The 56,561-nt window shown below is 64.3% G+C and carries 48 protein-coding genes, 1 tRNA gene and 1 other RNA gene (1 of these 50 running past the window's edge); 24 read left to right on the top strand and 26 right to left on the bottom strand.

What is annotated here, in order from left to right:
• Positions 1-131 precede the first annotated feature (131 nt).
• From araD1 to GBJ34_RS00560, 3 genes are all read right to left on the bottom strand, one after another.
• Complete coding sequence (gene araD1, locus GBJ34_RS00550) at positions 132-1,118, bottom strand: AraD1 family protein (RefSeq protein ID WP_151717306.1); 987 nt, start codon at positions 1,116-1,118, stop codon at positions 132-134.
• A 271-nt stretch (positions 1,119-1,389) separates the two neighbouring features.
• Positions 1,390-1,959, bottom strand: coding sequence for a methyltransferase family protein (locus GBJ34_RS00555; RefSeq protein ID WP_151717307.1), 570 nt, complete (start codon positions 1,957-1,959; stop codon positions 1,390-1,392).
• 4 nt (positions 1,960-1,963) lie between these two features.
• Entirely contained in the window at positions 1,964-4,246 is a 2,283-nt protein-coding gene (locus GBJ34_RS00560; RefSeq protein ID WP_151717308.1) for a heavy metal translocating P-type ATPase, read from the bottom strand.
• Between the two features lie 94 nt (positions 4,247-4,340).
• Here GBJ34_RS00560 and GBJ34_RS00565 point away from each other — a divergent pair, with 94 nt between their 5' ends.
• Positions 4,341-4,775: a MerR family transcriptional regulator gene (locus GBJ34_RS00565; RefSeq protein WP_151717309.1), complete on the top strand. Its 435-nt coding sequence runs from the start codon at positions 4,341-4,343 to the stop codon at positions 4,773-4,775.
• A 334-nt stretch (positions 4,776-5,109) separates the two neighbouring features.
• Here the strand turns inward: GBJ34_RS00565 and amaB are convergent, their stop codons facing one another.
• Entirely contained in the window at positions 5,110-6,546 is a 1,437-nt protein-coding gene (amaB, locus tag GBJ34_RS00570) for an L-piperidine-6-carboxylate dehydrogenase (protein ID WP_404811383.1), read from the bottom strand.
• Positions 6,547-6,795: 249 nt separating this feature from the next.
• Between amaB and GBJ34_RS00575 the strand changes: the two genes are divergently transcribed.
• Positions 6,796-7,710, top strand: coding sequence for a LysR family transcriptional regulator (locus GBJ34_RS00575; RefSeq protein WP_226340997.1), 915 nt, complete (start codon positions 6,796-6,798; stop codon positions 7,708-7,710).
• 3 nt (positions 7,711-7,713) lie between these two features.
• Here GBJ34_RS00575 and GBJ34_RS00580 read toward each other — a convergent pair whose 3' ends face one another.
• The gene (locus tag GBJ34_RS00580; RefSeq protein WP_151717312.1) at positions 7,714-8,916 is read right to left on the bottom strand and encodes a pyridoxal phosphate-dependent aminotransferase; all 1,203 of its coding nucleotides are present in this window, start codon (positions 8,914-8,916) and stop codon (positions 7,714-7,716) included.
• 95 nt (positions 8,917-9,011) lie between these two features.
• On the opposite strand from GBJ34_RS00580, the gene GBJ34_RS00585 reads away from it, so the two are divergent.
• A complete protein-coding gene (locus GBJ34_RS00585; RefSeq protein WP_151717313.1) occupies positions 9,012-9,917 on the top strand; it encodes a LysR substrate-binding domain-containing protein in 906 nt (301 codons plus the stop codon).
• On the opposite strand, the gene GBJ34_RS00590 is transcribed toward GBJ34_RS00585, so the two are convergent.
• Positions 9,893-11,176, bottom strand: a complete 1,284-nt coding sequence (locus tag GBJ34_RS00590) for an NAD(P)/FAD-dependent oxidoreductase (RefSeq protein ID WP_151717314.1) — start codon at positions 11,174-11,176, stop codon at positions 9,893-9,895. The genes GBJ34_RS00585 and GBJ34_RS00590 overlap by 25 nt on opposite strands.
• Before the next feature lie 249 nt (positions 11,177-11,425).
• On the opposite strand from GBJ34_RS00590, the gene GBJ34_RS00595 reads away from it, so the two are divergent.
• The 5 genes from GBJ34_RS00595 (at position 11,426) to GBJ34_RS00615 (ending at position 16,876) form a co-directional block, all read left to right on the top strand.
• Positions 11,426-12,445 (top strand): LLM class flavin-dependent oxidoreductase, encoded by a 1,020-nt coding sequence (locus tag GBJ34_RS00595; RefSeq protein ID WP_151717315.1) that lies wholly within the window; start codon positions 11,426-11,428, stop codon positions 12,443-12,445.
• 252 nt (positions 12,446-12,697) lie between these two features.
• Entirely contained in the window at positions 12,698-14,143 is a 1,446-nt protein-coding gene (locus tag GBJ34_RS00600) for an FAD/NAD(P)-binding protein (RefSeq protein ID WP_151717316.1), read from the top strand.
• Positions 14,144-14,341: 198 nt separating this feature from the next.
• Positions 14,342-15,148: a MetQ/NlpA family ABC transporter substrate-binding protein gene (locus GBJ34_RS00605; protein WP_226340998.1), complete on the top strand. Its 807-nt coding sequence runs from the start codon at positions 14,342-14,344 to the stop codon at positions 15,146-15,148.
• A complete protein-coding gene (locus GBJ34_RS21130) occupies positions 15,145-16,242 on the top strand; it encodes a methionine ABC transporter ATP-binding protein (RefSeq protein WP_151717318.1) in 1,098 nt (365 codons plus the stop codon). Before GBJ34_RS00605 ends, GBJ34_RS21130 begins: the two co-directional genes overlap by 4 nt.
• Positions 16,223-16,876, top strand: a complete 654-nt coding sequence (locus GBJ34_RS00615; protein ID WP_151717319.1) for a methionine ABC transporter permease — start codon at positions 16,223-16,225, stop codon at positions 16,874-16,876. Before GBJ34_RS21130 ends, GBJ34_RS00615 begins: the two co-directional genes overlap by 20 nt.
• Positions 16,877-17,027: 151 nt before the next feature.
• Here GBJ34_RS00615 and GBJ34_RS00620 read toward each other — a convergent pair whose 3' ends face one another.
• From GBJ34_RS00620 to GBJ34_RS00630, 3 genes are read right to left on the bottom strand one after another with little or no spacing between them, the layout of a single operon-like run.
• A complete protein-coding gene (locus GBJ34_RS00620) occupies positions 17,028-17,873 on the bottom strand; it encodes an amidohydrolase family protein (protein WP_151717320.1) in 846 nt (281 codons plus the stop codon).
• An 11-nt stretch (positions 17,874-17,884) separates the two neighbouring features.
• Complete coding sequence (gene ssuD, locus GBJ34_RS00625) at positions 17,885-19,024, bottom strand: FMNH2-dependent alkanesulfonate monooxygenase (RefSeq protein ID WP_151717321.1); 1,140 nt, start codon at positions 19,022-19,024, stop codon at positions 17,885-17,887.
• Positions 19,021-20,409, bottom strand: a complete 1,389-nt coding sequence (locus GBJ34_RS00630; protein ID WP_151717322.1) for an LLM class flavin-dependent oxidoreductase — start codon at positions 20,407-20,409, stop codon at positions 19,021-19,023. The genes ssuD and GBJ34_RS00630 overlap by 4 nt, the downstream gene beginning before the upstream one ends.
• Before the next feature lie 954 nt (positions 20,410-21,363).
• On the opposite strand from GBJ34_RS00630, the gene GBJ34_RS00635 reads away from it, so the two are divergent.
• A complete protein-coding gene (locus GBJ34_RS00635) occupies positions 21,364-21,849 on the top strand; it encodes a GNAT family N-acetyltransferase (RefSeq protein ID WP_151717323.1) in 486 nt (161 codons plus the stop codon).
• A 327-nt stretch (positions 21,850-22,176) separates the two neighbouring features.
• Positions 22,177-22,253: transfer RNA gene (locus GBJ34_RS00640), tRNA-Arg, on the top strand.
• A gap of 541 nt (positions 22,254-22,794) precedes the next feature.
• Here GBJ34_RS00640 and GBJ34_RS00650 read toward each other — a convergent pair.
• The 5 genes from GBJ34_RS00650 to GBJ34_RS00670 form a co-directional block, all read right to left on the bottom strand.
• Entirely contained in the window at positions 22,795-23,556 is a 762-nt protein-coding gene (locus GBJ34_RS00650; protein WP_151717325.1) for an SDR family oxidoreductase, read from the bottom strand.
• A gap of 430 nt (positions 23,557-23,986) precedes the next feature.
• An RNA gene (ffs, locus tag GBJ34_RS00655) (signal recognition particle sRNA small type) lies at positions 23,987-24,083 on the bottom strand.
• Between the two features lie 74 nt (positions 24,084-24,157).
• A complete protein-coding gene (locus tag GBJ34_RS00660; RefSeq protein WP_151717326.1) occupies positions 24,158-25,141 on the bottom strand; it encodes an alpha/beta hydrolase in 984 nt (327 codons plus the stop codon).
• On the bottom strand, positions 25,138-25,767 hold the full coding sequence (locus GBJ34_RS00665) for an HAD family hydrolase (RefSeq protein WP_151717327.1): 630 nt from the start codon (positions 25,765-25,767) through the stop codon (positions 25,138-25,140). Before GBJ34_RS00665 ends, GBJ34_RS00660 begins: the two co-directional genes overlap by 4 nt.
• Positions 25,768-25,824: 57 nt before the next feature.
• Positions 25,825-27,720 carry a bifunctional 2',3'-cyclic-nucleotide 2'-phosphodiesterase/3'-nucleotidase gene (locus GBJ34_RS00670; protein WP_151717328.1) on the bottom strand — a complete coding sequence of 632 codons (1,896 nt, stop codon included), beginning with the start codon at positions 27,718-27,720 and terminating at the stop codon, positions 25,825-25,827.
• A gap of 300 nt (positions 27,721-28,020) precedes the next feature.
• Here GBJ34_RS00670 and nudC point away from each other — a divergent pair, with 300 nt between their 5' ends.
• Entirely contained in the window at positions 28,021-28,977 is a 957-nt protein-coding gene (gene nudC / locus GBJ34_RS00675) for an NAD(+) diphosphatase (RefSeq protein ID WP_151717329.1), read from the top strand.
• Positions 28,978-29,054: 77 nt separating this feature from the next.
• Positions 29,055-29,528 (top strand): SRPBCC family protein, encoded by a 474-nt coding sequence (locus GBJ34_RS00680; protein WP_151717330.1) that lies wholly within the window; start codon positions 29,055-29,057, stop codon positions 29,526-29,528.
• 94 nt (positions 29,529-29,622) lie between these two features.
• Here GBJ34_RS00680 and GBJ34_RS00685 read toward each other — a convergent pair whose 3' ends face one another.
• On the bottom strand, positions 29,623-30,480 hold the full coding sequence (locus GBJ34_RS00685; RefSeq protein WP_151717331.1) for a prephenate dehydratase: 858 nt from the start codon (positions 30,478-30,480) through the stop codon (positions 29,623-29,625).
• A gap of 121 nt (positions 30,481-30,601) precedes the next feature.
• On the opposite strand from GBJ34_RS00685, the gene GBJ34_RS00690 reads away from it, so the two are divergent.
• From GBJ34_RS00690 to GBJ34_RS00715, 6 genes are all read left to right on the top strand, one after another.
• Positions 30,602-31,126 carry a c-type cytochrome gene (locus GBJ34_RS00690; RefSeq protein ID WP_151717332.1) on the top strand — a complete coding sequence of 175 codons (525 nt, stop codon included), beginning with the start codon at positions 30,602-30,604 and terminating at the stop codon, positions 31,124-31,126.
• A gap of 196 nt (positions 31,127-31,322) precedes the next feature.
• Positions 31,323-33,275 carry an extracellular solute-binding protein gene (locus GBJ34_RS00695; RefSeq protein ID WP_151717333.1) on the top strand — a complete coding sequence of 651 codons (1,953 nt, stop codon included), beginning with the start codon at positions 31,323-31,325 and terminating at the stop codon, positions 33,273-33,275.
• 52 nt (positions 33,276-33,327) lie between these two features.
• Positions 33,328-34,479, top strand: a complete 1,152-nt coding sequence (locus GBJ34_RS00700; protein WP_151717334.1) for a microcin C ABC transporter permease YejB — start codon at positions 33,328-33,330, stop codon at positions 34,477-34,479.
• 5 nt (positions 34,480-34,484) lie between these two features.
• Entirely contained in the window at positions 34,485-35,591 is a 1,107-nt protein-coding gene (locus tag GBJ34_RS00705; protein WP_151717335.1) for an ABC transporter permease, read from the top strand.
• Complete coding sequence (locus GBJ34_RS00710; RefSeq protein ID WP_226340999.1) at positions 35,588-37,201, top strand: ABC transporter ATP-binding protein; 1,614 nt, start codon at positions 35,588-35,590, stop codon at positions 37,199-37,201. Before GBJ34_RS00705 ends, GBJ34_RS00710 begins: the two co-directional genes overlap by 4 nt.
• The gene (locus tag GBJ34_RS00715) at positions 37,198-38,430 is read left to right on the top strand and encodes a glycosyltransferase family 4 protein (protein ID WP_151717336.1); all 1,233 of its coding nucleotides are present in this window, start codon (positions 37,198-37,200) and stop codon (positions 38,428-38,430) included. Before GBJ34_RS00710 ends, GBJ34_RS00715 begins: the two co-directional genes overlap by 4 nt.
• A gap of 3 nt (positions 38,431-38,433) precedes the next feature.
• On the opposite strand, the gene hemF is transcribed toward GBJ34_RS00715, so the two are convergent.
• The 4 genes from hemF to clpS are packed head-to-tail and all read right to left on the bottom strand — an operon-like array spanning position 38,434 to position 41,468.
• The gene (gene hemF / locus GBJ34_RS00720) at positions 38,434-39,285 is read right to left on the bottom strand and encodes an oxygen-dependent coproporphyrinogen oxidase (RefSeq protein WP_151717337.1); all 852 of its coding nucleotides are present in this window, start codon (positions 39,283-39,285) and stop codon (positions 38,434-38,436) included.
• 40 nt (positions 39,286-39,325) lie between these two features.
• Positions 39,326-40,114: an SDR family NAD(P)-dependent oxidoreductase gene (locus GBJ34_RS00725; protein ID WP_151717338.1), complete on the bottom strand. Its 789-nt coding sequence runs from the start codon at positions 40,112-40,114 to the stop codon at positions 39,326-39,328.
• A gap of 16 nt (positions 40,115-40,130) precedes the next feature.
• Positions 40,131-41,117: a class I SAM-dependent methyltransferase gene (locus GBJ34_RS00730; protein WP_151717339.1), complete on the bottom strand. Its 987-nt coding sequence runs from the start codon at positions 41,115-41,117 to the stop codon at positions 40,131-40,133.
• A 27-nt stretch (positions 41,118-41,144) separates the two neighbouring features.
• Positions 41,145-41,468 (bottom strand): ATP-dependent Clp protease adapter ClpS, encoded by a 324-nt coding sequence (clpS, locus tag GBJ34_RS00735; protein ID WP_192931068.1) that lies wholly within the window; start codon positions 41,466-41,468, stop codon positions 41,145-41,147.
• A gap of 132 nt (positions 41,469-41,600) precedes the next feature.
• Here clpS and GBJ34_RS00740 point away from each other — a divergent pair, with 132 nt between their 5' ends.
• From GBJ34_RS00740 to GBJ34_RS00750, 3 genes are all read left to right on the top strand, one after another.
• Positions 41,601-42,305 carry an HAD family hydrolase gene (locus tag GBJ34_RS00740; RefSeq protein WP_151717341.1) on the top strand — a complete coding sequence of 235 codons (705 nt, stop codon included), beginning with the start codon at positions 41,601-41,603 and terminating at the stop codon, positions 42,303-42,305.
• 187 nt (positions 42,306-42,492) lie between these two features.
• Positions 42,493-44,100: a D-alanyl-D-alanine carboxypeptidase family protein gene (locus tag GBJ34_RS00745; protein ID WP_151717342.1), complete on the top strand. Its 1,608-nt coding sequence runs from the start codon at positions 42,493-42,495 to the stop codon at positions 44,098-44,100.
• Positions 44,101-44,211: 111 nt separating this feature from the next.
• Entirely contained in the window at positions 44,212-44,889 is a 678-nt protein-coding gene (locus tag GBJ34_RS00750; RefSeq protein WP_151717343.1) for a fumarylacetoacetate hydrolase family protein, read from the top strand.
• Positions 44,890-45,190: 301 nt separating this feature from the next.
• On the opposite strand, the gene GBJ34_RS00755 is transcribed toward GBJ34_RS00750, so the two are convergent.
• Both GBJ34_RS00755 and GBJ34_RS00760 read right to left on the bottom strand, forming a co-directional pair.
• Positions 45,191-46,525, bottom strand: coding sequence for an ammonium transporter (locus GBJ34_RS00755; protein ID WP_151717344.1), 1,335 nt, complete (start codon positions 46,523-46,525; stop codon positions 45,191-45,193).
• Between the two features lie 31 nt (positions 46,526-46,556).
• A complete protein-coding gene (locus GBJ34_RS00760; RefSeq protein ID WP_151717345.1) occupies positions 46,557-46,895 on the bottom strand; it encodes a P-II family nitrogen regulator in 339 nt (112 codons plus the stop codon).
• A gap of 280 nt (positions 46,896-47,175) precedes the next feature.
• Between GBJ34_RS00760 and GBJ34_RS00765 the strand changes: the two genes are divergently transcribed.
• Positions 47,176-49,485, top strand: coding sequence for a transglycosylase domain-containing protein (locus GBJ34_RS00765; RefSeq protein ID WP_151717346.1), 2,310 nt, complete (start codon positions 47,176-47,178; stop codon positions 49,483-49,485).
• Here the strand turns inward: GBJ34_RS00765 and GBJ34_RS00770 are convergent.
• The 3 genes from GBJ34_RS00770 to GBJ34_RS00780 all read right to left on the bottom strand — a co-directional run bounded on the left by GBJ34_RS00770 (position 49,479) and on the right by GBJ34_RS00780 (position 51,107).
• Positions 49,479-50,195, bottom strand: a complete 717-nt coding sequence (locus GBJ34_RS00770) for an LrgB family protein (protein ID WP_151717347.1) — start codon at positions 50,193-50,195, stop codon at positions 49,479-49,481. The two genes, GBJ34_RS00765 and GBJ34_RS00770, sit on opposite strands and share 7 nt — an antisense overlap.
• Entirely contained in the window at positions 50,192-50,548 is a 357-nt protein-coding gene (locus GBJ34_RS00775) for a CidA/LrgA family protein (RefSeq protein WP_151717348.1), read from the bottom strand. Before GBJ34_RS00775 ends, GBJ34_RS00770 begins: the two co-directional genes overlap by 4 nt.
• Positions 50,549-50,639: 91 nt before the next feature.
• A complete protein-coding gene (locus tag GBJ34_RS00780) occupies positions 50,640-51,107 on the bottom strand; it encodes a GNAT family N-acetyltransferase (protein ID WP_226341000.1) in 468 nt (155 codons plus the stop codon).
• 138 nt (positions 51,108-51,245) lie between these two features.
• Between GBJ34_RS00780 and GBJ34_RS00785 the strand changes: the two genes are divergently transcribed.
• Positions 51,246-54,701, top strand: a complete 3,456-nt coding sequence (locus tag GBJ34_RS00785) for a chromosome segregation SMC family protein (protein WP_151717349.1) — start codon at positions 51,246-51,248, stop codon at positions 54,699-54,701.
• Positions 54,698-55,045 carry a hypothetical protein gene (locus tag GBJ34_RS00790; protein ID WP_151717350.1) on the top strand — a complete coding sequence of 116 codons (348 nt, stop codon included), beginning with the start codon at positions 54,698-54,700 and terminating at the stop codon, positions 55,043-55,045. The genes GBJ34_RS00785 and GBJ34_RS00790 overlap by 4 nt, the downstream gene beginning before the upstream one ends.
• A gap of 127 nt (positions 55,046-55,172) precedes the next feature.
• Here GBJ34_RS00790 and GBJ34_RS00795 read toward each other — a convergent pair whose 3' ends face one another.
• On the bottom strand, positions 55,173-55,730 hold the full coding sequence (locus GBJ34_RS00795; RefSeq protein ID WP_151717351.1) for a hypothetical protein: 558 nt from the start codon (positions 55,728-55,730) through the stop codon (positions 55,173-55,175).
• Positions 55,727-56,561: the 3' portion of an adenosylcobinamide-phosphate synthase CbiB gene (gene cbiB / locus GBJ34_RS00800; protein WP_151717352.1), read on the bottom strand. It continues 77 nt past the right edge of the window; the window shows 835 of its 912 coding nt (coding positions 78-912); its start codon lies beyond the right edge, outside the window — the gene reads right to left on this strand; its stop codon occupies positions 55,727-55,729. Before cbiB ends, GBJ34_RS00795 begins: the two co-directional genes overlap by 4 nt.

Genomic DNA, 56,561 nt, shown 5'->3' on the forward strand with positions numbered 1-56,561 from the left:
GATGATAGATCGTGTCACGCGACGTCCCCCCATACCAGTGCTGCGACCGGAGCGGACGGGGCCAGGGAGCGGGGGTGAAGGACATCTGTGCCTCGGATAACTTGGGTGCCGGATGAAAGGGGCGCGGGGGCTTACAGCGTAACCACGGGCAGCGGCGCGGGCGATCCGGCCTCCTGCACCAGTGGATTGCGCAGCGGCAGACCAAATTCCGGTGTCTCGACCTCGAACACATCGCCCGGGCGCGCCGTCACACCATCGGCAAAGCTGAGGGTCGCGGTGCCGAAGAAATGCACATGCAGATCGCCGGGCTGACGGAAGATCGCATATTTGAAGTGGTGATGTTCCAGATTGGCGAGGCTGTGGCTCATATTCGCCTCGCCCGACAGGAACGGCTTTTGCCAGATCACTTCGCCATCGCGCAGGATACGGCTGCTGCCTTCGACATGGGCGGGCAGATCGCCCACCAGCAGCTCCGGCCCGAAGGCCGCCGGGCGCAGCTTGGAATGGGCAAGCCAGAGGTAATTGCCGCGTTCGGTCACATGGTCGGAGAACTCATTGCCCAGGGCAAAGCCCAGACGGAACGGCGTGCCATCGGGGCCGATCAGATAGATCCCGGCAATCTCGGGCTCTTCGCCGGCATCCAACGCGAAACCGGGAGAGACCAGGGCCGCGCCGGGGGCCACAGCCGCATGACCATTGCCCTTGTAGAACCATTCGGGCTGCGCCCCGATGGTGCCAGCCGCGGGCTTGCCACCCTCCAGCCCCATGCGGAACATCTTCATGCTGTCGGTCATCGCCTCCGGATCGGCTTTTGCGTGCATCGCATCGCGGGTGGCCGCAGACCCCAGATGGGTGAGGCCGGTGCCAGTCAGATGCAGATGCGCCGGATCGGCGTGGTCCACCGGCAGCAGCACCCGGCCCTCGGCCAGTGCGGCAGCGAGATCGACCGTCTCGCCTGCGGGGCGCGATGCTACCTCATCGGCCAGACCCCGGCCCGCAGCAATGGCCGCCTGCGCCAGTTCGACCACGCTTGCCACGCCGGGCACGATCCGGGCCACATCCCCGATGCGGCAGACAACGATACGGCCATTGGCAGTTTGGATCTGAGAAAGGTGCATGGCTCGGGTCTTTCCGGTTGCGTGTTGGCAAGGGACCGCAGGCATGGCCTGTCAGCCGCGCGGGCAGCACGACACATCCCCCCGCAGGCGCGGTGGCCAGAGTTTTCGGATCTGATCCAAATCCCCCCAAAGGTGCGGGCAATCGCCCGAATCCCTTTCAGATGTGCCGTTCCTCCCCGGCGCAGTCAGATTAGCCGTTCATGACATGCTGGTAAAATTACATGTGGGCGCGAAGCCATACCAAATGAGATATGCAGATTGACAAAAAATATCAGGTCAGGGGCCAGATCCAGCGCGGCACGCGTGCCAGATAGGCCTGATAGGCGGGGCTGAGGCTTTGGGACAGCACGCGCTCTTCGCTGCGGATCTGGGTTTGGGCGGCCCAAAGAAACAGGGCGAGCCCCAGGGCGGAGGCCAGTCCGGGAATCGCCAGCGCAATACCTGCCAGCAGCAAGGCCTGCCCCAGAAAGGTCGGGTTGCGGCTGAGGGTGAACAGCCCGCCCTGAACCAATTCGCCGGTCTGCCCGGCCTGCACGCCGACACGCCAGGATGCGCCCATCGACATTTGCGCGGCAAAGGCGATCATCGCGCCACAGGCGGCACAAATCAGCCCGACGATGCCGATGGCTGACCATGGCACAAAGAGCCAGAGCAGTGGCGACAGCGCCGCCAGCACGAATCCGGCGCGAAAGGCCAGCGCCGCCAGCCGGTCGCGCCCGCGTGCATTGCCGAACAGCCAGATCTCGCGCCCGGCGGCATGGGCGGCCAGTCTGCCGCCCCAGAAGAACATCACCAGATAACAATTCAGCACCAGCCACGCCGCCCAGCCCCAGATTGCCATCCTCTTACGCCTCGCGATCAGGATTGAAGCGCAGCAAACGCAGCGCGTTCAGTGTCACCAGAACCGTGGCCCCGGTATCGGCAAGGATGGCGATCCAGAGCCCGGTCAGGCCAAGGACCGAGGTGACCAGAAACACCGCCTTCAGCCCAAGCGCCAGCGTGACATTCTGGCGGATGTTCACCATGGTTGCCCGCGCCAGCCGCAGCGTCGCGGGCACATCGGTTACCCGATCACGCAGGATCGCGGCATCGGCGGTTTCCAGCGCCACATCGGTGCCCGATCCCATCGCCACGCCGACGCTGGCCTGTTTCAGCGCGGGCGCATCATTGATGCCATCGCCGATCATCATCACGCCGCCCTTGGCCGCCATGGCGCGGATTTCGCGCAGCTTGTCCTCGGGCAGCATCTCGGCGCGGAACTCCATCCCAAGGCTGTTCGCGATGGCGGCGGCGGTGCGAGGATTGTCTCCGGTCAGGATCACAGCGCCCACCCCCATCGCCTTCAGCTGACGCATGGCATCAGCGGCGTCAGCACGCGGCTCATCACGCAGCGCGATCAGACCAAGGGTCCGGCCTTCACGGAAGACCACCGCAACGGTCTTGCCCTCGGCCTCCAATGCGGTGGCACGGGCAGCACCTGCGGCGTCCAGTGCGCCGGCCTCGACCGCGTGGCGCGGGCTGGTAACCCATGCGGGCGTGCCTGCTACCACAGCCTCCACCCCCTTGCCGATAATCGCCTTGGCGCCGGTCGCGGCGAGGGCCGTGATGCCCATGCCTGCCGCCCGCGCCAGCACGGCCTGCGCCAAGGGATGGCTGGAGCCTGCCTCGACCGCTGCCGCGACGGCCAAGGCCGATGCCTCGGTCTCATCGCCCAGCGGCACGATATCGGTGATCACAGGGCGGCCATGGGTCAGGGTGCCGGTCTTGTCAAAGGCCACCTGCTGCACATGTGCTGCCGCCTCGATCACCGCGCCGCCCTTCATCAGAAGCCCGCGCCGCGCGCCTGTTGACAGCGCCGAGGCGATGGAGGCGGGGACCGAGATCACCAGCGCACAGGGGCAGCCGATCAGCAAAAGCGCAAGGCCACGGTAAACCCAAGTGTCCCATGCAGCGCCAAAACCCAGCGGCGGCACCAGCACTACCAGCGCGGCGACAGTGCAGATCGCGGGCATATACCAGCGGCTGAACCGGTCGATGAAGCGTTCGGTCGGCGCGCGTGCCTCCTCGGCCTCTTCGACCAGACGGATGATGCGGGAAATTGTGTTGTCCTCTGCCGCTTTGGCGACGCGGATGCGCAAGGCGGCCTCGGCATTGATCGATCCGGCAAAGACGGCATCGCCGGGCCCCTTGGTGACCGGCACGCTTTCGCCGGTGACCGGGCTGTCATCAACGCCCGAGATGCCCTCGACGATCTCGCCATCGGCAGGCACGCGGTCGCCGGGGCGCACCAGCACGATCTGGCCAATGGAAAGGCTTTCGGCGGGCACTTCCCGCGCCTGCCCGTCGACCTCAAGCATCGCGCTGCGCGGCACCAGACCCGCCAATGCCCGGATCCCGTCGCGCGCCTTGTTGGCGGCAACACCTTCCAGCACCTCGCCGACGGCGAACAGGAAGACGACAATCGCCGCCTCCTCCGCCGCGTTGATGAACAGGGCACCGATGGCCGCCACAGTCATCAGGCTTTCGATGGTGAAGGGCTGGCCCATGCGCAGCGCAGCAAAGGCACGACGGGCAACCGGGGCAAGCCCGATCAGACAGGCCGCAACAAAGGCCCAGGCACCGATGCCTTCGGGCAGCAGCAGCTCTGCCGCATAGGCAAGGCCGAGCAGCAGGGCCGTGCCGATTACCAGCCGCCCCTTCGCCGTTTGCCACCAGCGTTTGCCGCGATCCGCCGGATCATCATGCATATGACCCGGGCTGCCATGCCCGGCATCCGCCGCCTTTGCGGGGCTGTGGTCATGGCTGTGATTGTGCCCGTGGTCGTGATCGTCTTCGCCATGATCGTGCCCACAGGAACCTTCTCCGTCAGGACGATTTGCCGCCTTTGACACGCGTGCGTCGATGCCAAAGCCCAATGCCTTGACCGTGCCTTCCACCTTGGTGCGTGGCGTCACGCCCTCATCCAGCGTGACCTTCAGCCGTTCCGACATCACGCCCAGCTCGACCCCCGACACGCCGGGCAGCCGCCCGACCGCATCCTTGATCTTCGTTGCGCAAGAGGCGCAATCCATCCCAGAAACCGTCCATTCGCAGGTGGTTTGCGCAGCGTCATCGGTAGCTTTGGCCATATCCGTCCTCCGGCCCCGTCAGGGTGTTGCCTTCATCGAATCAGATATCTAATGTCTCTAGCAACTATAGGTTCAAGAGGTTTCGGAGGATTTCATGCTGACCATCGGCAGACTGGCAACCGCGACCGGGGTGAAGGTGCCGACGATCCGCTATTATGAGCAGATCGGCCTGCTGCCGCCGCCCGAACGCAGCATGGGCAACCAGCGGCTTTACGGTCAGTCGGCGCGTGATCGGCTGACCTTCGTGCGCCATGCGCGGGAATTGGGCTTTCCGTTGGAGGCAATCCGCGATCTGCTCAGCCTGTCGGATGATCCCGACCGATCCTGTGCCGCAGCCGATGCCATCGCGCGGGCGCAGCTTGTGGCGGTGCGTGCCCGCATCTCGCGCCTGCGCGCGCTAGAAACCGAGCTGGAACGGATGCTGGTGCAATGCGCCCATGGCACCATCGCCGATTGCCGGGTGATCGAGGTTCTGGGCGATCACGCGCATTGCTGCGAAAGCGATCACGGCGCACCGGAAACCGTCTGAGCCCTGTTGCGTCACAGATCAATGTGGTGCTTGGACTGGCCGAACGCCCACAATCATGGCCTGAAAGCCGGAGATGATCGAGTTCTGGCGCGCGGGCACCAGCGGGGCGCGCGATGCTGCGACATGGATTAGGCACGGGCGTGGCAGTCGGGGCCTTGCTCCATATGGCGTTCTTGGCAAAGGCCCGTTTTGCACAAGGCGTGTTCCAAGCCACCGACAGATCAGACCGCAAGCCCCGCGCGATCCATAGGGCACGGATCACTGTCAAAGGGGCTGCCACAACGACAAAGCGCCGGGAAACCCGGCGCTTTTTGTATTGATATCTGATATGACGTCAGTCGATGTCGAAGACCACGCCTTGCGCCAAGGGCAGGGCATTGGAATAGTTCACCGTATTGGTCTGGCGACGCATATAGCCGCGCCATGCGTCAGAGCCGCTTTCGCGCCCGCCGCCGGTTTCTTTCTCGCCGCCGAAAGCCCCACCGATTTCTGCGCCCGAAGTGCCGATATTCACATTGGCGATGCCGCAGTCAGAGCCGCGCGCCGACAGGAAGGTCTCCATCTCGCGCAGATCGGTGGTGAAGATCGACGAGGAGAGGCCGGCACCGACCGCATTGTGCAGATCCAGCACCGTGTCGAAATCGCTGTATTTCATCACATAAAGGATGGGCGCAAAGGTTTCCTCCAGCACAGGGCCGGTTTGCGCGGGCATCTCGACCACAGCGGGGCGGACGTAATAGGCGGCGTCGCCCTCAACCGCGGCGCGGGTCCCGCCATGAACCTTGCCACCTGCGGCTTTCGCCCCGTCCAGTGCCTTTTGCATGGCGTCAAAGGCCAGCTTGTCGACCAGCGGCCCGACCAGTGCCGATGAGGTCAACGGGTTGCCGATGGAGACCGAGCCATAGGCCTTGATCAGACGCGGCACCAGCGCATCATAAACGCTGTCATGCACGAAGAGGCGGCGCATGGTGGTGCAGCGCTGGCCTGCGGTGCCCATCGCGCCAAAGGCGATGGCGCGCAACGCCATGTCCAGATCGGCCGAAGGGCAGACGATGCCCGCATTGTTGCCGCCCAATTCCAGAATGGTGCGCCCAAAGCGTGCCGCAACCTTCGGGCCGACGATCTTGCCCATACGGGTCGATCCGGTGGCCGAGATCAGCGCCACATTCGGGCTTTCAACCAGCGCATTGCCGGTGGCGGCACCACCGATCAGCACCTGGGACAAACCCTCTGGCGCATCGCCAAAACGGGCCAGCGCACGGTCCAGAATGGCTTGCGAGGCCAGCGCGGTCAGCGGGGTCTTCTCGGACGGTTTCCAGATCACCGGGTTGCCGCAGACCAGCGCCAGCGCGCTGTTCCAGGCCCAGACCGCAACGGGGAAGTTGAAGGCCGAGATGACGCCGACCACACCCAGCGGCTGCCAGGTTTCCATCATGCGGTGGCCGGGGCGTTCGGTGGCGATGGTCAGGCCATAAAGCTGACGCGAAAGACCGACTGCGAAATCGCAGATGTCGATCATTTCCTGCACTTCGCCCAGACCTTCGGAGACGATCTTGCCGGCCTCGATCGAGACAAGGCGCCCCAGATCGGTCTTGGCGGCGCGCAGTTCCTCGCCCAGCAGGCGGACCAGTTCGCCGCGACGCGGGGCAGGGACCAGGCGCCATGCCTTGAAGGCGGCGGCCGCGCGGCTGATCGCGGCCTCGGCATCGGCGGTGCTGGCTTCCGGCAGGCGGGCAATTTCTGCGCCGGTCACCGGGGTGAAGGACGCCATGCTGCCGCCGGTATATTGCGCCTTGGTGACGCCCAGGCGGGCAAGGATCTCGGCAGCCTCAAGGGCGGGGGTCTTGTCGGTCATCTGTCTGTCTCCGGTTCGGCGCGGGGTCGGCCTGCGGCTGCGAGACCGCGCGGCGTCTTTGGATCCGCATGGGCAGTTTATTTATCCTGATTGCGCACTATAAGGCCTGAATTGGATGCGGTCTTGTGACCTTTCTTCCCAAGTTGATGCAAGGATGGAATGAAGATGCGACGCAGCCTGATCCCCGACCTTGCGCTGCTGCAGACATTTGAATGTGCGGCGCGGCATGGCAATTTTTCGCGTGCGGCAGAAGAGTTGAATTTGACACAAAGTGCGGTCAGCCGCCAGATCCGCGACCTGGAGGCGCGCAGCGATCTTGTGCTGTTTGAACGGATCCGCAAACGGGTGGTCTTGTCCAGTGCAGGTCTTGCGCTGCTGCCCGAGGTGCGGCATTTGCTGGCCGAGGCTGAGCGGTTGATGATCGGCACCCTGGCTGCCGAGCCGGGGGTGGAGCCGCTGCGCATTGGCACGCTGCCGACATTCGGCGCGCGCTGGCTGGTGCCCCGTTTGGGGGATTTCATGCGCCTGCATCCCGATATCCTGCCCATGTTGGAAACCCGCGATCGTCCGTTCAGCTTTGTCGAAGAGTCGCTTGATCTGACGATCCATTATGGTCAGCCGGTCTGGCCCGGCGCGGTGGCGTCGTTTCTGTGTTCCGAGGCGGTGGTGCCGGTGGCCAGCCGCGATCTGGCGGCGCGTCTCATGACAAATGGCGGGGTGGATTTGACCAATGCCACGCTTTTGCACATGACGGCGCGGCCAAGGCTGTGGACCCAATGGTTTGATCATTGCGGCCAGACCGAGGCGCGCGCCTGGCGCGGGCCCCGGTTCGATCAGTTCACCATGATCATTTCGGCCGTTTCGGCGGGGCTGGGAGTCGGGCTTGTGCCATCATACCTGATCGAGCAGGAGACCGCCTCGGGGGAGTTGGTCGTGCTGTCGGACCGGCCGATGCCGACCGACAACGCCTATTATGTGGTGATCCCCGAAGGTCGGCAGGCGCATCGCGCGACACGCCTGTTTCATGACTGGATTCTGGGGCAGGTGCGCCGGACGCCTTTGCCCGGCACCCCTGGCTGAGGTTCAGGCGGATTCGGAAATCGCGATGCCAAGACGCGCGGACAGTGCCTGCTGGATGCGCTGCAAGCCGGCCGCCAGATCCTTGTTGGAATAGGCGAAAGAGATGCGGGCATGGCCGGGCAGGCCAAAGGCGCGGCCCGGCACGATGACCACGCCCGCCTCATCCATCAGCCAGGCGCAAAGATCGGCATCTGAGGCAAAGCCGCCCTTGGCGATGGCTTCCGAGAAGTCGGGGAAGACATAGAACGCGCCATCCGGGAGCGGGCAGGTGACGCCGGGTGTTGCGTTCAGCCCGCGCACCAGCGTGTCGCGCCGGTCCTGCATCGCGGCGCGGCGTTCCTCCAGCAAAGCCTGATCGCCGGTCAGTGCGGCCAGCGCCGCCGCCTGCGCTATGGAACAGGCCCCCGAGGTCACCTGACCCTGCACAGCCCCCATGGCCCCGATCAATGCAGCGGGCCCGATGCCCCAGCCGATGCGCCAGCCGGTCATCGCATAGGCCTTGGACACGCCGTTCACCACCAGCGTGCGTCCGGCCAATTCCGGCGCGGCCTGGGTGAAGGGGGTGAACGCGCTATAGCTCAGATGGTCATAGATCTCGTCCGACAGAACCCAGACCTGCGGATGACGGGCCAGCACCGCCGCCAGCGCACGGATTTCATCGGCACTATAGATCGCGCCTGAGGGGTTGGAGGGCGAGTTGAGCATCAGCCAGCGGGTGCGCGGGGTGATCGCAGCCTCCAGCTTTTCGGGGCTCAGCTTGAACCCATCTGCCATCGAACAGGTCACCACAACCGGCGTGCCATCCGCCATGGCCACGATATCGGAATAGCTGGTCCAATAGGGTGCGGGCATGATGACCTCATCGCCCTTGTCCAAGGTTGCGAGCATGGCATTGGCCAGCACCTGCTTCGCCCCGGTGGACACGATGACCTGCGCGGGCGTCACGCCGTTCAGACCGGCAATCGCCTTGCGCAGCTCTGGCGTGCCAGAGGTTGCGGGATAGCGGGTCTTGCCGGCAAGGGCTGCGGCATGGGCAGCCGCCAGAACATGGTTGGGCGTCGGGAAATCGGGCTCGCCGGTCGACAGCGCGATCAGGTCGCGCCCCTCGGCCCGGAGGGCGGCGGCGCGTTCGGTCAGTTGCACGATTTCCGAGATTTCCATCGCGGCGATGCGCGTGGCCCGTTTGAAGCCGGGGCTGGCGGTCATGGCTTTATCCTGTGGTTTTCGCTTTGCGACATGATATGGATAAAAACCTGCCGAAACGAGTGATGTTTCCGAACGCATGTTGGAGAAAACCTCACATGATCGCACCGCGCCGCTTTCTGCCCTCGATCAGCTCCCTGCTGGCGCTAGAGGCGGTGGAGCGGTTGGGGTCGGCCAGTGCGGCGGGCGAGGAACTGTCACTGACCCATTCCGCCGTCAGCCGCCAATTGAAGGTGCTGGAAGACCAGATCGGCGTCACCATATTCCGGCGCGAGGGCAAGGGGCTGGCTCTGACCCCCGCCGGGGTGGATTACGCGCGCTCTGTGCGCGGGGTGTTGCAGGATCTGGCCCGCGCCAGCCTGCGCATCAAGGCCAGCGGTGAGCGCAGCAGCGTAAATCTGGCGATTCTGCCCGCCTTTGGCATGTTCTGGCTCAGCCCGCGCCTGCAGGCCTTCTCGGCCGCGCATCCCGAGATCACGGTGAACCTGACCACGCGGCTGTCTTCCTTTGATTTCAACCGCGACAAGCAGGATGCGGCGCTTCATTTCGGGCGGCGCGACTGGCGCGGGGTGAACTATCTGGAACTGGCGGGCGAGCGGGTGATCCCGGCCTGTGCCCCGTCTCTGGCCCCCGCTGGTCCCTGCGCGGCGGCGGCGCTGTTGCAGATGCCACTTCTGCATCTGGAGACCCGGCCCGGCGCATGGGAGGACTGGTTCACCCGTATGGGCGTGGCCCCGGGCAACCTGACCGGAATGCTGTTTGACCAGTTCATGAACATGGCCGAGGCAGCCGCGCTTGGCTTTGGCGTGGCCTTGCTGCCGGAGTTTCTGGCGCAGAATGAATTCGCGCGCGGGCGGCTGGTGCCCGCCTATCCCGATTATCTGGATGTGGAGGGCAGCTATTACCTGGTCTGGCCCGATGGCAGTTCCCCGAGCCGCGCATTGGCGACCTTGCTGCGCTGGCTGGGGGAGGGGGCGGATCAGAACCGGGCACCGGCCAGGTGAACCAGTTGCGCGCCCGCCTCATAAAAGGCGGAGCGCAGGTTGCGCCATGCGGCTGGCGCGGTTGCGCTGACCGGCAGGGCAAGTTCACCCTCGGTGATCTCGCCCGCAAGGAGCGCGGCGAGTTGCTGGCCAAACACGGTGCCTGGCGCGATACCGCGCCCGTTATAGCCACAAAAGCTGACGATGCCGTCTTCCAGCCGATGGAAGCGCGGCAGGTTGCCCTGCGTCATGCCGATCTGGCCGAACCATTCATGTTCAAACCGGACCTCACCGATTTGCGGAAAGATCTTGCGCAGGGCGCGCTTGGCCCATGCCCGATGGACGGCGGTCCCGGTATTGCGCAGGGCCCCGACCGATCCGAAGACAAGGCGGTTCTGCCGATCAAAGCGGAAGGACGACAGCACCTCTTTGGTGTCCCAGACGCCTTGGCGCCCCGGCACCATCTGCGCCGCCACATCGGCGGGCAGCGGCGCGGTTGCCATGTTGAAATAGGGCAGGATCACCTGTTCGCGGGCAATATCCTGCATCACAAGGCGGCTATAGGCATCTGTCGCCAGCACCACCGATGCGGCCCGCAGCGCGCCGCGCGGGGTTTTCACCCGCCACAGATGGCCGTCGCGATCAATGCTTGTGGCCGGACTGCCGGTGAAGATCCGCACGCCATGCCCGGTCGCCGCATGGGCCAGCCCACGCGCATAGGCCAAGGGTTGAATGGTGCCTGCCCGACGATCCAGCAGCGCGCCTTCATAGCAGCCGGTGCCCAGCATTCTGGCCGCCTCTGCCTTGTCCAGCAATTCCACCGGGGCACCCAGCCTTTGCCATTGCCGCGCACGCTCAGTCAGTTCGGCCAGGCCTTTGGCACCGACCCCTGCATGTAGCGTGCCGACCGGATTGGCCTCACACTCCATGTTGTAACGCTTGACCAGCTCCCAGACCTGCGCGGGGGCGTCGCCCAACAGGCGGATCAGGCGATTGCCGTAATCAGCCCCCAATCTGCCAGGCAGGTCCTCGGGCATCACCCACATGCCGGCATTCACCAGCCCGACATTGCGCCCGGCACCTCCAAAGCCGATCTCTTCGGCCTCGACAATCGCCGAGGACATGCCGCGATGCGCCAGATGCAGCGCCGTCGAAAGGCCCGTATAGCCCGCACCGATGATCGCGACATCGACGGTCAGCGTCTCCTCGAGCGGCGTGGTGCGCGGCGCGGCTGGGGCGGTCTGTTCCCACAGGCCATGGGATCGCGGATCGTTGCGCATTCTGTCCTCATGCGGCGGGGGCGGTCACGCTTTCATCGGGCTTTTCTGCCGGGCGCGCCAGCAAGAGTTTCGCATGACTTCATGTCGTGCCGGAATGGTCGGTTCTCCGCTGGGCGCGGATCTGTGCAATTATGCACATCCGGCTCGCGGCATGGGCCCCGTGCCCGGTCTTGCCGGACAGGCGCGCCCACCCTTAATTGGACGACAACAGAGCCAATGGCACACAGCCTTCGGCGCGGAGATACGGATATGAAAAAGATCGGCTTCCTTTCCTTTGGCCACTGGTCGACCCAGCAAGGCTCCGCCACGCGGTCGGCGCAGGATGTCCTGTTGCAATCCATCGAACTGGCCGAAGCCGCCGAAGAACTTGGTGCGGATGGGGCCTATTTTCGGGTCCATCACTTTGCCCGCCAATTGGCCTCGCCCTTCCCGCTTCTGGCGGCTGTGGGCGCACGCACCAAAAAGATCGAGATCGGCACCGGCGTGATCGACATGCGCTACGAAAACCCGCATTACATGCTTGAGGATGCGGGTTCGGCCGACCTGATTTCGGGCGGGCGTCTGCAACTTGGCATCTCGCGCGGCTCGCCCGAACAGGTGGTCGATGGCTGGCGTCATTTCGGCTATGAGCCGAAACCCGGCGAAACCGATCAGGATATGGCGCGTGACCATGCGCTGACCTTCCTGCGTCTGCTGGAGGGCGAAGGCTTCGCCAAACCGAACCCGCGCCCGATGTTCGCCAACCCGCCGGGTCTTCTGCGGCTGGAGCCCCACTCCGAGACGCTGCGTGAGCGGATCTGGTGGGGGGCTGCCTCGGATGCAACGGCGGAATGGGCGGGCACGCTGGGGATGAACCTGCAAAGTTCGACCCTGAAATGGGATGAGACGGGCGAGCCTTTCCACGTTCAGCAGGCCAAGCAGATCCGCAAATATCGCGAGGCCTGGAAGGCCGCCGAGCATGATCGCGAACCGCGCGTTTCGGTCAGCCGGTCGATCTTCCCGATCGTGAGCGATGAGGACCGGATGTATTTCGGTTCTTCGCGCCCGGATCAGGATCAGGTCGGGGTGATCGACGATCAGCGTGCGGTGTTTGGCCGGTCCTATGCGGCCGAACCCGATCGGCTGATCAAGGAACTGGCGCAGGATGAGGCGATTGCCGAGGCCGATACGCTGCTTCTGACCGTGCCGAACACCTTGGGGGTGGCTTACAATGCCCATGTGATCGAAACGATCCTGAAACATGTGGCCCCGGCGCTTGGCTGGCGCTGATCGTCTGAACTGACCTGGAAAAGCCCCGTGGCGCGCAAGCGTTGCGGGGCTTTTTCTTGCCTGCATTCAGCTAGGGCCACGGAATGTCCGAACGGTGTTATCCGCTTGCAGGGACCGCCTGATATGGCATGATTTTCCCTGCGCGCCCACCGATTGGGAAGAAATGATCACGACTGCATGGGTAGACTATGCGCGCTTGCAGGTGGCCCCCGGCCGCCACTTTCGCCTTTGGACCAGCAGGGAGTGGATCGGATGTTTCTGGATCGTGGTGACACGCGCAAATCGGGTGCCCGCAGGACGGCACCCGTGGTTGCCCCAGTGATTGCGATCATTGGTGGGGGCTATTCCGGGGCGACGGTCGCATGGCATCTGGCGCAACATCCGGCATCTGCGGGCAACCAGATTCTGGTGATTGAGCCGCGTTCCGAACTGGGGCAGGGGTTGGCCTATGGCACGACCGATCCCGATCACCGGCTGAACGTGCCCGATCACCGCATGACCCTGCGCAGCGATGATCCGCTGCATTTCCGGCGCTGGCTCGCCTCGGACCAGGCGCCACGCCTGCCGGCGGGATCGGCGCTGCTGTCGGGCGATATCTTCGCCCCGCGTGCGGTCTTTGGCCGTTACATGGCAGATCAGATGGCACCGCTATTGGCCGAGGGCCGGGTAATTCATATACGGGACCGCGTGCAGCGCATCGATCACGGCACCGATTTTACCCTGCATCTTGCCGATGGCGCGCCGATTCGCGCCGATCTGGTGGTGCTGGCGGTCTCGCATCCAGCACCCGGCCTGCCGCGTGAATTGCAGGATCTGGCAGGCGACCCCGACCTGATCGCCGATCCGGCGCAGCCCGGCGCGCTGGCAGCCGTTGGCCCGGATGAGCGGGTGCTGATCGTCGGGTCCGGCCTGACAGCCGCCGATATCCTTGCCACGCTGGAACGACAGGGCCGCTCCGCGCCGGTCCATATCCTGTCGCGTCATGGCTGGCGCTCGCAGCCGCATGGGCCGAAACAGGCGGAAACGGTGGCAGAGTTCAGCCGCGACCCCGCGCGCACCGCGCTTGGCCTGTTGCGCCGCATCCGTCGCGCACTGAGGGAAGATGCGGCGCAGGGTTTGACATGGCACGCGGTCTTCGATCAGTTGCGCAGCCAGGGCCCGCAGATCTGGGCCGCGTTGCCCGCGCCCGAGCGAAAGCGCCTGCTGCGCCATCTGCGTGCGCTGTGGGATGTGCATCGCTTCCGCATTGCGCCGCAGACCCATGAAACGCTGCTCCGCGCAGAGCGCGCGGGGCGCGCTGTGTTTCATGCCGCACGCCTGGTCGGGGTCGAGGTGACACCGCGCGGGCGCGAGATCGCGATCCGGCCGCGCGGCAAGAGCCAGATCACCCGGCTGGCGGTGGATCGGGTGATCCTGGCCACCGGGCCTGCGCATGGCAGCGTCATCGCGGAAAATCCGGCGCTGGCCAGTTTGCAGACACAAGGGGCCCTGCAGCCCGATCCGCTGGGGTTTGGCATCCATACCGCCCCTGGCGGGCAGGCCATCGGGGCAAGCGGTCCGGTGCCGGGCTTGTTCATTGCCGGGCCGCTTGCGCGCGGCACGGTGGGCGAATTGATGGGGCTGCCCGAGGTCACGCTTTGGGCCGAACATATCGCGGCCCGCGTAGCGGAAGCGCTGGTCGCCTTCACCCGAATCTGAACCCTGCGCCTGTTCCTCCAAGCCCCGGGAACAGGCTTTCCGCAGCCGGGATCTGCACAGAACAATCCTTCTTCATGCTGCGGCGACTATGGAATGGTCGCAGATCGGTCAGCGGGTTAGCTTAATCCCGATAGCAATTGTCGTGATGAACGCTTGCAGCCAAGGCCCGCCGTCCACGACCCTCTGAAGGATATGAAAATGACGTTGAGATCTCTGGGGCTTGCCGCCGTTCTGGCCCTGAGCACCGCCCTGCCGGGCTTCGCCGAGGCGCTGCGCATCGGCGTGGTGCCGGGTGCCTATGCCGATGCCGTGGAGGTGGCCGCCGAAGAGGCCAAGGCGCAGGGCCTTGAGGTCGAGGTGACCGAGTTCAGCGACTGGAACACCCCGAATCTTGCGCTGGATGCCAAGGATATCGACCTCAACTTCTTCCAGCATCAGCCCTTCATGGAGAATGCCGAAGCCGAAAAGGGCTATGATTTCTCCATTGTGGCCGCGGGCATCTTGCAGAATTTCGGTTTCTTCTCACTCAAACACCCCTCGCTTGAGGCGGTGCCGGAAGGCGGCAGCGTCGCCATCGCCAATGATCCGGTCAATCAGGGCCGGGGCCTCTTGCTGCTGCAAAAGGCAGGTCTGATCAAGCTGAAGGATGGCGTGGGCTTCAAGGGCACCGTCGATGACATCATCGAGAACCCGAAGAACCTGAAATTCACCGAAGTCGAGGGGCCGCAGCTGGTGCATGTGACGCCCGATGTCGATCTGGCGCAGGGCTATCCGCATTTCATCGTGGCCTCGGGTGCCTTCGATCCCAGTTCGGGCCTGATCTATTCCGGCGTCGAGGACAAGATCTTCAACGTCAGTTTCGTGTCGCGCGCCGGCGAGGAAAACGACCCCCGCGTGCAGCAATTCGTGAAGCTGTTCCAGGGCTCACAGGCAGTGAAAGACCAGATCCACAAATCCTTCGCCAGCAGCGACAAGCTCTATGTGCTTGCCTGGGAATTGCCATGACCGGCGCGCTTGCCATCGGGGTGTCGGAACGGTCGGGGGCGCGTGTCGTCCCTGACGTCTCTGTGCGGCGGATAGCGGGCACCGTCCGGTTCGAGGGGTTGGGCAAGACCTATACTTCCTCGGCGGGCGAAGTGCAGGCGCTGAGCGATATCAATCTGGAGATTGAGGCGGGCGAGATCTACGGGATCATTGGCCGCTCTGGCGCGGGCAAATCCAGCCTGCTGCGCAGCATCAACCGGCTAGAAAGTCCGAGCGAAGGCCGGGTTCTTGTCGATGGCGAGGATATTGCCGGGCTGAACGAGGCCGGGCTGATCCGGCTGCGTCGCCGCATCGGCATGATCTTCCAGCATTTCAACCTTCTTGCCTCCAAAACCGTGCGCGAGAACGTGGCGCTGCCTTTGCTGATTGCCGGTGTGCCCAAGGACGAGGCCGCGACCCGCGTGGCAGAAGTGCTGAAACTGGTCGGGCTTGAGGGCAAGGAAGACACCTACCCCTCGCGGCTGTCGGGCGGGCAGAAGCAGCGCGTGGGCATCGCGCGGGCGCTGGTGAACCGGCCCGAGATCCTGCTATGCGACGAGGCGACCTCGGCGCTGGACCCGGAAACCACCTTGTCCATCCTGCGGCTGCTGCGGGACATCAATCGCAGGCTGGGCCTGACCATCATCCTGATCACCCATGAAATGAGCGTGATCCGCGAAGTTTGCCACCGGGTTCTGGTGCTGGAACGCGGGCAGATTGTGGAAACAGGTCCGGTCTGGCAGGTGTTCGCCCGTCCGCAGCATGATGCGACCCAGGCGCTGCTGGCACCGCTGAAGCGGGATCTGCCCGCCGATCTGGCGGCAAGGCTGCGCCCGCGCGCCGAAAGCCTGACGGATCTGCATGTGGTGGAATTGACCTTCGCCGGTGAGGCTGCGCCAGATCTGGCGGCGCTGTCTGCGGCCATCAATGGCCCGGTGCGGCTGGTTCAGGCCGCCGTCGAACGGATCGAGGGCCATGCCATCGGGCGGCTGGTCGTGCTGTTGCCCGGCCGTGCCGATCTGGCCCGCCTTCCCCTTGCCGCAAGGAGCCTTGGCCATGTCGCCGCAGATGATTGACCGGCTGATCAGCGCATTTTTCGACACGGTGCTGATGGTCTCGGCCTCGGCCGGGATCGCGGTTGTGGCGGGCATTCCGCTGGCGGTGTTTCTGGTGATTTCCGGCCCCGGCGGATTTTTCCCGGCACCGCGCCTGAACCGCGTTCTGGGTGCCATCGTGAACGGTTTTCGCGCGGTGCCCTTCATCGTGCTGCTGGTCGCGCTGATCCCCTTCACGCGGCTGGTGACCGGCACCACGATCGGGGTCTGGGCGGCAGTCGTGCCGCTTGCCATATCTGCCACGCCGTTCTTTGCGCGCATCGCCGAGGTGAGCTTGCGCGAAGTCGATCCCGGTCTGGTGGAGGCCGCGCAATCCATCGGCGCCAGCCGCTGGCAAATCGTTCGCCATGTCCTGCTGCCCGAGGCATTGCCGGGCATCATCGGCGGCTTCACCATCACCGTGGTTTCGATGATCGGGGCCTCCGCCATGGCGGGTGCCGTCGGGGCCGGGGGCCTTGGGGATGTGGCGATCCGCTATGGCTATCAGCGCTTTGACACCACAATCATGGTGGTGGTGATCGTGATCCTTGTTGCACTGGTCAGTCTTGTGCAGATCAGCGGCGACACTGCCGTGCGGCGGCTGCGGGCACGCTAGAACACCGAGGATGCAGGCCGGGGCAGGGATGGCAGTCCACTGTTCTGGACCAGGCAAGAAAGGGCCGGGAAGATCCCGGCCCTTTCCTTTTGACGCGATCTTCTTCGCAGGGCTTCGCGGAAGGCTCTGGACGGGAGCGCCGTCTGCTGCATCAAAGCCCCAGAAGATGCGCCGCATTGTCATGCAGCACCTTTTCCAGCACCGCGTCGCGCAGGCCAAGGGCTTGCAGATCCTCCACACTTTGGCGGATCGGGCGGAACGGGTAGGAGGATCCGAACAGAAGCTGATCGCCGAGAAAGCTGTTCGCAGCCTCGATGTAAAGCTGACTTCCGGGCTGGAACAGATACATGTCGGGGATCAGGAAGACGTTCTCATGCCGGAAGGCCACGCCGATGATGCCCGCCACATTGGGCCAGAACCCGTGATAGGCCGCGATCCGCAGGCGCGGGAACAGCCGCGCCACATTGGCGACCGGGGCCGGATCGTTATAGCGCGGATCGGGCGTGGTCGGGCCGCTCATCAGACAGAGCGGCACATTCAGGCCCTGCAACAGATCATAAAGTGGAAAGAACACCGGATCATCGGCATGGCGGAATGGGTTGCCAAAGCCCGGCTCCACATCGATGCCCTTCAGGCCAAGGGTCAGGATGGCGCGCTCGGCCTCATCCAGTGCGGTCTGACGGCCCTGACCCACGATATCGACCGAGCCGATCCCTTCCAGCAGCGGTGAGGTGCTGGTGATCTGATGAATCACGTCATTGGGCAGATGCTGCGTCGGCGTGTGGCGACCGACCACGACCGCGCGGGTCAACCCGGCCTCAGACACTTCGGCCAGAAAGCCGTCTGGCGTGGCAGAGCGGGTGAAATGCTCCACATCGCCGCGGGTCCCGACCCGGCCATTCAGCCATTTCACCACCTCGTAATCCGCACCCCCCGGCGTCTTGCCAAAAAAGTCGTGCAGATAGGCCGGACGGCAGCGCATATCTATGATTTTCATGGGATATTCCTTCAGGATGCGGATTGGCGGCGGCGCGCGTCAAAGGCACCGCCGGTCTGGCTGCTGCCCCGAAGCGTCACGGCATCCTTGCCGAGCAGCGGGAAGACCAGTTCGGCAAAGCGGATGCTTTCCTCCAGATGTGGATAGCCGGACAGCACGAAAGTATCGACGCCAAGCGCCTGATATTCCCGCAGGCGTTCGGCAATCTGTTCCGGCGCGCCAACCAGAGCGGTGCCCGCGCCGCCCCGCACCAGCCCCACCCCGGCCCAGAGATTGGGCCCGACCACCAGCCGGTCGCGCCGCCCGCCATGCAGCGCCGCCATGCGCGACTGGCCCACGGAATCCATCTTGGCATAGCCTGCCTGTGCGGCCGCGATCTCTTCATCGGTCAGGCGGGAAATCAGGCGATCCCCCTCGGCCCAGGCCTCGGCCTCGGTCTCGCGGGCGATGACATGCAGGCGCACGCCAAAGCGCACCGTCCGGCCATGCTTTGCGGCACGGGCGCGAACATCGGCGATCTTTTCGGCGACCTGCGCGGGCGGCTCGCCCCATGTCAGATAGGCATCGACATGTTTTGCCGCCAACTCATGCGCGGCGGGGGAAGAGCCGCCGAAGTAGAGCGGCGGATAGGGGCTTTGCACCGCCGGATGGAAATTGCGCGCGCCTTGCACGGTGATGTGCTTGCCCGCGAAATCCACCGTCTCGCCGGTCAGCAGCCTGCGCCAGACGGTCAGGAATTCATCGGCATTCTCATAGCGCCCGTCATGGCTGAAGAACACGCCATCGGCGGCCAGTTCGGTTGCGTCGCCCCCCGGCACCACGTTCAGAATCAGCCGTCCGCCAAGCGCCTGATCCAGCGTCGCGGCCTGCCGGGCCGAGGCTGTGGGCCCGCTGATCGAGGTGCGCAATGCCACCAGCAGCTTGATGCGTTTGGTCTCATGGATCAGGCTGGCCGCCACAACCCAAGGGTCCTGGCAGGAAGATCCGGTGGGGATCAACAACCCGTCATAACCCAGCCGGTCCGCGGTTACCGCCACATCGCGCAGGTAATCCAGCGTTGGCGCGCGGCCAAAATCCGAGGTACCAAGATAGCGGGTATCGCCCGAGGTGGGCAGGAACCAGAAGATATCGGGTGGGGACAGGGCGGTCATTCTGCGGCTCCAAGCAGGCGGGCACCGGGGCGGAAGCCCTGGGCGGTATGGGTGGCGGGCAGGCGGTCGCCCTTGCCGAAGGTGCGGTGGCGCAGGCTGCCCTCGGCATATTCGGTCTTGTAGCTGCCGCGCGATTGCAGCTCTGGCACGACCAGATCGGCGAAATCGACATAGCTTTCCGGTGTCACGATGCGGGTCAGGTTGAAGCCGTCGATCTCGCCTTCGCGGATCCAGTCTTCCAGCTCATCCGCAACCTGCGCCGCGGTGCCGGTGATCGGCGGATAGCGCCCGCCCATGGCCAGCTGATCCAGAAGTGCGCGCTTGGTATAGCCTCGGCTTTGCGCCAATTTCGCCGCCGACTGGATGGCGTTCGATTGGCCGAAGGGGATCGGATCATCCAGACCATAACGATCAAAGTCGATCCCGAGGGAGGCCGAGTAATGCGCAAGGCCCGCCTCGGGGCTGGCGCTGGCTGTGTACTCGGCCAACCGTTCTTGAGCAGCCTTTTCCGAACGGTCGGCAATCACCGCGATCCCGGCCAGAATGCGAATGTCCTGAGGGTCGCGCCCGGCATCCGCTACCGCCTTGCGCACCGCGCGCGAGGCGGCACGGGCGGCGGCCTTGTCGGGGACCGAGATGAAGACGCATTCTGCGTGGCGCGCGGCAAAGGCCTGCCCGCGCCCGGATGTGCCGGCCTGAAACAGCACCGGCGTGCGCTGGCGCGAGGGTTCCGACAGGTGATAGCCATCGACCTGATAGAACTGACCGCGATGATGCACGCGGTGGATGCGGGACGGGTCGGCATAGATACGCGCAGCACGATCGCCCAGAACAGCGCCATCCTCCCACGAGCCTTCCCAAAGCTTGTAAAGCACCTCCAGATATTCATCGGCCTGATCGTAGCGCAGGTCGTGCCCGGTCTGGCCATCGCGCCCGACAGCGCGGGCGGCACTGTCGAGATAGCCGGTCACGATGTTCCAGCCGATCCGCCCGTCTGTCAGATGGTCCAGCGTCGACATGCGACGGGCGAAAGTATAGGGGGCCTCATTGTTCACGTTGACCGTGATGCCAAAGCCCAGGTGTTTGGTGACGGCGGCCATGGCCGAGACCAGCATCATCGGATCATTGACCGGCAGTTGCACCGCCTCGCGTGCGGGCACGTCGATGCCGCCGCCATAGACGTCATAGACGCCAAGGATATCCGCCAGAAACACCGCATCGAACAGCCCGCGCTCCAGCGTTTTCGCTAGGTCGGTCCAGTGATCCAGCCGCTTGTAATCGATGGATGTGTCGCGCGGATGCGTCCATTGGCCATGATTGATATGGCCCACGCAATTCATGCTGAACGCATTGACCAGAATGTGTTTTCTAAGCCGATCTGCCATCAGGTCGCTCCATGTCGGGGAAGGGGGATGCCGTTCGGCGCGTATGGCCCGCGGCAGAAGGTGTCGATCTCACCGGAGGGTGCCGCCGCTCGCGGTCGGCATTCTCCCGGTCGGGATCGCAAATGGCCGATATGACCGAGATCTGGGGCGTGGCAAACCGCTTGGGCTCCGACCAAATCCCTTGCCGGTTGGAGCAGAGCCGCGTTGTCGCTGCGAAGTCCGAACGCGCGGCAACATAGGCCGCCTCGCGCTGGGCGATGGTGATCGCGCGGCGTAAGGCGCTGCCCGCCTGCCGGGGGGCCGCACTGGTCCGGTGTCGCCCGCCGTCGCCCGCTCCGCCGTCATCCATCGCGCTGGATTTACCGCCCAAGGTCGCAGGGGACGGAGGCTCGGTCAAAGGCAGGATGCAGTGATGGTCCGGCCGCGCCCGATACGATGCCGCTCGAGGCCAGAATGCCTGCGCCAGCGTCTGGGGGACCAACCGCGCCTGCGGATGCGGCAGGGGCGACCTGCGGGGCGGTCGGCCCATATGGGGCGTCATCTGAAAATTCATGGCTGCCTCTGATCCGGCCCACGAGACCAGAGGAATGGGCGCGGGATGCGCGCCATAACAACGATCTCATGTGTCGTGATTATGCGACCAGGCGGCGCCCATCGCGATTCCAAACCCCAGTGCTTAAGGAGAGGAATTTGACTGCGGCCGTTCGGACAGCGATGAATTTCTTTTGCCCCACAGATATTCGAGCACATGTGCGGCGGCGGGCTGCGATCCGGGCAGCGATCTGCCGAACACAGGTTCGCGCTCGAAGAAGGCTTGCGTTCAAGTGGGCTCCATTAGGGCATAGGGGCTGATCGGCGGTCAAATTCGCCGAAACCCCTTCAATCCTCCGTCTTTGGGCATTGCGTCTGCCGCGCGCGCGGTATTCAACTTCCGAACCCAGCCGGAAGATTGCCATGCCCTCTGACAAGCCCGCCCTTGAAATTCGCCGCGACACGCCGCTTGCCGCCGAGGTTCTGCCGCTTCTGCAGCGTCATCTGGATCTGATGTGGGCCGCCTCGCCCCCCGAGAGCGTGCACGCGCTGGACCCGGCTGAGCTGGCCGTCGCCGATGTCGCCTTTTTCACCTTGCGCGAGGGTGAAACCGTGCTCGGCATGGGGGCGATCAAACGGATTGACGCGGGTCATGCCGAGATAAAATCCATGCATGTGGTCGCTGAGGCGCGCGGACGCGGCCTTGCCGTACTGCTGCTGGATCGCCTGATGTCGGAAGCACAGCGCCTCGGCTATGCCCGTCTCAGCCTCGAGACCGGCGTCGAGGAGGTCTTTGCGCCGGCGCGCGCGCTTTACTTCCGCGCGGGATTTGAGCAATGCCCGCCCTTCGAAGGCTATTGGGATGATCCCAACAGTTTCTTCATGACGAAGGCGCTGGCCCCGGCCTGAGCCCCGCGCGCCGCCCATAGGGCGCAATCCCCGGCTTGCGATAGCGGCTTGGTCGCGCGCGATCACGCAGAGCAGTCGTCTTGGGAGCCATGGTCGTGGCTTGATTTGCTTGTAAGTTTGACGCGCTTGAAGGCATGAGGCCCGTGGGGCATGTGGCACCCCGCCAGAATGCGGCGGAATTTCGGTTTGGATCCGCGCCCTGGCCCTCGTGCGGGCCGCTGCGATTTTTGCCCCATGATCGGCACAGAATAGCGACGCCAGCATGGCGGGCCAGCAAGCCGCCAAGCCGTTGCGAACCGCTTTCCGAACCGCTATCAGAGGAAGCACGGCCTCGTAGCTCAACTGGATAGAGCACGGACCTTCTAAGTCTGGGGTTGGGGGTTCAAGTCCTCCCGGGGTCGCCAAGTTTCTGAAATACTGACGATAGACAACAAATTCTCGCGTTTTCGATCGCGTCCGGGATGTATTGTGGCTCGATGTTCGTGAGCCGTGAGCCGTGAGCCGTGAGCCGTGAGCCGTGAGCCGTGAGCCGTGAGCCGTGAGCCGTGAGCCGTGAGCCGTGAGCCGTGAGCCGTGAACGGCACATTTTCTTGGGGCCGTTCGGGGGGATGCGGCACCTTTGGCGAAAGTCCCAAGCCCGGTTCAAGTTTGCCGGGATCACTGGACCTTCCCGCTGCTGATGGCGGGCGCGGATCTGTCGCCTTGATGCATCGGCTGGCACGGCTGATCGCCTCATGTGGCAAGCCCGCCTGCCGCTGCTACGAAGTCAGATTCAGGGAGAGGGTCGGGGGCAGTTCCGCAGTTTCGAAGTGGTCCCGGGCACCGGGACGCGGGGGATGGGGCGATGCTGTTAGGGGGCCGACAATGGCCGCGCCCCGACTGTATTGGCCGGGACGGGCCGTTTGCTCAGGCGGCCCCGGTTGTGGCCTGGGTGCGGCGCTTGGCCTAGACCTTGGCGATCGAGTTCCCGCCATCGGCCAGCATCGCCGAGCCTGTCACGAAACTTGACAGGTCAGAGGCGAGGAACAGCGCCGCATTGGCGATCTCGGTCGGTTGCGCCATCCGCTTCAGCGCATGAAGGTTCTCGATAAAGGTGGCGGTTTGTGGGTTGGTCGCCGCATCGCCGGCCATGCCGGTCAGGGTGCCGCCGGGCAGCAAGGCATTGGCACGAATCCCCTGCGGCCCGTAATCGACGGCAATCGCCTGAACGAGCCCGATGAGCCCGCTTTTGGAGGCTGCATAAGTTCCCATGCCGGGCAGGGTCGCGGTATGGCCGATGAAAGTGCCGGTGAAGATCAGCGACCCGCCCCCCCGCGCGAGCAATGCAGGGATTTCTGCCCGCGCGGCATGGAAGGCTGCAGTCAGGTTGGTCGCCAACACCTCTTCCCATTCCTCCGGCTCGGTCTCGGCAATCTTGGCCCCTGATCCAAGGCGCCCCGCATTGTTGAACGCGGCGTCCAGCCCGCCAAACTCTTGCTTTGCGAGATCGACCATCGCCCCGGCATAGTGCGGGTCGGTCACATCCCCGGCAAGCGGGACCGCTGTGCCGCCCGCATGGCAGATTTCATCGGCCACGGCCTGCAATTCCGGCAGGCGTCGCGCGCCGAGAACCAGACGCGCGCCCTGCGCGGCAAAAAGCCGGGCTGCGGCGGCACCGATGCCGCTGGAAGCCCCGGTGATGATGACGGTCTTGTCTTGGAGAAGCATCCTAAGTCCTTTCAACCTTTGATGGCTTTTCCTAGGGGGGCATGAGGGTGCGATACGACCCGGATCTTGCGCATGGCTGACCCGAAACTTGCGACATCCAAGCTGTTGCGGATTTGCTGATGCTGCCCGCTTGGGGGGAGTGCGATCTGTGCGAAGAAACGGTGGACGATGCCATGGGCCGGGCCTGTCACGCAACGCCGCGTGTGGAGGAAGCCTTGATTGATGATTGCTTTCAATCACCGCAGGCATGGCGGCGATGCGGCTGAGCGCCTTGGGCGTGGTGAAGCGGAGCGTCGATGCGTCGGTGATGCCGGGGGCAGGTCATGCCGCCTGCGTGCCCCGTTTGCCGCAGGCCTTGTCGGGTCACATATCGCAGAGAGGGTGATAGATCCGTGAGGCCGTGATCTTTCAAAGCGCTGTATGGGGAAAGGGTGAGAGGCTGGACAACGACCCAAGCGGGGCTCGTTACGGCTGCTTCCTTCCGGACCTGACCGGGTTGGCGAGGTGCCTGCCCGCGCCAACCTCTCAAGGCTGCATTTAGGGGGTTGCGCGGGGCTTTGCAAGCCCTCTGCGCCGGGGGCGGTGAAAAGGCCCGCGGCCCTCAGGGCGCTGCGGCGGCCTTCAGATCGTCGATCATGCTGGCGATCAGATTGGCCACGCGGGCGGGATCTTGTGTCGCCGATTGCAGATGGTCGCCCGGCGTCAGCAGAACAGTCGTCCCGCCCTGGCGTGTGGCCAGTAGATCCTGCACGATTGTCACCGGCACCAGCCGATCCGCGCGGCCCTGAAACACCAGAACCGGACCATCAAACGCGGCAATAGCGGGCAGGGCCACGGCTTGCCCCAGGTTTTCGCCATGGGTCAGCGTGAAGGCCGGGATGGCCAGTCGCGCGCCAAGGCTGCGCAGCGGCAGGCCCAGCCGATCGGTGATGTGGCGCAGCACCGCCGGGAAATTCAGTGCGGGTGCATCAAGGATCACCCCGACCACATGCGGTGCCTGATCGGATCGGGCAAGGAACTGCCCGATGATCGCCCCACCCATGGAAGCACCGACGAGCACCACCCGTTCCATGCCCTGCGCGCGCAGCATTTCCACGGCTGCATCCAGATCCTGCCATTCGGTCAGGCCGAACAGATGCATTCCCTCGGGGGCCATGGGGGCATCCGGGTCCTGACGATAGCTGATCAACAAGACAGGTATGCCGCTGCGATGCAGGGCGGGCAGGTAAAGATAGCCATCCTCGCGCGCCCCGCCGATGCCATGCACGAAGATCGCACCAAGTTTGGCATCGGGGCGCGTGGCCTCTGCCGCGCCGGGCACCAGCCAGGCCGGGGCGGGGCCAAGCGGGGTCTCCACCGCAAGCGTCTGATAGGCATAACCGAAGGCGGCTTGCGGGTCGCCGCGATAGCCAAGCTGTGTCGGGTCAGTCGGGGGGGCCATGTGCTGAGACAGGGCCGCGCCTGTGAGGACGCCCGTCATCAGCCGGTGGCTGAACCATGTGGAAAACAGGATGGCCAGCCCGGCCAGCAGGGTAAAGCCGACGATCAGGCGGCGCGGCCAGCGCGGGCCGGGGCGCGGCGTCATGCCAAGAGACCGGCGCGGCGTGCGCCGTCCAGCAAGGTGTCGGCGACGTGATGGGCATAGCGGCCCGTGGCCGGGATGATATCGGGCACCTGCACCACGGTGCAGCCTGCGGCATGGGCGGCCTCGGCCCCCGGTTCGCTGTCCTCAAACACAAGGCAGCGCGCCGGATCGACGCCAAGGCGCGCAGCGGTCAGCAGATAGGGTTCGGCATGGGGCTTCGCTTGCGCCACGTCATCGCGGGTGATGACCACCGGGAAATGCGGGGCAAGCCCCGCCAGCGCCAGCTTGCGATGTGCGCTTTCGCGATGCGACGAGGTGCACAGCGCCTTGGGAAGTGGCAACAAATCCAGCAGAGCCGCAGCACCCGGCTTCAGCGGCATCTCCTGTTCCAGCGCCGCCTCGAAGCCGCCGCGCCAGCGCGCGCCGAAGGTGGTGATATCCAGCGCCGGATAGGCGATCTGCAAGATCTGGTCGCTGGCCTCGGCATCCTTTCCGACCAATTGGTGAAAGATCATTGGATCAGGGTCCAGACCCAGATCGCGCAGGATATCCTGGCCAAGCCGCATCGCCACGGCCTCGGTATCCAGCAGAGTTCCATCCAGATCGAAGATCACCGCCTCAAACATCGTCACATCCTGTCCCGTATTCGCTTGCGTCCTGCTCTCGTGGCGAAGCCTAGCGGATCACAGATGCAGACGGAAGCGCGCGAAGCCGCTTGGCTGGTGGCCGAGAAATTCGGGCTGCAGATGGGCGATATCCTGTCGGGTTTCCAACGCGCCCGGGGCGGTGTCGAACAGGACCGAGGTGCCGGGCATCGGGCAAAAACGCGGCCCGGGCGTGGGCGTTCCACAAAGGGGCGAGGTCTCGGCGACGTGGCGCATCAGGATATCGCGGATCGGCACCCGCCCAAGATCAAGGCTGCGTGCCAGCCAGGGTCCGGCATAGCCGCCGCTGCCCGCAGCGCGATAGCTGTTCGTCGCAAGGATGAAATGCTGCGCCGGATCCACCGGCGCATCGCCGTGACGCAGGTTGCGCAGGCGGCGGCTTTGCGGGTGGCGCAATTGCCCGTGCCGGTCAAAGCGGGCGGGCTGGCTCAGATCGATCTCGAAGCTGAGGCCGCTGATGCGGTCATGGTTGTAACTTGGAAAATCTTCGTCCAGCAGCATCTGGTCATGACTGCCCGGGCGGATCTGGCGATAGAGCCCGACCGAGGCTTCAAGCCAATCGGCCAGTTCTGCCCCGGTCAGGCGCAGCGCGATGATCGTATTGGGAAAGATGTAGAGATCCGCGATATGGCGCATGGCCAGATCGCCCGCGGGTATATCGATATAATGGCCCGCGCCGCCGCGTCCGCCTGCCTTGAAGGGCGAGACGGCAGAGAGGATCGGCAATCCCGCCTCGGGGCGACCCTGCACCTGCCGCGCCACAAAGCGCCGCTGCGCCTCGGCCACCACATCCAGCGCATTGCTGGCCGCGATGGTGGCAAAATGGCTGTGCAGCCGGGCCTGGCTTTGCCCGACGCTGCGGCCGCAAAAGTGCAGCGTCTGCGCGTGCTCTTGCCGCACCTCCTGCACGACCTCGGGCAGGGGGGACGTGTCCGCCCGGACCGCCCGCACCTCGGCATGTGAGGAGGTCACGCGCCATCCTGCGCTGTCATGGGCAAGGTGCAGATCGATTACCCCCAGATGTGATCCATAGGCCCCCGGCATCACGATCGGGCGTCCAAGGATCCGGCCATGCGTCAGATCGGCACCGGGAAAGGCTGCGAAATCCTGCGAGGGATAGACCAGATGGCTGTGGCCCGCGATGATCGCATCAATGCCGGGCACCTGCGTCAAGGCTGCACTGGCATTCTCGGCCCCGTCGAGGTCATCGGCATTGCCGATCCCGGAATGCGACAGGGCAATCACCACATCAGCGCCGGCGGCCCGCAATTCCGGCACCCAATCGCGGGCCGCCGCCACGATATCGCGTGTGCTTAGCACACCTTCCAGCAACAGCCGGTCCCATTGCACGATTTGTGGCGGCGCAAAGCCGATGACGCCGATACGCAGCGTCAAACATTGACCATCCGCCGTGGTCACCTGCCGATCAAGCAGGGCAAAGGGCGGCATATAAGTGCGGTCTTCGCGTGGTCGCCCCCCAAGCGCATGGGCGATATTGGCAGACACGATCGGAAAATTCGCGCCGCGCAGCAACAGGGACAAAGTCTCCAATCCGTAATTGAATTCGTGATTGCCCAAGGTTGCGGCATCGTAACCCAACCGGTTCATCACCCGGATTGCGGGATGAACCGGAGGCAGCCCCTCTGGCCCGGAATCGTGCTGGCCAGAGCGTCGGAGGGCGATGAAATCCCCCATCGGATTGCCCTGAAGGAAGTCACCATTGTCAACAAGCAGGCAATCCGCCACTTCGGTCCGGGCTGCGGCAATTAATGTTGCGGTGCGCGCCAGGCCCAGCCGGGCATCCTCACGATCTGCGTAATAGTCATAGCCCATCAGATGGACATGCAAGTCTGTGGTCGCGAGAATGCGCAGCACCATATCGGGGCCGCTTGACCGGGAAACGGGCACTGACATGCTGAAGGCGGTATCTCCAGGCTGAAATCACGGGCCAAGCGCGGGGGCAGATTAAGCGATCTGTGGGGTTGTTCAAATCAACCTGCCACGGAACATCTGAGCGATTTACGCATGTTCGAGCAGAATCTGTCAATTCGTGATCGGAAAAGATATTGGCACAAGATATAATTTAGAGTTCGGTATTCATTGGCATTATCGGCGCGGCGGCTGCCATCCATCTTCTGGCGGGCTTGGCCTTGGCGGCATGGCGGGCTATCTCTTGGCGGCGCGTCACTTTGGCGCAGGACCCGGGAGAGCAGAATGCAAATCGCGGAAACGGTGACTTTTGCCGCAGCCGGCCCGGACCGTGCCGCCCATCTGCGCGGCGATACCGATCGCATGGCCGCGCTGCTGGCCACGGGCAAGGTGCTGCCGCTTTGGCGTGGCAAGGTGCTGATGCGGGATGAAAGCGCGCTTGGCTGGCTGGCCGAAGGTCATGCGGCGCTGGCCCATGGGCGTTCTGCGATCTTTCTGGGACTGGATACCGGGGGCGCGGCATGGTTTGCGCGCGACATCTCGGACTGGTCGCCCGAAGCAGGTGCCGAAGCGGTGGAGCACGGGTTCTTCGATCCGTCGGTACAGGCCCATCCAGCGCTTCCAGATCATCTGGGTTTCCACGAATTGCGGGGCGTGATGACGGCGCTTTCGCCCGAGGAGGCGGCGCTGGCCGCAACCGCGCGCGCCGTGCTGCACTGGCATCGCAGCCATGCCTATTGCGCGACCTGTGGCCATGCCTCCGACATGGTGATGGCGGGCTGGCAGCGGTCATGTCCGGGCTGCGGCGCGCAACATTTCCCACGCACCGATCCGGTGGTCATCATGCTGGTGACGCAAGGCAACCGCACGTTGCTCGGCCGTTCTTCAGGCTGGCCCGAGGGCATGTATTCCTGTCTTGCAGGCTTTGTGGAACCGGGCGAAAGCCTCGAATCCGCCGTGCGCCGTGAGGTGCTTGAGGAAACCGGGGTCCAGATCGGTCCGGTGCGCTATCTGGCCAGCCAGCCCTGGCCCTTCCCGGCATCCCTGATGATCGGCTGTGCGGCCGAGGCGACAAGCGAGACCATCACCCTTGATCCGGCTGAGCTGGAGGCTGCGATGTGGTGTTCGCGTGAAGATCTGCTTGCCGCCCATGCCGGGCAGCGCGAGGATCTGAAACTACCGCGCAACGGATCAATTGCGCATTTTTTGCTGACAAACTGGCTTGCAGACCGGCTGGATTGAGGGGAAAACTGGTGCCCGACAGCAAGGCGGCCCGATTGCAGGGGCAAGCCTGACCCATTGGCCAGGAGCGGACCCCTATGAAACTGAGCACCCGCGAAGATATCGAAGCCCCGCTGGCCTTTGTCTTTGACAGCTTCGCCGACACCGAAGGTTGGGAACGTGCGGCGCTGCGGCGCGGTGCCGAAGTGACCCGCACCGACCGCCTGCAGGGTTTCGGGCCCGGCATGGCGTGGAACGTGGGCTTCCTCTATCGCGGCAAGATGCGTCGCATCTCGGTGAAGCTCGCGGCCGTAGACAAGCCGAATGCCCTGACATTCCAAGGCTTTGGCAAGATGGTCGATGCCGAGGTAAAGGTGGATTTCGTGGAGATGTCAGCCCGGCGCACGCGCGTCACCCTGGGCGTTGAGGTCAAGCCGCGCAATCTGGCGGCGCGGGTCTTCCTGCAATCCATGAAACTTGCGCGCGGCAAGATCGACCGCAAGTTCGAGGCGCGTGTCGGCGCGCTGTGCAACGAGATCGAAGAGCGTTACCGCGCACAGGCCCGCGCCTGAAAGCGCGGCTGATATCCTGAGATGAGGCCCGCGCAACCGGGCACCTTCCGCCGATGGCGGCGGGGCCTGACGGCCCCCCGCCTGAACCAGCAGCTCAGGCCTGACCACCGATGCCCGCTGCCCCCTCGCGTTCCAACGCGGCGGGGTAGACGCCCAGAATGTTCATGTGGCTGGTGAAATAGCGCAGCTCTTCCAGGGCCCGCGCAACATTGGCATCCTGCGGATGGCCCTCGATATCGGCATAGAACTCGGTCGCGGTGAAGCTGCCGCCGACCATATAGCTTTCCAGCTTGGTCATGTTCACACCATTGGTGGCAAAGCCGCCAAGCGCCTTGTAAAGCGCGGCCGGAATGTTGCGCACCCGGAAGGTGAAGGTCGTCATCATCCGCGCGGCGCGCCGGGTATGATCGCCGTCGCGGCTCATCACCAGAAAGCGGGTGGTGTTGTTCGCGTGATCCTCGATATGGCGGGCCAGCACGTCCAGGCCGTAGATCTCGGCCGCCATTTCACTGGCCAGTGCCGCGCGGGCCGGGTCACGCGCCTCGGCGGTTTCGCGGGCGGCGCGGGCATTGTCGGAGCTGACCCGCCCCTTGATGTCATGCGCACGCAGAAAGCCCGCGCATTGCGGCAGGATCACCACATGGCCATAGGCCTCGCGCACATCTTCCAACTTGCCACCCTTGATGCCCAGCAGGTTCACATGCACCCGCACAAAGGCCTCGTCCACGATATGAAGCCCTGCATTGGGCAGCAGACTGTGGACATCGGCCACGCGACCATAGGTTGAGTTTTCAACGGCAAGGCAGCCCAGATCGACCTCACCCGCGCGGGTCATCTCTACCACATCTTCAAAGGTGGTGCAGGGAACGGGTTCAAAGCCCGGTCGTGCCTGCGCACAGGCCTGATGGGAATAGGCGCCTAGTTCGCCCTGGAACGCGATACGTCCTGCCATGATGTCACACTCCGCAGCCAAATCACCGCAATTGGCCTCTTTGTCGCGCTACTACACCTTGAAAAAGGGGGGGGGAAGCGGATAGAAGCCGATCAGCTACATGCCAAGAACGGGACGCGACATGTTCGACACGATGACACTCACCAAGGGGACGGGCGCAGTCTGCGGGTCTTTGCTCGCGTTTTTGCTGTTGAGCTGGGCCGGCACGAGTCTCTACTCGATGAGCGGTGGCGGCCATGGCGGCGAGGAAACCCAGTCCTATGTCATCGAGGTTGCCGCAGCCGAGGGTGGTGATGCTGCCGCAGCCGATGCAGGCCCCGCCTTCGCAGAAGTCTATGCCACCGCCGATGCCGCCAAGGGCGAGAAGGTCTTTGCCAAGTGCAAGGCCTGCCACAAGGTGGATGGCAGCGATGGCACCGGCCCGCATCTGAACGGTGTGGTGGATCGTGCCAAGGCCTCGGTCGCGGGCTTCGGCTATTCCGACGCCCTCAAGGCAATGGCCGCCGATCACTGGACGCCGGAAAATCTGGAAAAGTTCCTGACCAACCCGAAAGGCTATATGCCGGGCACCAAGATGTCCTTCGCGGGGCTGCCCAAGGTTCAGGATCGCGCCGACCTGATCGCCTGGCTGGCACAGCAGCAATAAGCGTCGGCAGATATCCCGGGGTTGATCCCGGATCGGAAAGGCCGCCTTTTCAGGCGGCCTTTGTATTTTGCGCCCTGATCGTCTGCTTGGCCTTGTTTTCACGGTGCTTTCACCGCGCTTTCACGGAATCGCGCCTTGAGGGGGCACGATTTTCCGCTAGTCTCGGTCCATAGCATCCGAAGACAGGAGACGCTTCATGGCGCACCACCCGACCCGCCGTTCTGCCCATGCCGCCACGCGTGCGGCCCGTCTTGAGGACCGGGGGCTTTCGGATCGCGGGCAGGGGATGGCGGCAGGGATCGTTCTGGCCGGCGCGGCGCTACTGGCGCTGGCCGCGTTTACCACCGCCAGCCGTGCCGATGCGGTGATGGTGTCGCATGGCATCTCCACCTTTGGGGATCTGAAATACCCGGCTGATTTCAAGCATCTGGATTATGTGAACCCGGATGCGCCCAAGGGCGGCGAGATCAGCGAATGGACGATGGGGGGCTTTGACAGCATGAACCCCTTCACCGTGAAGGGGCTGGCGGGTGCCTTGTCGACCGTCATGCTGGAGCCGATCATGACCGGCACCTCGGATGAGATCGGATCGGCCTATTGTCTCGTCTGTGCCACCATCGAATATCCCGAAAGCCGCGACTGGGTGATCTTCAACCTGCGCCCCGAGGCAAAATTTTCGGACGGCACGCCCCTGACCGCCGATGACGTGATGTTCTCCTATCAGACATTGCTGGAAAAGGGCCTGTCGGATTTCCGCACGGTGCTGGCGCAGCAGGTCGAGGGGGCCGAGGTGCTGGATCCGCATCGGATCAAGTTCACCTTCAAGCCGGATTTCCCCAAGCGCGACCTGATTCAAGAGGTCGGAGGACTGCCGGTTCTGTCCAAGGCACAGTTCGAGCGCGACAAGCTGGACCTCGAGAGCGCGACCTTGACGCCCTATATCGGCTCTGGTCCCTATATGTTCGACCGGATGGAGGTGGGCCGCACGCTGGTTTACAAGCGCAACCCGGATTACTGGGGGGCTACGCTGCCGATCAATGTGGGGCGCAGCAATTTCGATACCATCCGGCTGGAATACTTCGCCGACAGTGCGGCCGCGTTTGAGGCGTTCAAGTCGGGCGTCTACACCTTCCGCAATGAAAATTCTGCCAAGCAATGGTCGACCGCCTATGATTTTCCGGCGATCACCAAGGGCTATGCGGTGAAGGCAGAGCTGCATTCGGGTGCCAAGGCCTCGGGTCAGGCCTTCCTGATCAATCTGCGGCGCGAAAAGTTTCAGGACCCCCGCGTGCGCGAGGCCGTGGGCCTGATGTTCAACTTTGAATGGTCGAACCAGACGCTGTTCTATGGGCTTTACGACCGGGTCGAATCCATCTGGGAAAACACCTGGATGGAGGCCAAGGGCACGCCCGGCCCGGAAGAGATCGCGGTCTTGCAGCCGCTGGTGGATGCCAAGCTGCTGCCCGCATCGATCCTGACCGATGAAGCCGTGCTGGCACCTGTCTCGGGTGCGCGCCAGCTGGATCGTGGCAATCTGCGCCGTGCTTCCGCACTGCTGGACGCGGCGGGCTGGGAGGTCGGCGCGGATGGGCTGCGCCGTAATGCCAAGGGCGAGGTGCTGCGGATCGAACTGCTGAACGACGATTCCGCCTTTGACCGCGTGATCAATCCCTTTGTCGAGAACCTGCGCGCGCTTGGCATTGATGCGGCCAATGTGAAGGTCGATCCGGCGCAGATGGAAAACCGCACCCGGCCGCCGAATTATGATTTCGATCTGATTACCGGCAATGCGCGCTCCACCTATATCTCCGGGGCGGAACTGAAGCAGTTTTTCGGCGGTGCGACGGCGGACGATTCCGCCTTCAACCTGATGGGGTTGAAAAGCCCGGCAGTGGATAAGCTGATCGATCAGGCCATTGCCGCCAAGACCCGCGATGAGCTGACCTATATCACCATGGCACTGGACCGTGTGCTGCGCGCGGAACGGTTCTGGATCCCGCAATGGTATAAGGCCAGTCATACCGTGGCCTATTACGACCTGTTCGGTCACCCCGAAGCCTTGCCCGACTACGCACTGGGCGAAATGGATTTCTGGTGGTATGACGCCGAAAAGGCCGCGCGGCTGAAGGCCGAAGGCGCGATCCGATAAGTCGGCCCATCAAGGGCCCGGGCAGAACAACGACAACAGGCTGACGCACGCCATGGGTGCCTATATCCTTCGCAGGCTGCTGCTGATCATCCCGACATTGCTCGGGATCATGGTGATCAACTTCACGCTGACGCAATTCGTGCCCGGTGGACCGATCGAGCAGATCCTTGCCCAGCTGGACGGCGACGGCGATGCCTTCAGCGCAGTCTCGGGCAGTGGCGGTGATCCCGGTGGCGGTGGTCAGGGCGGACAGGGCGATTACATCGGCGCGCGTGGCCTGCCGCCGGAATTCATCGACCAGCTGGAGGTGCAGTTCGGTTTCGCCCGCATTGTCTGCGCAGATGGGTTTACCGGCACGCCCAGTCTGCGCGCCGCAGAATGCCACAAGGAGAAGATCGGCGCGGTCGAACGCTTCTTCATCATGATGGGCAATTACCTGACCTTCAATTTCGGCGAAAGCTACTTCCATTCCAAGGGCGTGATGGAACTGGTGGTGGAGAAAATGCCGGTCTCGATCTCGCTGGGTCTGTGGTCGACGCTGATCGCCTATATGGTCTCGATCCCGCTGGGGATCCGCAAGGCGGTGCGCGATGGCAGCGCCTTTGATACCTGGACCTCGGGCGTCATCATCGTGGGTTATGCCATCCCCGGCTTCCTGTTTGCAGTGCTGCTGATGGTGGTCTTTGCCGGGGGCACCTATTACCAATGGTTCCCGCTGCGCGGCCTGACCTCGGACAATTGGTCCAGCCTCAGCCTTTGGGGCAAGGTCACGGATTACGCCTGGCATATGGTGCTGCCGATCACGGCCTCCACCATCGCAAGTTTCGCAACCATGACGCTGCTGACCAAGAACAGCTTCCTTGATGAAATCCGCAAGCAATATGTGATGACCGCCCGCGCCAAGGGCTTGTCGGAATCTCGGGTGCTTTACGGCCATGTCTTCCGCAATGCGATGCTGATCGTGATCGCGGGCTTCCCGGCACTTTTTGTGGCGGTGTTCTTTGGCGGATCGATGATCATCGAGACGATCTTTTCACTGGATGGTCTGGGCCGGCTTGGCTTTGAGGCGGCGGTCAAGCGCAACTACCCGGTGCTGTTCGGCACGCTTTACGCGTTTTCGCTGCTGGCGCTGCTGGTCGGCATCCTGTCAGACCTGATGTATGTGCTGATTGATCCGCGCATCGATTTCGAGAAGCGGGGGTAAGCGCGATGGCCCTTTCGCCCCTGAACCAACGCCGCTGGCGCAACTTCAAGGCCAATCGCCGGGCCTTCTGGTCGCTATGGCTGTTCACCCTGCTGTTCGGCCTGTCGCTGTTTGCCGAGGTGCTGGCGAATGACAAGCCGCTGCTGGTCAGCCACAAGGGCGAATATTACACGCCCTTCCTGAAGTTTTACCCCGAAACTGCCTTTGGCGGCGATTTCCGCACCGAAGCCGCCTATCGCGACCCGGAGGTGCAATGCCTGATCGTCGCGCAGGGGGCCGAGGCCTGCTGGGACGACCCTGAGGGCATTCTGGCCGAGGCGCAATCGGGCACAGTTGAAGGGCAGGCGATTGAGGCGGGCTGGATCCTCTGGCCTCCGATCCCCTATAGCTACAACACGATCAATGATATCGGCCGCGCGGCCCCGTCGCCGCCCGATGCGCAGCATTGGCTGGGCACCGATGATACCGCGCGCGATGTGCTAGCACGGGTGATCTATGGCTTCCGCCTGTCGATCCTGTTTGCGCTGATCGTGACGGCGTTGACCTCGGTCGTCGGCATCACCGCGGGCGCGGTGCAGGGCTATTTCGGCGGCTGGGTCGACCTGATCTTCCAGCGCGTGATCGAGATCTGGAGCGCGACCCCCACGCTTTATGTGATCATCATCGTGGCCGCGATCTGGCGGATGAACTTCTGGTTGCTGGTTGCGCTGATGGTCGCCTTTGGCTGGACCTCGCTGATTGGCGTGGTGCGGGCCGAGTTTCTGCGCGCCCGCAACTTTGAATATGTCCGCGCGGCGCGGGCGCTTGGTGTGCCGGATCGGGTGATCATCTTCCGCCATGTGCTGCCCAATGCCATGGTCGCCACCCTGACCATGTTGCCCTTCATCGTCACCGGCACAATCGGAACGCTGGCCATGCTGGATTTTCTGGGCTTCGGCCTGCCCGCCTCGGCACCGTCGCTGGGGGAACTCACGCAACAGGCCAAGGACAATCTGCAGGCACCCTGGCTGGCCTTTACCGCCTTTTTCACCTTCGCCCTGATGCTGTCGCTGCTAGTCTTTATCTTTGAAGGCGTGCGCGATGCGTTTGACCCGCGAAAGACGTTCCGATGAGCGCGACCATGTCTGAAACCGTGCTGTCGGTTGAAAACCTGAACATCCGCTTCCGGCAGGATGGCCGCATCATCCATGCGGTGAAGGGCGTGAGCTTTGACGTGGCCAAGGGCGAGACGGTGGCGCTGGTCGGCGAAAGCGGATCGGGCAAATCAGTCACCGCCCTGTCCACCGTGCGGCTGCTGGCCGACAATGCCAGCGTCGAAGGCACGATCCGCTATCGTGGGCGCGATATCGCAACGGCGTCAGAACGCGATCTGCGCGGCATTCGCGGCAATGATATCAGCTTCATCTTCCAGGAGCCGATGACCAGCCTGAACCCGCTGCATACGATCGAGACCCAGATTGCGGAAAGCCTTGCCTTGCATCAGGGCCTGTCGGGGGCACCTGCGCGGGCACGGGTGCTGGAGCTGCTGACCAAAGTTGGCATCCGCGATGCCGAAAGCCGGCTGACCGCCTATCCGCATGAGCTGTCGGGCGGGCAGCGCCAGCGGGTGATGATCGCAATGGCCTTGGCCAACGGGCCGGAACTTCTGATCGCGGATGAGCCGACCACCGCGTTGGATGTGACCATCCAGGCCCAGATCCTTGAGATGCTGGCCGATCTGAAGGCGCGCGAATGCCTGTCGATGCTGTTCATCACCCATGATCTGGGCATCGTGCGCCGCATCGCCGACCGGGTCTGCGTGATGAAGGACGGGCTGATCGTCGAGCAGGGCCGCACGAATGAAATCTTTGCCAATCCGCAGCATCCCTATACCCAAAAGCTGCTGGCGGCGGAACCTCAGGGCCGCGCGGGTCCCGTGCCCCCGGGCGCGCCGGTGGTGGTGGAGACCGAGGAGTTGCGGGTCTGGTTCCCGATCAAGACCGGCCTTCTGCGCCGGGTGACGGGCCATGTGAAGGCGGTCAACGGGGCCTCCATCTCGGTGCGCGCTGGTGAGACGCTGGGGATCGTCGGCGAAAGCGGGTCGGGCAAGACCACGCTGGCGCTGGCCATCATGCGGCTGATCCCGTCCACCGGGCGCATCGCGCTGCTGGGGCGCGACATATCCGGTCTGTCGGCCCGGGCGATGCGCGATCTGCGCCGCGATATGCAGATCGTGTTCCAGGACCCTTACGGATCGCTGTCCCCGCGCATGACGGTCGAGGAGATCATCGCCGAAGGCCTTGGCGTCCATGGCACCGAGCCGGGGCAGGACAAGCTCGCCATGGTTGCGAGCATCATGACCGAGGTCGGGCTCGATCCGTCGATGATGGGCCGCTATCCGCATGAATTTTCCGGCGGACAGCGCCAGCGCATCGCGATTGCCCGCGCGATGATCCTGCGCCCCAAGCTGGTGGTGCTGGACGAGCCGACATCGGCGCTGGACATGACCGTGCAGGTGCAGATCGTGGAATTGCTGCGCGATCTGCAACGCAAATGGGGCTTGGCCTATCTGTTCATCAGCCACGATCTGCGGGTGGTGCGGGCGCTGTCGCATAAGGTGATCGTGATGCGCGCGGGCGATGTGGTCGAGGCCGGCGAGGGCGCACAGATTTTTGAGGCCCCGCGCGAGGATTATACCCGAACCCTGCTGCGGGCGGCATTCGGCGAAGGAAGCCAGATTTGAAGATCCTTTTCATTCACCAGAATTTTCCGGGACAGTTCCTGCATCTGGCCCCGGCGATGCAGGCGCGCGGCCATGATTGCCTTGCGCTGACCGACCAGTCCAACACGCGCAATATCAGCATTCCGGTGGTGAAATACCGCCACAATGTTGCAGCACCCGATCCTGCCGCCTGCCGGTTGGGCCGCAATTACACACAGATGAGCGATCGTGGCGTGACGGTCGCGCGCGCCTGTATGCAACTGCGCGAACAGGGCTATCGCCCCGATGTGATCTTTGGCCATTCCGGTTGGGGCGAGACGCTGTTTCTGAAAGAGGTCTGGCCCGAGGCCAAGCTGCTGGTCTATTCCGAGTTTTACTATCGCGGCATGGGTGCCGATGTGGGGTTTGATCCCGAATTCGATCCGCCAAGTTTCGATCAGGTGATGATCGCCCAGGGGCGTGCGGCGCATCTGGGGCAGGCGCTGGTTCACGCCGATGCGGGCCTCAGCCCCACGAAATGGCAGGCCTCAACCCATCCGCCGACGCTGCGCGACAAGATCGAGGTGATCTTTGATGGCGTGAACACCGAGGTGATGAAACCAGATCCGAACGCGGTGCTGGAACTGCCAGATGGCGGTCCGACCTTGCGCGCGGGCGACGAGGTTCTGACCTTCGTGAACCGCAATCTCGAACCTTATCGGGGCTATCACAGCTTCATGCGGGCACTGCCTGCGGTGATGGCAGAACGCCCCAATGCGCAGGTGGTGATCGTCGGCGGCAATGAGGTGAGCTATGGCCGCGCCGCGCCGAATGGCCAAAGCTGGAAGGATATCTTCCTGTCCGAAGTGCGCGATCAGCTGGATCTGAGCCGGGTGCATTTCATCGGCAAGGTGCCCTATCCGACTTTTGTATCGATGATGCAGGTCAGCCGGGTCCATGCCTACCTGACCTATCCTTTCGTCCTCAGCTGGTCGATGCTGGAGGCGATGAGCGCGGGCTGTCTGGTGGTCGGATCGCGCACCGCGCCGGTGCAGGAGCTGATCGAGGATGGCGTGAACGGGCGTCTGGTCGATTTCTTCGACGTGCCGGGCTGGTCGAAGATGCTGACCAAGGCGCTGGCCCGCCCCGACCGTTTCACCGAGATGCGCCGCGCCGCGCGTGAGACGATCCTGCAGGGCTATGATCTGCAAACGGTCTGCCTGCCGCGCATGGTGCGTTGGGTCGAAAGTTTCAGCCCTGCGCAGGGCTGACCCTCAATACCACTTGGCGACGGGCGGAAGGCTCATCAGCACCGCATCGGCATTATGGCCGGTTTCCAGCCCGAATTTCGTGCCGCGATCATAGACCAGATTATATTCGGCATAGAGGCCGCGATGGCGTAACTGCGTCTCGCGGTCGTCGTCTGATGCCGGTGTTCCCAACCGGCGTTCGGTGACGGGCAGAAAGGCCTTCAGGAAGGCGCGGCCGACATCCTGGGTGAAGGCAAAATCCGCCTCCCAGTCGCCGGTGTTCAGATCATCATAGAAGATGCCGCCGACACCACGGGCACGGCCGCGATGCGGGATGAAGAAATACTCATCCGCCCAGGCCTTGAAGCGGGGGTAATACTCCGGCGCATGGGCATCGCAGGCGGCTTGCAGCGCCGCATGGAAATGCGCGGTATCCTCGGCATATTCGATGCAGGGGTTCAGATCGGCCCCGCCGCCGAACCACCAGGCATGGGGGGTCCAGAACATGCGGGTGTTCATATGCACTGCCGGGCTATGCGGGTTCTGCATATGGGCAACAAGGCTGATGCCGCTGGCCCAGAAGCGCGGGTCGTCTGCCATGCCGGGCACCCCGCGCGCGGCCATGGCCTTTTGCGCCTTGTCCCCCAGCGTGCCATGCACGGTGGAGATATTGACGCCGACCTTTTCAAAGACCGCGCCACCCCGCATCACGCTCATGATGCCGCCACCGCCATCATTGTCGCGGTGGGTTGGCGTGACCTCAAACCGTCCCGCCGCGGCACCGCCAAAGCGGGTCTCCAGCCCCTCAAAGGCGGTGACGATCTCCTGGCGCAGATCTGCGAACCAATGCGCGGCGCGGGCCTTGTGGTCATCCATGCTTCGTCTTCCTCAAAGTGCAGGCGTCAATGGACGGGGGTCAATGTGCCGGTGTCGGCACGACATCCAGCAGGCTGCGCCCACCATCCACCGTGATGACTTGGCCGGTGATGAAGGCCGCCGCATCGGATGCCAGGAATTGCGCGGTTTCCACAATTTCCGACGCCGCAGCGATCCGGCCGAGTGGCGTGCCCCGAAGGATCGTCTCGCGGTAATCGGGGGCCTCTTTCAACTGGGTCTGAAGGCTTGCGCTCATGACCGACCCTAAGGCCAGCGCATTGACGCGGATGCCTTTGGGGGCCAGCGCCAGCGCCATGGCACGGGTCATCTGGTCGATGGCGGCGCAGGCGATGGAATAGGCCATCAGCTCTGGCCGGGTCTGGCGGGCGGCGATGGAGGACAGGTTGATGATCGCGCCGCCGCTGTCTCCTTGCGCGATCATGCGCTTGGCGGCCAACTGGCTGATGCGCAGGCTGGTCATCAGGTTCTGTTGCAGCATCGCCTCCACCCCGTCTTCCTCGATACAGAGCGGATCGGACAGGACGGTCTGGCGCGAGGCATTCACAAGGATATCGACGCGTTCGAACGCGTCCATCGTGGCGGAAAGCAGGTTGGTGATGGCAAGTTTCTGGCGCAAATCGCCCGCGAACATGCGCAGCGACCCTTCTGCCCGGGCCTCTTCGCCGATCTCGGCCTCCAGCCGGGCCTCGTCCATATCCGCGAACATCACATTCGCGCCCTTGTCGACGAAATGCCGCGCAATCGCGAGGCCAAGCCCGTTGGCCGCGCCGGTGACAATGGCGGTCTTGCCCTGAAGGGAAAGCGACATGGGGGGCCTTTCTGCCTCAGCGGCTGCGAATGGGATAGGCGGCGCGGGTCACGCGGAAGGCACCGTCACCGCCGATCTCTTCGATCTCGCGGAAGGCGGCGCGCAGGGCGGCGTCATAGGGCAGATGGCGGTTCGCCACGAGCCAGAGCGTGCCATCAGGGGCCAGCATCTTGCGCGCCGCTTGCAGGAAGGCGAGGCCAAGCGCGGGATCGGCATCGCGCCCGGTATGGAAGGGCGGGTTGCAGACCACGGCCCCTGCCAGATGCGGCACCTGCCATACTGTGGCATCGGCCCAATGGAACTGGGCGCGCGCATCGGTGACGTTGAGGCGGGCACAATCCAGCGCCGCCTTTTCGGCCTCGACCAGATGCAATTCCTTCACGCCATCACGGGTCAGGATATGCTGCGACAGATAGCCCCAGCCCGCGCCCAGATCGACGACACGCGAGGGCAGCTTGGCGGGCAGGGCGGTGGCCAGCAGCGCCGATCCCCGATCCGGCCCATCGGCTGAGAACACGCCAGGCAGGGTGGTGAAGCCATCCACCTGTGCGGGCCGCGCTGCCCAATCCGCCAGCGCATCACTGGCGGGAAAGACAAAGACCTTGCCATGCGCCTTGGCCTGCGCCTCGCCGACCGGACCGCGCGCGCGCAGGTCCTTGTAGATCGCATCGACCCCGTCGGTCTTTTGTCCATCCACCAGCACCGGGGCCCCGGGGGGCAGTGCCGCACAGGCGGCGGCCAGCATCGCCCGCGCCTCGGCCTTGGCGCGCGGCAGGCAGATCACGGCGGCGGCGATGTCTTCGGGCAGATCGGTCGCGCAGGTCAGACCGCGGGCGGTGAAATGATCGAAATCCGGTTTGAAGCCGGTCACGACCACAACCCGTTCGCGGGGCAGGGGGGACAGATCATCGCCCGCGCGCGGGCGCATCACGGCAATCGGGCCGGTCTCGGGCAAAACGAAGGCTGCGCTGTCAAGCGCAAGGGAAAGGCGGGTGGCGCGCATATATTGCGAGTGCGGGGTCTGTCCCCGTCACTCTTTCTCCATAGTGCATTGCAGGGGGTGCTGATGGCGGCGGGCGAAATCCATCACCTGCGCCACCTTGGTCTCGGCCACCTCGAAGGAGAAGACGCCGACGACGGCGAGGCCCTTCTTGTGGACGGTCAGCATGATCTCGAAGGCTTGCGCGTGATTCAGGCCGAAGAAGCGTTCCAGAATATGCACGACGAATTCCATCGGCGTGTAATCATCGTTCAACAGCATGACCTTGTAGAGCGGCGGGCGCTGTGTGCGCGGCTTCGCTTTGGCAAGGATCGAGGTTTCCGATCCATTGCCGTTCTCATTCTCCGAATTCATCATCGGGCGAAGGGACAAGGGCATTCTCCGGTTGGGCGCGGAATCGGCATGGGTGTGCGGCGCGATTATAGCGCAGATCGCCGGAACGAAAAGAGGCTGGCGAAAATGCTGCCTTTCCGGCAGGGTCCGGTCATGACCCAGATCCGCCTTATCGGCTTTGATGCCGACGACACCCTTTGGCAGAACGAGACCTTCTTCCGGCTGACGCAGGATAGGTTCGAGGCCCTCTTGGCCGATTATGCCGCCCCCGACCATCTGCATGAGCGGTTGATTACGGCCGAGCGGCGCAATGTCGGCCAATATGGGTTCGGCGTAAAAGGGTTCGTGTTGTCGATGATCGAAACCGCCATCGAGGTGACGGAGGGCCGGGTGCCCGCGACCGTCATTGCCGAGCTGATGGCGGCCGGGCGCGAGATGCTGGCCCACCCGATCCACCTGCTGCCCCATGCGCGCGAGGCGGTGCAACTGGCCGCAGACCGGGGCGCGCGGGTTGTGCTGATCACCAAGGGCGACCTGCTGGACCAGGAACGCAAGCTGGCGCAATCGGGCCTGGGCGATCTGTTCCACGCGGTGGAGATCGTCAGTGACAAGCGCGCCGAGGTCTATGCGCGGCTGTTCCAGCGCCATGGCGTGACCGGCGCTGATGCGATGATGCTGGGCAATTCGCTGAAATCCGATGTACTGCCGGTGATCGAGACCGGCGGCTGGGGGGTGCATGTGCCACACGCGCTGACCTGGGCGCTGGAACATGCCGAGGCACCGCTGGATCATCCACGCTTTGCCGAATTGCCCGATCTGTCGGGGCTTGCCGATTTGCTGGCGCGGCTGGACCCTTGATCTTGTGTCTGGGTCGCACAATACATGCGGAATTTGCCCATATTTTGTGCCTATGCATGAATGTCACATGCTAACTGTGCCGAATTTATGGGGTTTTCGCCCATGGTCGGCCATGTTACCCTTGCCTTCAAAGCCCCGAGAACAGGGGCGGTCCAGAGGCAGATTTTCGAAGGCAAGGGGTAGCGACGTGGTTTCGCGACTTGAGCGGTTTCTCCGCAATTTTGCGCTGCTGGCCACTTTTGTGGTGATTGCGGCCTGTTCGGCCAGTAAGCCGACGCCCTCGGGCGCCGCGCCTTATGCAGCCTATGTGATGGATGCCCGCACCGGGGAAACCATCTACGAATCCAATGCGAATGCGCGGCTTCACCCCGCCTCGCTGACCAAGATGATGACGCTCTATATCGCGTTCGAGGCGATTGAACGGGGCGAGATCAGCCTTGATACGATGGTGACGATCTCCAAACACGCCGCTGCGGAACCGCCGTCGCGGTTGGGGCTGAAGCCGGGTCAGCGCATCGCGCTGCGGCACCTGATCCGGGCAGCGGCGATCAAATCCGCCAATGATGCGGCCACCGCCATCGGTGAAGCTGTGGGTGGATCGGAAGAGAAATTCGCGGCCCGGATGAACCGCACCGCCAAGGCCATCGGCATGTCGAATACGACTTTCGCCAATGCCAACGGGCTGACCCGCAAGGGCCATCTGTCGACTGCACATGACATGTCGATCCTGGGGAGAAGGCTGTTTTATGATTTCCCGCAATATTACAACATCTTCTCGCGTCGCGAGACCGATGCGGGCGTGACCGACGTGGTTTCGACCAACCGCCGTTTCCTTGACGCCTACAAGGGGGCTGACGGCATCAAGACCGGCTTCACCAATGCGGCAGGGTTCAACCTGACGGCTTCGGCGGAACGCAATGGCGTGCGCATCATCGCCACCGTTTTCGGGGGAACTTCTACCGCGCAGCGCAATGCTAAGGTGGCGGAGCTGCTGGATCTGGGCTTTGCCTCGGTGAAACCCGGCAAGAAGGTGGCCCCTGTCGGCTTGCCGCCGGTGCAGGCGCAGCCTGATCCGGTCGAGGATCCGGCGCTGGTGGCCGAGGCCACGCTGCCGGGGGCGCGCGAAGTGGGGGCCAAGACGGTGCGGGTGAGTGGCCTTGTCGCATCCTCGCCGCGTCCGCGCGCGCGGCCTGCACAGGCTGCGGTGGCACAGGTGGCTGCGGCGCCCGCAGCGAGCGATGGCTCTGACCCGATTGCCGAGATGATCGCGGCCGAGGTGGCGGTGAATGCCATGCAGGATGATATCTTTGGCGCATTGGCCGAGGCGACCGGGGGCGAAATGCCCGCGCCCGCCATGCAGCTGGCGGCAGCGCCGATGATTGATGATGGCAGCGTGATGTCGCTGGCCGCGATGGTGCCCAGCCCGCAGGCCCGCCCGGAACCGGAGCCTGAACATGTGCCGGTCGTCATCCATACCGCGACCCCTGCGGGTGGCGAGGTGGTGGCGGCACTGGTGGAGCCAACCCCGGTCGAGGTGGTCACCCGCATTTCCACATCTGGCGGGCGGCATTGGGGCGTCAATATCGGGCGTTTCCCCAGCCGGGTCGCCGCCGAACGCGCGCTGACCACCACCATGCTTGAGGAAAGCGCCACCCTGAATGAATCGTTGCGCAAGATCGTGCAGCGCAATAGCGGCTTCGACGCGAATTTCATGGGGCTGAGCCAGAAACAGGCCGAGCTTGCCTGCCTGCGTCTCCAGGCGCGCGGCACCCAGTGCTTTGCCATCGGACCGTGACGGCCAGACCGGCCGCCTGAAGCCAGACTGGTAGATTGAAGCCAGACCTGCAGCTTGAACTTGATCTGACCTCCGGGCAGGGTGATCCCCTGACCCGGAGGTTTTCGTTTCATGGACTATGTCTTTCCGCCAACCGCACCACCCAGTCTGGCCGTTCTGGGGCAATCTGCGCGGTTCCCGTTACGCCGCATCTTCTGTGTCGGGCGCAACTATGCCGAACATGCCCGCGAGATGGGACATGACCCGGATCGGGAGCCGCCCTTCTTCTTCACGAAGCCTGCCGATGCGCTGGTGGTAAGCGGCGCGACCATCCCCTATCCGCCGCAAACCGAGGATCTGCACTTTGAGGCAGAGTTGGTGGTGGCCATTGGCAAGGGCGGCGCGGATATCGCGGTGGATCGGGCGCTGGATCATGTCTTTGGCTATGCGGCGGGCAATGATCTGACCCGGCGCGACCTGCAGGCGGCGGCCAAGGCCGCGCGCAGGCCGTGGGACATGGCCAAGGGGTTTGATCGGTCGGCTGTGGTCGGGGCGATCCATCCGGGGCAGGCGGTGCCGCAGGGGGTGATCCGATGCATCGTGGCAGGCGCCACGCGGCAGGAGGCGGATCTGTCGACCATGATCTGGCCGGTCGCCGATGTGATCGCCTATCTGTCCAGCCTCGTCCGGCTGGAGGCGGGCGATCTGATCATGACTGGCACGCCTGCGGGCGTCGGTGCCTTGCAGCGCGGCGAGACCTGCGTGGTGGAGATTGAGGGGCTGTCGCCTGCCACCGTCACCATCGCCTGAGACATAAGGCCCGCACCATTGTCCGGCGGGATCAGCCCGGCAGTATCGTCTTGCAGCGCGGCGAGACCTGCGTGGTTAAGGTAGCGGAGCTTTCCCTCGCCACCATGACCATCGCTTGATCTATAGGGCCCGGCAGCATCTCCTGACAGATCACGCCTGAATCCGGGCCTGATGTAACAAGCCGCTGCTATCGCCGGATCAAGCGGGTCCGCAATGGAAAAGGCCCGGAGACAAACCCCGGGCCTTCTAGGTTTCCATTCAGCTGCGAGACGGGAGGAGGGGCCCCGCAGCCGGATGGAGATCAGTAGTGATAGGCGCGTTCGCCATGCGAGGTCAGGTCCAGACCTTCGCGCTCGGCCTCAGGGGCGGGACGCAGGCCACCGAAGATCGCGCCGACGATCTTGAAGAGGATGTAAGACATGACTGCACACCAGACGATGGTGATACCGACGGCGAGAACCTGATAGGTCACCTGCTCCATCATGCCACGCTCACCGGCGAAGCCCTGACCACCCAGCGACGGGGCGCAGAAGATGCCTGCACCGACCGCGCCGATGATGCCACCGATGCCGTGGATGCCGAAGACGTCGAGGCTGTCATCATAGCCGAGCTTGTTCTTCACCACGGCCACGAAGTAGTAGCAGGCTGCCGAGGCAATCGCGCCGAGGAAGATCGCGCCCACCGGGCCGACAACGCCAGCCGCCGGGGTGATCGCGACCAGACCGGCCACCATGCCCGAGGCACCACCCAGCATCGAGGCTTTGCCGCGTGCCAGATATTCCACGACGATCCAGCCCAGGATGCCGCCAGCGGTTGCGGTGAAGGTGTTGATCATCGCAAGGCCTGCGGTGGTCGAGGCACCCAGTGCCGAACCGGCGTTGAAACCGAACCAGCCGACGAACAGGATCGAGGCACCAACCAGCGTCAGGGTCAGCGAGTGGGGGGCCATGTTTTCTTTGCCGTAGCCGATACGCGGGCCGACAACGATGGCACCGACAAGGGCTGCAACACCGGCATTGATGTGCACCACGGTGCCACCGGCGAAGTCAAACACTTCCCAGCCGAAGAACAGGCCGTTTGCATCCCATGCCATATGGGCGATCGGGAAATAGACGATGGTCGCCCACAGCGCCACGAACAGCAGCACCGCGCCGAACTTGATGCGCTCGGCGAAGCCGCCGATGATCAGGGCAGAGGTGATGCAGACGAAGGTCATCTGGAACGAGATGAAGACATATTCGGGAATGGTGCCCGACAGCGTGTCCGGCGTGATGCCCGACAGGAACAGTTTGCCCAACCCGCCGAAATAGGCGCTTTCCGAGCCGCCGAAGGCGAAAGAATAGCCATAAAGGACATAGATCACCATGCACATCGCGGTGATGGCGGTGGTCTGCATCAGGATCGACAGCATGTTCTTGGTGCGCACAAGGCCACCGTAGAACAGTGCGACGCCGGGCAGGATCATGAACAGCACCAGCGCGGTGGAGATCAGCATCCAGGCGGTGTCGCCGGTATCCAGCGTGGGCGCGGCCTCGGCCACTTCCACGACAGCCTCGGTCGCTTCCTGCGCGAGCGCGGGCAAGGCCGCGAGCGACGCAAGCGCCGTCAGGCCAGAGAGTTTCATCAGGTTTTTCATGGTGTTGTCTTCCCCTTCCACCCTTGTTCGCTCAGAGCGCGTCGTCGTTGGTCTCGCCGGTGCGCACGCGCACGGCTTGCTCAACGTCCAGCACGAAGATCTTGCCATCGCCGATCTTGTCGGTGCGCGCCGTGGTGCGGATCGTCTCCACCACCTGATCCGCGAGGCTGTCGGCCACGACGATTTCAAGCCGCATCTTCGGCACGAAGTTCACGGCATATTCGGCCCCGCGATAGATCTCGGTATGGCCGGATTGAGAGCCGAAGCCCTTGATTTCAGTGACCATCATGCCGCGCACACCGATGGTGGTCAGCGCCTCGCGGACCTCCTCCAGCTTGAACGGCTTGATTGCTGCGATGATCAGTTTCACGTGCGTCCCCTTTTCTGGCAGACGGCCCGCGGACGAGCCTTGCGAGGCCAAGGAGGCGGGGATTGCCGCAGTTGCACAAGTTTTCGGCCTTCAGGAAAACCGGGGATTGAGCGATTGATGCACATCTTTTGCACAAATGGCGGGTGATGCCTAAATAATGGGCGGCATGGAATTGCGAATCGGCTTTTCGACCACTCCACATTCGCGACATCGCAGAGTAAGATTCCGTCAAAGTCGGGAAGATCCCGGCAAAACGATAATCGATGCAGGCGTGACGGGCATGAGTGGATCGGGAAAATGGGGTGCGCCCCTTGTTGCGGACAAACGCTATCGGGCGGCTGGAAAACCGGCAGGCAGCGGTGGCGGATCGGGTCGTGGCACACCACCGCCGAAAAAGCCTGCGGCGCAAAAAAGCAGCCCGCGCCGCGCCCGCCCGCCACGCAAGCACGGGCTGATCCTGACGCTGATCCTTGGGCTTGTGTCGCTGATCTGGCGCATCATCTGGGGCGTTGGCTGGCGTGTGACCGCGCTGATTGGTCTGATCGTGCTGGGGGCCAGCTTCTATTTCTATCAGCAATTGCCGCCGGTCAGCGGGCTGGTCGATGCGCGGGCGCGCGGCTCGGTGACCATGCTGGACCGTGACGGGCAGGTCTATGCCTGGCGCGGGGAAACCTTCGGCGGCATGATTACGTCGGATCATGTGTCGAAATACCTGCGCGAAGCGGTGGTCGCGACCGAAGACAAGCGGTTCTATGGCCATTTCGGGGTCAGCCCGCGCGGGATTGCCAGCGCCGTGCGCATCAACCTTTCGGAAGGACGTGGACCGCTTTCAGGCAATGGTGGCTCCACCATCACGCAGCAGGTGGCGAAACTCTTGTGTCTGGGCGTGGATTATGTGCCGTCTGAATGGCCGTCAGAGGCCGCCTATGAAGAAGACTGCCGTGCGGGTGGCGTCTGGCGCAAGGTCAAGGAGATCCCCTTCGCACTGGCGATGGAGGCCAAATATTCCAAGGCCGAAATCCTGACCATCTATTTCAACCGCGCCTATCTGGGTGCGGGGGCGCGCGGCTTTGAAGCCGCAGCGCAGCGTTACTTCGGCAAGTCGGCGGCCAATGTGACGGCGGCCGAGGCGGCTATGCTGGCGGGCCTGTTGAAAGCGCCGTCGCGCTATGCGCCGACCGGCAACCTGAAGCGCGCGCAGGACCGGGCCAATGTCATCATCGGCCTGATGGAAGAGCAGGGTTTTCTGACCAAGGCCGAGGCCGATCAGGCCCGCGCCAATCCGGCGCAATTGTCTGAAGCCGCGGCCAAGAATGCGGGCGGCTTCTTCGCCGACTGGGTCATGGAAAGCGGTCCGACCTTCTTGACCAAGGACACGACCGAGGATGTGATCATCCGCACCACGCTCGATCAGGCGATCCAGCGCAAGGCCGAGGCGGCTTTGGCCGATGTCTTTGCCACCAAGGTGAAAGAGGGGTCCGAGGCGCAGGCGGCCATTGTGGTGATGAGCGCGGATGGTGCCGTGCGTGCCATGGTCGGTGGCCGCAAGACCCAGGGTGCTGGCAGCTTCAACCGGGCGACGCAGGCGCTGCGCCAGACCGGATCGGTGTTCAAACCCTTCGTCTATGCGGCGGCGCTGGATCTGGGCTACAGCCCGCTGGATCTGATCGACGATTCGCCGCTGACCATCAACATCAAGGGCTCGGGGCCCTGGAGCCCGGAAAACTACGACAAGAAGTTCAAGGGGCCGGTCACGCTGGTGCAGGCCTTGGCGGAAAGCCGCAACATCCCCGCCGTGCGTCTGTCTGAGGCCGTGGGGCGCGATGTGGTGCGCACGGTTGCCTCGCAATTCGGGGTGAAAAGCGATCTGGCGGCGGGGCCCGCGCTGGCGCTTGGCGCATCGGAAAGCACGCTGCTGGAAATGACCGGCGCCTATGCGGGCATCCTGAATGGCGGGTCTTCGGTGCAGCCCTATGGTCTGGTCAGCCTGCAATTGCAGGGCGAAGAGACCGAGCTGATCGGCCAGGAGGGCGGAATTGGCGAACGCGTGATCCAGACCGAGGCCGCGCAGCAGTTGATCTATATGCTGACTCAGGTGATCCAGCGCGGCACCGGGGGGCGGGCAAAGCTGGGCGATGTGCCGGTGGCTGGCAAGACCGGCACCACAAATGCGGCGCGCGATGCCTGGTTCATCGGTTTTTCGGCGCATTATGTCGTGGGCGTCTGGATGGGCTATGACGACAATCGCCCGCTGGCCGGTGTGACTGGGGGCGGGCTGCCCGCCGAGATCTGGCACGAGGTCATGAAGCGGGTGCATGAAGGGGTGCCGGCCACGCCGTTGCCGATGCTGCCGCCGCAACCGCGTTCGGGCAATATTGCTGCGGGCCAGGGCGTTGGGGACGTCATCCCGTCTGGGAATATGGCCGGCGGCAATATGGGTGCCAATTCCGGCAATGTGCCAGGGGCCTGGGTGAATGGCGATGGTCAGCAACTCCAACCCGTGCCGCAGCCGCCGGCGCAAGGCAGCACCGGCGACCCGCTGCAGGATGCGCTGAACGAGGCGCTTGGCGTGACCAGCGGCGTTTACTGAAACAGCCGCAGGACAAGAGGGGCGATGAAGGCGGTCAGCACCGCGTTCATCCCCATGCCAAGGCCTGCAAAGGCCCCCGCGGTCGCATTCACCTGAAAGGCGCGCGCGGTGCCGATGCCATGGGCGGCCACGCCGGTGGCAAAGCCGCGTGCGCGCCAATCGCGGATGCGCAGCGCATTCAGCAGCGGTGTGGTGCAGATCGCGCCGATGATCCCGGTCAGGATCACCAGCACGGCGGTCAGCGTGGGCGATCCGCCCAGTTGATCCGATATGCCAAGCGCCACGGGTGCGGTCGCCGATTTCGGGGCGAGGGATGCCAGAATCTCACCCTTGATCCCGAAGGCTGCGGCGATACCAAGGGCCGAGACGACTGCGACCGTCGATCCGGCCAGCAGCGCGGCCAGCAATGGCAAGGCCGCGCGGCGCACATGGCCCAGATTGTCCCAAAGCGGCAGGGCAAGCGCGACTGTCGCGGGGCCCAACAGGAAATGCACGAATTGCGCGCCCTCGAAATAGACGGGGTAAGGCGTTCGGGTTACCCAGAGCAGGCCCGCCAGCAACGCCACCGCGATCAGCACCGGGTTGACAAAGGGCCTGCGCCCCGAGGCCTGAAAACAAGCATTGCCGATGGCATAGGCGGCCAGGGTCGCGGTCAGCCAGAGGAGCGGCCCCTGCGCCAGATAGGACCAGATCTCGGTAAAATCGGTCATTCCTCGACCTCCGTCCCCGTCAGTGTTGCGACAAGGGTGAAGGCCAGTGCGCCCGCCGCGATGGCGGCAAGGGTGGAGACGATCAGCACCACCGCCAGCGCCGGGCCATTGGCGCTCAACGTGCCCAGATGGCCGATAACCCCGGTCCCAGCGGGCACGAACAGCAGGGACAGATTGCCAAGGATGCCAGTGGCCAGCGGGCGCATCACCTCGACCAGCCTTGGCACCAGCGCAAAGCCCAGAAGCAGGATCAGCATCCCCGCCACTGGCCCCGGCAGCGGCAGGCCGGTCATGCGGATCAGGGTCTCACCCGCCAGTTGCGCGGCAAGCAGGGGCAGCAAAGCGGCGATCATCGGCACCTCCGGGGATATTTGCGCCAGAATGACGGGATTGGGGTCGCGCGAAAAGACCCGGCTTGCGCAAAGCTGTTACCCGAAACTTGAGTCAAAGATCGCGGCGGAAGGTCAGGCTGGTGGTGCGGTCATAGCCGGGGTGGCGGGTTTCGGCCACGCAGGCAAAGCCCATTGCGCAGAAGGCGGTGTGGTTTTCGACCAGTTCCATCCGGCTTTGCAGCTCCAGTGCGGGCAGATGCAAGGCCTCTGCCCGAAGGGCGGCCTGCGCGATCAACGCCCTCGCCAGCCCCTGCCCGCGCTTCGCCTGATCGGTGGCCAGCTTGCCGATATAGAGCGCCGCAGGTTTTCGCGTCAGAAACATGCAGGCCAGGGGCGCGGCACCAATCAGCCAGACCTCCTGACCCTTGGCATGGGCGGTGACATCCGCCCCGGTCAGGGTCTGCATCGATGAGGGCGGATCAATCCGCCCTTCCATATAGGCGAAGGCCGCACGGATCAGGGCCAGAACCGGCAGCGGATCATCCTGTTCACGCATCCGGTGCGGCGGTGGGAAGGTCATGCCCCTGCTCCCTGCAGAGAAATACGGGAAAGATCGGACCATCCTTGCGGCACCACCCCTTGCGGTCAACCGCCGATCGGTTGACACACGCCTCGCCACCCCCGACGATGGCGGCCGGTCTGATTGACGGAGAGTGTTTTGCGGTTCACCCGCCTGCGCCTGAACGGTTTCAAGAGTTTCGTCGATTCGACGGAGCTGGTGATCCATGACGGGCTGACCGGCGTGGTCGGCCCGAATGGCTGCGGCAAGTCCAATCTGCTGGAGGCCCTGCGTTGGGTCATGGGCGAGAACCGCCCCACCGCCATGCGCGGCGGTGGCATGGAGGATGTGATCTTTGCCGGGGCCGCCACGCGCGGTGCGCGCCATTTTGCCGAAGTCGGGCTGATCATCGACAATGCCGACCGGCTGGCACCCTCGGGGTTCAACGATGCTGATACGTTGGAAATCGTGCGCCGCATCACCAAGGATGCCGGATCGGCCTATAAGGCCAATGGTCGCGATGTGCGGGCGCGCGATGTGCAGATGCTGTTTGCCGATGCCTCCACCGGGTCGCAATCGCCCGCTTTGGTGCGGCAGGGCCAGATATCCGAGCTGATCAACGCCAAGCCCAAGGCGCGCCGTCGGATTCTTGAGGAAGCGGCGGGGATCAGTGGGCTGTATCAGCGTCGGCATGAGGCCGAGTTGCGGCTGAACGCGACCGAGCAGAACCTTGCCCGCGTCGATGATGTGCTGGAACAGCTGGCCAGCCAGCTGGCGACGCTGGCCCGGCAGGCGCGTCAGGCCGCGCGCTATCGCGAGATCGGCGAGGATCTGCGCCGCAATGAGGGCATGTTGCTGTATCGCCGTTGGCGCGAGGCCGATCAGGCCCGGGCCGAGGCCGAGGCGGGTCTGCGCGAGTTGCTGCTGGGTGCTGCCACCGCCGAACGGCGCGCGCGCGAGGCGGGCACCGCGCGCGAAGCGGCAGAGGCCGTGCTGCCGCCCCGGCGCGAGGAAGAGGCGATTGCCGGGGCCATCTTGCAGCGCCTGATGGTGCAGCGTGATGCCCTTGGCGATCAGGAAACCCGCGCCCGGCAGGTGATCGAGACGCTGAATGGTCGGATTACCCAGCTGATCCGCGATATGGAGCGCGAGGCCGGGCTGAACCGCGATGCGGGCGAAACCATTGCCCGGCTGGACTGGGAACTTGCGCAGCTTCTGAAAGCGCATGAGGGCCATGACGAGAAACTGGCCGAGGCCAGCGAGGTGGCGCGCGAAGCGGGTGCCATCCTGACCGAACGCGAGGGCCAGCTTTCGGAACGCACCGAGGATGTTGCGCGTCTTGCCGCCCGTCACCAATCGGCGCAGCGGATGCTGGCCGAGGGCCGTGTGACGCTGGACCGCGCCGAAGCCGAGGCGCTGCGCGCCCGCGAAGCGGTGGATGCGGCGGTGGACGCACAGGAAACGGCGGCAGAGGCGCAGGAAGCTGCGGCCATCGCGCAGGAAGAGGCCGCAGAGCTTGCCATTGCTGCCGAAGAGGCGCTGGCCAGCACCGAAGAGGCGCGCGCCAATGCCCAGACCCGCGAGGCTGAGGCCCGTTCTGCCCGTTCCGGTGCCGAGGGGGAGGCCAATGCGCTGCGGGCCGAAGTGGCGACGCTGGCGCGGTTGGTCGAGCGCGAGGCGCAGGCGGGCGTGCAACTGCTGGACCGGGTGCAGGTGATGCCGGGATATGAGGCGGCCCTTGGTGCGGCGCTGGCCGATGATCTGCGCGCACCCGAAATCGCCGGGGATCGGGCCTCGGGCTGGGTGCCGCTGCCCGATTACCATCAGGATCAACCGCTGCCGCTGGGGGCCGCGCCGCTTGGCGATCATGTCACCGTGCCCGATGTGCTGCGCCGGCGCATTGCCCAGATCGGGCTTGTGACCCAGGGTCAGGCGCAGGATTTGCAGGCGCAGCTGCGGCCAGGTCAGCGCCTGGTCAGCCTTGAGGGCGATCTGTGGCGGTGGGATGGTTTCCGCGCCGGGGCCGAGGATGCGCCCTCTGCCGCGGCCCTGCGGCTGCGCCAGTTGAACCGGCTTGTGCAGTTGAAGCGCGATCTGGAGGATGTGGCCGCGCGGGCCGAGGGCGCGCGTCAGGCCCATGAGGCCTTGCAGGCCCGGCTGTCCGACCTGAACCGCGCCGATCAGATGGCGCGCGAGGCCCGGCGCGCCGCCGATGCGCGGGTGACCGAGGCGGGGCGGATTCTGGCGCGGGCCGAGGCGGACCGTGCCCTTGCCGGTGGTCGGCTCGAGGCCGCGCGCCTGTCGGTCGCGCGCTTTGACGATGAGGCGATGGCGGCGCGGCAACGTCTGTCGGAGGCCGAGGCGGGCATGGGGGGCTTGCCCGATCTTGATAACGCCCGCAGCATGGTCGAACAGCTGAAAATGGCGGTCGAGGCCGCGCGCATCACGATGATGTCGGCCCGTGCCGGTCAGGATGAGGTGCGCCGTGAGGGCGAGGCGCGGATCCGGCGGCGACAGGAGGTGCAAAAGGAACTTTCCGGCTGGCGTCACCGGCTGGAGACCGCCGAAAAGCGCAGCGCCGAACTGGCTGAACGCAAGGCCGAGACCGAGGAAGAGTTGCTGGAGGCCAGCGCGGCCCCGGAAGAAATCGCCATCCGCCGCGAGGAACTGGCCGAGGCGATTGATGCCGCCACCGAGCGCCGCCGCATCGCGACCGAGGCGCTGACTGCGGCGGAAACCGCGCTGCGCGAGGCACAGATCTCCGAGCGCGATGCCGAACGTCTGGCCGGTGAGGCGCGTGAATACCGCGCCCGTGCCGAGGCGCGCGCCGAGGCCGCGCGGGCGGTGCAGGACGCCGCTGCCCATCAGATTGCCGAGGTGGCCGAATGCGCGCCGGATGCTTTGCTGGCCTCGCTGGGTATCGAGGTCGAGGCGATCCCGGCAGCGGATGCGCTGGAGGTCGAGGTGGGCCGCCTGAAACGTCAGCGCGAGGCGCTTGGCGCGGTGAACCTGCGCGCTGAAGAGGATGCGCAGGCGGTGCAGGCCGAACATGGCCAATTGGCGCAGGAAAAGCTGGATCTTGAAGAGGCGGTGAAAAAGCTGCGCAGCGGCATTCAAGGCCTGAACCGTGAAGGGCGCGAGCGGCTGCTGACCGCGTTTGAGCAGGTGAATGGCTCATTCGGGACGCTGTTCACGCATCTTTTTGGCGGGGGCGAGGCGCGGCTGGTGCTGGTCGAAAGCGATGATCCGCTGGAGGCGGGCCTTGAGATCATGTGTCAGCCACCGGGCAAGAAGCTGTCGACGCTCAGCCTGCTGTCCGGCGGCGAGCAGACCCTGACCGCGCTGTCGCTGATCTTCGCGGTATTTCTGGCCAATCCGGCACCGATCTGCGTGCTGGACGAGGTCGATGCGCCGCTGGATGATGCCAATGTCACCCGCTTCTGCGACCTTCTGGACGAGATGACACGGCGGACCGAGACGCGTTTCCTCATCATCACCCACCATGCGGTGACCATGGCGCGGATGGATCGGCTGTTCGGTGTGACCATGCAGGAACAGGGCGTCAGCCAATTGGTCTCGGTTGATCTGAAAAAGGCCGAGGCGATGGTTGCATGACGCCAGATGATGTGGAACGGGCATTTCTCGATGCCGGATTTTGCGGCGTCGAACGGGATGGCGCGCAAGTCTATGCCCGGATCGCCGCACAGGCCCCGGAGTTTCGCGCCGAGGAAACCGAGGGCGGCTGGCGGCTGGTCCTGCCGTGGAACGTGCGCCCGCCGGTGACGGCGATGGAGGCATGGAACGAGAATATGGGCTTTGCACGGATGCAGATCATCGCGGGCGAGGCGGCTTTGGTAATGCCTTTGGGCGATCTGGCGCAATGGGCCGCCCTGGCGGCCGAGGCGGAGGCGCATTTCATCCTCTGGCGTCGCGCGCGGCGCCCCGCAGAGGGAATGTAGGCGCTGAACCCTTCTGTGCTGCGCTGGAGCAGATCGGCATTTAACCCTGTGTTAAACAGAATCGGCTTTTCCTGACGCAGGACGGCACGTCAGGAAAGGCAGGTGAAGGGTTTGGGTATAAGGTAGGTCAGGGCCGTTTGCGGATCAGGTCGCCCCGCCGGATCACGCCATCCTGTTCGACCGCACAGAGGATCCCCCGCAGGCGCAATGTGGGATGGCCGGGGGCGGTGATCCAGTCCTTGGCATCGCGCCCGTAGCGCGCCTTCCATTTCACGCAGCCATCATTGAACACATCACTGACACGGAGCACGGCGCTGCCCACCGAAAGCAGGCTGCCAGCAGGCAGATTGGCCTCGGATGTGTCCAGATCGGCGATGATCGTATCGCCGGGATGGGGGGTGCCCGTGCGGTCGCGCCAGACCAGATCCATCACTCGTTTCGGCAGGATGGAGACCTGAATGCGCGGATCGCCGCTGCCATCGGGCAGTTTCAGCCAGGGTGCGGTGGTGAACCGCTCACCCGGCACGCCGGAGGCGCGGGTCAGCTGTAGCATATCGGGAAAGCTGCGCTGGTTGAAGCCGGGGCGGAAACACAGTTGCAGCACCTCGGCGGCGTCAGAGGGCGCGGCCAGAACATGCGGCAAAGCTGCCATCAGTTCTTCGGTCGAGGGATGAAAGGAGGTCATATCAGCACCAGAACAAAGGTCAGGATCAGCATTGCGGCCCAGGCGCGCCACAAGGCGCGGCAGGCGGCGTCGATATCGGCGGGGCCTGCGTCTCGCCGCCCCTCCGGATAGACCCAGGGGAAGTTGCGGCTTTGGCCATGATAGCTGCGCGGGCCCGATAGCGCGACCCCAAGCACAACCGCCATTGCGGCCTCGGGCCAGCCCGCATTGGGGGAACGATGCAGCGGCGCATCGCGCAGGATGACCGGCCCGGCATCGAAGCGGCCATGGGCCAGAGCCAGCAGCAATGCGGTCAGCCGGGCGGGGATCAGGTTCAACAGGTCGTCGAACCGCGCGGCAGCCCAGCCAAAAGCCTCGTGCCGCGGGGTGCGGTGGCCGATCATGCTGTCGGCGGTATTGGTGATTTTATAGAGCAGAAGGCCCGGAAGGCCCGCCACCAGATACCAGAACAGCGGTGCGACCACACCGTCCGACAGGTTCTCGGCGGCACTTTCGATGGCGGCGCGCGCAATGGCCGGGCCGTCCATATCGGCGGTGTCGCGGCCCACGATCCGGGCCACCATGCGTCGACCTTGCACGGGGGATTCGCGCAAACCGCGCGCGACGGCTGCCACATGATCAACCAGCGAGCGTTGTGCGAGCAGCATCGCGACGAGAATGATCTCGATCAGGCCGAAATCCGGCAGCACCTCAATGGCCATGCCGAGGCCCCAGGCACCGGCCCCCAAAACCGCCATGGCGGCCGTGCCCTTCATCTGGCGTGCGGCCCCTTGATTGATGCGATCATCGATCGCCTGGATCAGCCGCCCCATCAGCACCGCCGGATGCGGC

The organism is Gemmobacter serpentinus, from assembly GCF_008973825.1.
GTDB classification, from domain to species: Bacteria; Pseudomonadota; Alphaproteobacteria; order Rhodobacterales; family Rhodobacteraceae; genus Gemmobacter; species Gemmobacter serpentinus.

Excerpts from the sequence above, each read along its gene's own strand:
- araD1 (WP_151717306.1), bottom strand. The coding sequence starts at position 1,118 with ATGCACCTTTCTCAGATCCAAACTGCCAATGGCCGTATCGTTGTCTGC.
- GBJ34_RS00555 (WP_151717307.1), bottom strand. The coding sequence starts at position 1,959 with ATGGCAATCTGGGGCTGGGCGGCGTGGCTGGTGCTGAATTGTTATCTG.
- GBJ34_RS00560 (WP_151717308.1), bottom strand. The coding sequence starts at position 4,246 with ATGGCCAAAGCTACCGATGACGCTGCGCAAACCACCTGCGAATGGACG.
- GBJ34_RS00565 (WP_151717309.1), top strand. The coding sequence starts at position 4,341 with ATGCTGACCATCGGCAGACTGGCAACCGCGACCGGGGTGAAGGTGCCG.
- amaB (WP_404811383.1), bottom strand. The coding sequence starts at position 6,546 with ATGGCGTCCTTCACCCCGGTGACCGGCGCAGAAATTGCCCGCCTGCCG.
- GBJ34_RS00575 (WP_226340997.1), top strand. The coding sequence starts at position 6,796 with ATGCGACGCAGCCTGATCCCCGACCTTGCGCTGCTGCAGACATTTGAA.
- GBJ34_RS00580 (WP_151717312.1), bottom strand. The coding sequence starts at position 8,916 with ATGACCGCCAGCCCCGGCTTCAAACGGGCCACGCGCATCGCCGCGATG.
- GBJ34_RS00585 (WP_151717313.1), top strand. The coding sequence starts at position 9,012 with ATGATCGCACCGCGCCGCTTTCTGCCCTCGATCAGCTCCCTGCTGGCG.
- GBJ34_RS00590 (WP_151717314.1), bottom strand. The coding sequence starts at position 11,176 with ATGCGCAACGATCCGCGATCCCATGGCCTGTGGGAACAGACCGCCCCA.
- GBJ34_RS00595 (WP_151717315.1), top strand. The coding sequence starts at position 11,426 with ATGAAAAAGATCGGCTTCCTTTCCTTTGGCCACTGGTCGACCCAGCAA.
- GBJ34_RS00600 (WP_151717316.1), top strand. The coding sequence starts at position 12,698 with ATGTTTCTGGATCGTGGTGACACGCGCAAATCGGGTGCCCGCAGGACG.
- GBJ34_RS00605 (WP_226340998.1), top strand. The coding sequence starts at position 14,342 with ATGACGTTGAGATCTCTGGGGCTTGCCGCCGTTCTGGCCCTGAGCACC.
- GBJ34_RS21130 (WP_151717318.1), top strand. The coding sequence starts at position 15,145 with ATGACCGGCGCGCTTGCCATCGGGGTGTCGGAACGGTCGGGGGCGCGT.
- GBJ34_RS00615 (WP_151717319.1), top strand. The coding sequence starts at position 16,223 with ATGTCGCCGCAGATGATTGACCGGCTGATCAGCGCATTTTTCGACACG.
- GBJ34_RS00620 (WP_151717320.1), bottom strand. The coding sequence starts at position 17,873 with ATGAAAATCATAGATATGCGCTGCCGTCCGGCCTATCTGCACGACTTT.
- ssuD (WP_151717321.1), bottom strand. The coding sequence starts at position 19,024 with ATGACCGCCCTGTCCCCACCCGATATCTTCTGGTTCCTGCCCACCTCG.
- GBJ34_RS00630 (WP_151717322.1), bottom strand. The coding sequence starts at position 20,409 with ATGGCAGATCGGCTTAGAAAACACATTCTGGTCAATGCGTTCAGCATG.
- GBJ34_RS00635 (WP_151717323.1), top strand. The coding sequence starts at position 21,364 with ATGCCCTCTGACAAGCCCGCCCTTGAAATTCGCCGCGACACGCCGCTT.
- GBJ34_RS00650 (WP_151717325.1), bottom strand. The coding sequence starts at position 23,556 with ATGCTTCTCCAAGACAAGACCGTCATCATCACCGGGGCTTCCAGCGGC.
- GBJ34_RS00660 (WP_151717326.1), bottom strand. The coding sequence starts at position 25,141 with ATGACGCCGCGCCCCGGCCCGCGCTGGCCGCGCCGCCTGATCGTCGGC.
- GBJ34_RS00665 (WP_151717327.1), bottom strand. The coding sequence starts at position 25,767 with ATGTTTGAGGCGGTGATCTTCGATCTGGATGGAACTCTGCTGGATACC.
- GBJ34_RS00670 (WP_151717328.1), bottom strand. The coding sequence starts at position 27,720 with ATGTCAGTGCCCGTTTCCCGGTCAAGCGGCCCCGATATGGTGCTGCGC.
- nudC (WP_151717329.1), top strand. The coding sequence starts at position 28,021 with ATGCAAATCGCGGAAACGGTGACTTTTGCCGCAGCCGGCCCGGACCGT.
- GBJ34_RS00680 (WP_151717330.1), top strand. The coding sequence starts at position 29,055 with ATGAAACTGAGCACCCGCGAAGATATCGAAGCCCCGCTGGCCTTTGTC.
- GBJ34_RS00685 (WP_151717331.1), bottom strand. The coding sequence starts at position 30,480 with ATGGCAGGACGTATCGCGTTCCAGGGCGAACTAGGCGCCTATTCCCAT.
- GBJ34_RS00690 (WP_151717332.1), top strand. The coding sequence starts at position 30,602 with ATGTTCGACACGATGACACTCACCAAGGGGACGGGCGCAGTCTGCGGG.
- GBJ34_RS00695 (WP_151717333.1), top strand. The coding sequence starts at position 31,323 with ATGGCGCACCACCCGACCCGCCGTTCTGCCCATGCCGCCACGCGTGCG.
- GBJ34_RS00700 (WP_151717334.1), top strand. The coding sequence starts at position 33,328 with ATGGGTGCCTATATCCTTCGCAGGCTGCTGCTGATCATCCCGACATTG.
- GBJ34_RS00705 (WP_151717335.1), top strand. The coding sequence starts at position 34,485 with ATGGCCCTTTCGCCCCTGAACCAACGCCGCTGGCGCAACTTCAAGGCC.
- GBJ34_RS00710 (WP_226340999.1), top strand. The coding sequence starts at position 35,588 with ATGAGCGCGACCATGTCTGAAACCGTGCTGTCGGTTGAAAACCTGAAC.
- hemF (WP_151717337.1), bottom strand. The coding sequence starts at position 39,285 with ATGGATGACCACAAGGCCCGCGCCGCGCATTGGTTCGCAGATCTGCGC.
- GBJ34_RS00725 (WP_151717338.1), bottom strand. The coding sequence starts at position 40,114 with ATGTCGCTTTCCCTTCAGGGCAAGACCGCCATTGTCACCGGCGCGGCC.
- GBJ34_RS00730 (WP_151717339.1), bottom strand. The coding sequence starts at position 41,117 with ATGCGCGCCACCCGCCTTTCCCTTGCGCTTGACAGCGCAGCCTTCGTT.
- clpS (WP_192931068.1), bottom strand. The coding sequence starts at position 41,468 with ATGAATTCGGAGAATGAGAACGGCAATGGATCGGAAACCTCGATCCTT.
- GBJ34_RS00740 (WP_151717341.1), top strand. The coding sequence starts at position 41,601 with ATGACCCAGATCCGCCTTATCGGCTTTGATGCCGACGACACCCTTTGG.
- GBJ34_RS00750 (WP_151717343.1), top strand. The coding sequence starts at position 44,212 with ATGGACTATGTCTTTCCGCCAACCGCACCACCCAGTCTGGCCGTTCTG.
- GBJ34_RS00755 (WP_151717344.1), bottom strand. The coding sequence starts at position 46,525 with ATGAAAAACCTGATGAAACTCTCTGGCCTGACGGCGCTTGCGTCGCTC.
- GBJ34_RS00765 (WP_151717346.1), top strand. The coding sequence starts at position 47,176 with ATGAGTGGATCGGGAAAATGGGGTGCGCCCCTTGTTGCGGACAAACGC.
- GBJ34_RS00770 (WP_151717347.1), bottom strand. The coding sequence starts at position 50,195 with ATGACCGATTTTACCGAGATCTGGTCCTATCTGGCGCAGGGGCCGCTC.
- GBJ34_RS00775 (WP_151717348.1), bottom strand. The coding sequence starts at position 50,548 with ATGATCGCCGCTTTGCTGCCCCTGCTTGCCGCGCAACTGGCGGGTGAG.
- GBJ34_RS00780 (WP_226341000.1), bottom strand. The coding sequence starts at position 51,107 with ATGACCTTCCCACCGCCGCACCGGATGCGTGAACAGGATGATCCGCTG.
- GBJ34_RS00790 (WP_151717350.1), top strand. The coding sequence starts at position 54,698 with ATGACGCCAGATGATGTGGAACGGGCATTTCTCGATGCCGGATTTTGC.
- GBJ34_RS00795 (WP_151717351.1), bottom strand. The coding sequence starts at position 55,730 with ATGACCTCCTTTCATCCCTCGACCGAAGAACTGATGGCAGCTTTGCCG.